Source organism: Acidovorax sp. SUPP2825 (assembly GCF_030158995.1).
Taxonomy (GTDB): Bacteria; Pseudomonadota; Gammaproteobacteria; order Burkholderiales; family Burkholderiaceae_C; genus Paracidovorax.
Genome location: NZ_BQXK01000011.1, coordinates 112,642 through 169,512 on the forward strand (window position 1 = coordinate 112,642; position 56,871 = coordinate 169,512).

Genomic DNA, 56,871 nt, shown 5'->3' on the forward strand with positions numbered 1-56,871 from the left:
GCGCAGTGCAGGATTCTGGAGCGGACGGCACCATGATCTGCTGTCCTTCAGCCTGCTGGCCACGGAGTTCGCGCCCGCCTATGCCCTGCAGGCGCAAGGACAAGCCGCCACCCTTAGCGCAACGGCTGCACGGGCCGAAGAATTGGCCGAGGCCTGACACCGCCGGGTCGTCAGCCGCTTATTCGCGGTGGTAGGGGTGCCCCGCGTTCACCGACCACGCCCGGTAAAGCTGCTCGATCAGCAGCACCCGCACCATGGCGTGCGGCAAGGTCAGGTCGGACAGGCGTATGCGCTCGTGCGCAGCCTGCCGAAAGGCGGGGTCCAGGCCATCGGGTCCGCCGATGACCAGGGCCACGTCGTCGCCTCCCAATTGCCAGCCTTTGAGGCGCTCTGCGAGGGCTTTGGTGGTGAGGGACGTGCCCCGCTCGTCCAGCGCCACCACGCGGGTGCCGCGGGGTATGGCCGTCTCGATGCGCTCACGCTCGGCGGCGTAGAGCGTCTCCAGCGTCTTGGAGCCGCGCGGCTCGGTCTTCACCGCCTTGAGCTCGACCTTCAGTTCCGGAGGAAACCGCTTGGCGTAGTCGTCGTAGGCCGTCTGCGCCCAGTCGGGCACCCGCTGGCCCACGGCCACGATCAGCAACTTCATCGATCGCTCAGGCGCTGGTTCAGCCCCTGCGGGTCGGCGACTTCTTGGCGGCGGGGCGCTTGGCCGCCGTCTTCACGGTGCCAGCACGGGGCGCCGCCTTGGGGGCCGCAGCGGCGGTGGAGCGGCACGGAGCCTTTTTGGCGGCGGGCTTGCCCGCCGTCTTCTTGGCGATGGGCTTGACCACCAGGGTCTTGATGGGCGCCTTGGCCGCCGTCTTCGCGGTCGTCTTTGCAGGCGCGGCCTGCTTCACGGCGCCACGGCCGGCCGGCTTTCCGGTCGTCTTGGCTGCAGTCTTGGCCGGGGCTTTCGCAGCGGGGGCCTTGGCGGCGACCTTGCTCACGCCGGGCTTGCGGGCGGGTTGTTCGGGAGCGGCGGCGGCCTTCTTGGCGGCGGGCTTTTTCTTCGCAGTGCCTGCCGCGCCTTCCACGGCCTTGGGTTTGGCAGCGCCGAGCTTCAGGCGCACGGGGGTATCGCCCCAGATCTCTTCCAGGCGGTAGTACTGGCGGATGGCCGGCTGCATGATGTGCGCCACGGCGGCGCCGCAGTCCACGATGATCCACTCGCCGTTGTCCTCACCCTCGATGCGGGGCTTGCCGAAGCCCGCTTCACGCACCGCATCGCGCACGCTGGCCGCCAGCGCCTTGGTCTGGCGGTTGGAGGTGCCCGAAGCCACGATCACGCGCTCGAACAGCGGCGAGAGGTGCTCGGTGTTGAACACCTGGATGTCTTGCGCTTTGACGTCTTCCAGGCCATCGACGATGGCGCGCTGGAGCTTGGTGACGTCTTTTTTGGCAGCGGATTCCGATTTGGAGGAGGTGGTCATCAGGCGTTTGTCTAAAAAGGATGGGGCCAATACTAGCGTGCAACCCGGGCATCGGCCAATGCGGCGGGCCCGGGTGGCGATTCGGCCATCCCGCGCACATCAAGGGTGTTTTTGGCCTTCGGCGCTCATGGCATGAGCGCGAGCAGCTATTGAAATTATAGCTTTCGGCCTTTTTGCGAACGCACGGGCTGGGTTCAGAGCCAGTCCCGCCGCACCAGAAAGCGCCGTGTGAGCTCAGCCTCGGGCGAGCCCGGAGCCTCCTGGCGCTGGTACGACCAGCCCGCCATGGGCGGCATCGACAGCAAGATCGATTCGGTGCGCCCGCCCGACTGCAGGCCGAAGTGCGTGCCCCGGTCCCACACCAGGTTGAACTCCACATAGCGACCGCGCCGGTAGCACTGGAACTCGCGTTGCCGATCACCGAACGGGATCGCCTGGCGCCGATGCACGATGGGCAGGTAGGCGCCCAGGAACGCGTCCCCCACGGACTGCACCATGCCCAGGCTGCGCTCGAAGCCCAGCTCGGAAAAGTCGTCGAAGAAGATGCCGCCCACGCCACGCTGCTCGTTGCGGTGCTTGAGATAGAAGTACTCGTCGCACCAGCGCTTGAAACGCAGGTACAGGCCCTCGCCGAAGGGGTTGAGCGCATCGCGGCAGGCGCGGTGAAAGTGCACCGCGTCTTCCTCGAAACCGTAGTAGGGCGTGAGGTCCATGCCACCGCCGAACCAGCACACCGGAGCGCCTTCGGCCGGAGCCGCCACGATCATGCGCACGTTCATGTGCACCGTGGGCACATAGGGGTTGACCGGGTGGAACACCAGCGATACCCCCATGGCCTCGAACGGCGCGCCAGCCAGCTCGGGCCGGTGCTGCGTGGCCGATGGCGGCAGCGTGGCGCCCCGCACGTGCGAGAAGCCGCAGCCCGCGCGCTCGAACACGCGGCCGCCCTCCAGGATGCGGGTGATGCCGTCGCCCTGCAGCGGTTCGCCCGGCGCCTTGCGCCACGCATCGTTCAGGAACCGGCCACCGCCACGCGCCGCGGGCCCTTCGATCTCTTCCAGGGCCGAGGTGATGCGTGCCTGCAGCCCTTCCAGGTAGGCCCGCACGCGGCTGGCCGTGTCGGCCGCGTTCAGGGCAAGCGCCGGTGCGGGTGCCGCCATCAGCTCTTCACCGCGCGATGGCCGATGTCGCGGCGGTACTGCGCGCCATCGAAATGGATGCCACGGGCCACGTCGTACACGCGCTGCTGCGCCTGCTTCACGCTGTCGGCCAGCACGGTCACGCACAGCACGCGTCCGCCCGTGGTGTGCGGCACGCCGTCCTTCAGCGCCGTGCCGGCATGGAACACCATGGCTTCGTCGGCGTCCGCAGGCAGGCCCGTGATCGCATCGCCCTTGCGCGGATCTTCCGGGTAGCCGTGCGCGGCCATCACCACGCCCAGCGCGGTGCGGCGGTCCCATTGCAATTCGACCTGGTCGAGCTTGCCGTCCACCGCGGCGCCCAGCACATCGACGAAATCGCTCTTGAGGCGCATGAGGATCGGCTGCGTCTCGGGGTCACCCATGCGGCAGTTGAACTCCAGCGTCTTGGGGTGGCCGGTCGAATCGATCATCAGGCCGGCGTACAGGAAGCCCGTGTATGGAATGCCATCCTTTTCCATGCCACGGATGGTGGGCAGGATGATCTCGCGCATGGCGCGGGCGTGCACGTCAGCGGTGACCACGGGCGCGGGCGAATACGCGCCCATGCCACCGGTGTTGGGGCCCTGGTCGCCGTCCTTCAGGCGCTTGTGGTCCTGGCTGGTCGCCAGGGCGGTGACGTTCTTGCCGTCGCACAGCACGATGAAGCTGGCTTCCTCGCCTTGCAGGAACGCTTCGATCACGACGCGTGCGCCGCCTTCGTTGTGCGTCACGCCGTACTTGTTGTCCACCAGCATGAAGTCCACCGCGTCGTGGGCCTCCTGCAGCGACATGGCCACCACCACGCCCTTGCCGGCCGCCAGGCCGTCGGCCTTGATGACGATCGGGGCGCCCAGCCGCTCCACGAAGGCATGGGCCGCCGCCGGGTCGGTGAACGTGTCGTAGTCCGCCGTGGGAATGCCATGGCGGCGCATGAAGGCCTTGGAGAACGCCTTGGAGCTTTCGAGCTGCGCGGCAGCCTTCGTGGGCCCGAAGATGCGCAGCCCATGCGCGCGGAATTCGTCCACCACGCCGGCGGCCAGAGGCGCCTCGGGGCCGACCACGGTCAACGCGATCTTCTGGTCGTGCGCCCAGGCGCGCAGTTCGCGCACATCGGTGATGGCCACGTTCTCGAGCTTGGGGTTCAGGGCCGTGCCGCCGTTGCCCGGCGCCACATAGACCTTCGTGACCTTGGGAGACTGCGAAAGCTTCCAGGCCATGGCGTGTTCACGGCCGCCGCCGCCAATCACAAGGACTTTCATACCGGACTCCGATGGGCCGCTGGCGGCAGGCAGGTGGGCCCTTCGGCGGGCAGGGATCGATTGCAGAGGTTCAGGCTCATGTTCATAAGGCAGCGTTGTGATAGACCTCTTGCACGTCGTCCAGGTCTTCCAGCACGTCGAGGAGTTTTTGCATGCGCGCGGCGTCGTCGCCTTCGAGCTCGATGGTGTTTTCGGCGCGCATGGTGACCTCGGCCACCTCGGGCACCAGGCCGGCGGCCTCCAGCGCGTTCTTCACCGCTTCGAAATCGGCGTAGGCGGTGAGCACTTCGATGGCGCCGTCCTCGCCCGTGACCACATCCTCCGCGCCGGCCTCCAGGGCGACTTCCATCACCTGGTCCTCGCTGGTGCCGGGTGCGAAGATCAGTTGGCCGCAGTGCTTGAACTGAAAGGCCACGGAGCCTTCGGTGCCCATGTTGCCGCCATGCTTGCTGAAGGCGTGGCGCACTTCGGCCACGGTGCGCACGCGGTTGTCGGTCATGGTGTCCACGATGATGGCCGCACCGCCGATGCCGTAGCCTTCGTAGCGGATTTCCTCGTAGCTCACGCCCTCGGCATTGCCGGTGGCCTTGTCGATGTTGTACTTGATGCGGTCGGCCGGCATGTTCGCGGCCTTGGCCTTCTCGATGGCCAGACGCAACCGGGGGTTGGCAGAGACATCGCCCCCGCCCGCCCGTGCCGCCACCGTGATCTCTCGAATGATCCGGGTCCAGATCTTGCCGCGCTTTTCATCCTGCCGACCTTTGCGGTGCTGGATGTTTGCCCATTTGCTGTGTCCTGCCACAGGAGTCCTTCTGGTATTGATTTAATCTACTGCCCGCGATTTTACTTTTGACGCATCCACCCCACTCCGCACCCTGACGCCATGGCCGAACCTCTTCTCATTGCCAAGCACGGCACCACCGAATGCCACCTGCTGCCCGGCCTGGCCAACCGCCACGGCCTCATCACCGGTGCCACCGGCACGGGCAAGACGGTCACCCTGCAGACGCTGGCCGAAGGCTTCTCGCGCATCGGGGTGCCGGTGTTCATGGCCGACATCAAGGGCGACCTCACCGGCATCAGCCAACCGGGCAGTATCGGCGACAAGCTGGCGGCCACGCTCAAGGAGCGTGACCTTCCGCTGCCGGAGCCCCTGGCCTGCCCCACCACCTTGTGGGACGTGTTCGGCCAGCAAGGCCACCCGGTGCGCGCCACGGTGTCCGACATCGGCCCGCTGCTGCTGGGCCGCATGCTCAACCTGAACGAAACCCAGCTGGGCGTGCTCAACCTGGTTTTCAAGATCGCCGACGACAACGGACTGCTGCTGCTCGACCTCAAAGACCTGCGGGCCATGCTCCAGTACGTCGGCGACAACGCCAAGGAATTCACGACAGGGTACGGCAATATCAGCGCCGCCAGCGTAGGCGCGATCCAACGGGGCCTGTTGCAGATCGAGCAACAAGGCGGCACCCAGTTCTTCGGCGAGCCCATGCTCGACATCAACGACCTCATGCAGACGGTGGACGGGCGAGGCATCGTGAACATCCTGGCCGCCGACAAGCTCATGAATTCGCCGCGCCTGTATGCCACCTTCTTGCTGTGGATGCTGTCGGAACTGTTCGAGCAGTTGCCCGAGATCGGCGACCCGGAAGTCCCCAAGCTCGTCTTCTTCTTCGACGAGGCCCACCTGTTGTTCAACGAAGCGCCCAAGGTGCTCGTCGAGCGCATCGAACTGGTGGTGCGGCTGGTGCGGTCCAAGGGCGTGGGCGTGTATTTCGTCACCCAGAACCCGCTCGACATTCCCGACAGCGTCCTGGCCCAGCTGGGCAACCGCGTGCAGCACGCGCTGCGCGCCTTCACACCGCGCGATCAGAAAGCGGTGAAGGCCACGGCCACCACCATGCGCCAGAAACCGGGCCTGGACATCGAAACCGCCATCACCGAACTGGCGGTGGGCGAGGCGCTGGTGAGCTTCCTGGACGCCAAGGGCCGGCCCAGCGTGACCGAGCGCGTGTTCGTGCTGCCCCCTGCCAGCCAGTTGGGGCCCATCACGCCCGCCCAGCGCCAGGCGTTGCTGGCCGGTTCGCTCGTCGCCGGCGTGTACGAGAAAGCCGTGGACCGTGAATCCGCCTACGAAAAGCTCCAGGGCCGCACCGAAGCCGCCGCCACGGCGCCCGCCAGCACGAAGGGCGCCACCACCGATGGCGCGGGCGGCGGTGTCATGGGCGGGCTGAACGACGTGCTGTTCGGCTCGACCGGCCCGCGCGGCGGCAAGCACGACGGGCTGGTGCAGACCATGGCCAAATCCGCCGTGCGCACCATGGGCACCTCGCTGGGCAAGGAAATCCTGCGCGGCGTGCTGGGCAGCCTGTTCGGCGGCCGCAAGCGTTGAGGGATCCGCTCTCGCCAGAAAACCCAAGGAACCCTGCCATGATCGACCTGCACTACTGGACCACGCCCAACGGCCACAAGATCACCATGTTCCTCGAAGAGGCCGCATTGCCTTACCGCGTGCTGCCCGTGAACATCGGCCGGGGCGAGCAGTTCCAGCCCGACTTCCTGCGCATCGCGCCCAACAACCGCATTCCCGCCATCGTGGACCATGCGCCCACGGGGGGCGGCGAGCCCATATCAGTGTTTGAGTCCGGCGCCATCCTGCTGTACCTGGCCGACAAGACGGGAAAGTTCGTTCCCCAGGACCTGCGCGGCCGCACCGAAGCCCTGCAGTGGCTGTTCTGGCAGATGGGCGGCCTGGGGCCCATGGCGGGGCAGAACCACCACTTCACGCAATATGCGCCGGAGCCCATCGCCTACGCGATCGACCGCTACGTGAAGGAAACCGGGCGCCTGTATGGCGTGCTGGACAAGCACCTGTCCGATGGGCGCGAGTACATCGCCGGCACGTATTCCATCGCCGACATGGCCTGCTACCCCTGGATCGTTCCGCACGAGCGTCAGCGGCAGAACCTCAAGGACTTCCCGCACCTGGCGCAGTGGTTCGAACGCATCCGCGAGCGCCCCGCCACCGTCAGGGCGTACGACCTGGTCCAGCGCATCAACACCGCCCCCACCGTGGACGAAGATGCGAAGAAGGTGCTGTTCGGGCAGGACGCCAGCACCGTGCGGCGCTGAAACCGCCAGCGCCTTCCAGCAGCGGCCTCAGACCCGGTCGCTGCGCGCCAGGTGGCTTTCCAGCCTGCGCAGGGCGCCGGTCAGCGCAAGCGTCATGATCCAGTAGGCCAGGGCAATCGCCAGATACGGCTCCCAGTAGCGCGAATAGGCCCCGGCCACGGTGCGCGCGGCATAGGCCATCTCGGCCAGGCCGATGGCGGAGATCAGGGAAGTGTCTTTCAGCAGCGCGATCGCGTTGTTGCCCAGCGGCGGCAGCATGCGGCGAAAGGCCTGCGGCAGCACCACGTAGCGCATCACCTGCCCGGGCGTGAAACCCAGCGAGCGCCCCGCATCGGACTGCCCGCGCGCGATCGACTGGATGCCCGCGCGGAACACCTCCGAGATGTACGCGGCGGAATTGAGCGTGAGCGCCACGATCCCCGAGATCAGCGCGCCATGCTCCTGCTTGAGCGTGCGCGCGAAGTCGCCCGTCACCAGCAGGCCCGACGTCGGATGGATGAACAGCGGCAGCACCGCGAAGTGCATCAGCAGGATCTGCACGAACAACGGCGTGCCGCGAAAGAAGCTCACATACACGGTGGATGGCCACCGCAGCAGATAACGGCACACCCAGCTCAGCGGCGCATGGCGTGCCTGCGCCAGGCGGGCCAGCGCGAGCAGCAAGCCCCACGTGCCGCCCAGCAGCACGCACACCACCGTCACGCCGATCGTCATCCACGCGCCCTGGATGAACAGGTCCTTGTATTCCACCAGGATGTCCGGCCGGAACCAGCCAAACCACTCAACAGGCTCCATGGCCTCTTCCTCTCATTGGTCGCGTCGGGCGCATAGGCGCCCGCAAAAACGGCCGCAGCGCGGCCGTGGTGTCATGCCGAAAAGCGGCGTGCCGATCAGCGATCAGCGTGGCTTGTATTCCTTGCCGAACCACTTCTTGTAGATCTCGTTGTAGCTGCCATCGGCCCGCACGGCGGCCAGGCCGGCGTTGAGCTTGTCCTGCAGCGCCTTGTCGCCCTTCTTGACGACGATGCCGAAGCCCTCGACAGGGAACGCGGGGTCTTCCACCGTCTTCAGCGCAGCGTTCTGCGCCACGCGGTAGGCGATCACGCCGTTGTCGCCGATGGCCGCATCCACGCCGCCGCCCGCCAGTTCGGAAATGATGAGCGGCGTGCTCTCGAAGCGCCGGATGTTCGGGCTGGTCTTGCCGAACTCGCGCGAGGCCACGTCGTCCGCCGTGGAGGCATTCACCACGGCGATCTTCTTGCCAGCCAGGTCCTTCAGCGAGGCCACGCTGCTCGCCTTGGGCACGGCGATCAACTGCTGGGCGGCAAAGTACGGCTCGGTGAAGTCGTAGCTCTGGCGGCGCTTGTCGTTGATGGTCACGCCGGAGATCACCAGGTCCACATCGCCGTTGTTCAGCGCCGCGAAAATGCCGCTCCAGGGGGTGTTCACCACCTTGATCTTGAGCGACTGCTTCTTCGCGATGGCGTTGATGATGTCGATGTCGAAACCGACGATCTGCTTGTCCTTGTTCTCGAAGGCGAACGGCGCGTAGGTGGCGCTGGAGGCCACGGTCAGCTCGCGGTCCTGCGCGTGGGCAGCCAGCGGAGCGGTCATTGCGGCAGCCAGGCCAAGGCCCAGGGCGAAAAGGCGGCGGGAGATTTGCATGGGGAGATGGGGCGGGAAAGCCCGGAAACAGGACCGGGAAGTATATCGGCCGGCCCCCCGTGCCTTCCTTGCGGCGCCGCCCAACGCCGCCGTCGCACAGGTGACGGCGGCTTTGGCGCCATCCCGCCTAGAGTGCCCCGCATGACCGATACCACCGACCTCCCCGCCCTCACCTGCTTTTCGCTCGCCATCACCGATCAGGTGGCGCATCTGGTGCTGAACCGGCCGGAGGCCCTGAACACCATGCACCCGGCGTTCTGGCGCGAGCTGGACACCGTGCTGGCGCGGCTGCACCGGTCGGGCGAGGCGCGCGCGCTGGTCATCAGCAGCACGGGCAAGCACTTTTCGGCCGGCATGGCGCTGGACACGTTCGGTGGCGCTATCGCCATGGACGACCAGAGCCCCGAAGGCCGCGCCGCCCTTTTCGACCTGCTGACCGACATGCAGGCCACATTCACGCGCATCGAATCGCTGCGCATTCCCGTGATCGCCGCCATCCACGGCGGCTGCATCGGCGGCGCGGTGGACATGGTGACGACCGCCTGCATCCGCTACGCCACGCAGGACGCGTTCTTCTGCATCCAGGAGATCAACATCGGCATGGTGGCCGACGTGGGCACGCTGCAGCGCCTGCCCAAGCTGATTCCGCTGGGCATCGTCAAGGAGCTGGCCTACACCGGCCGGCGCCTGCCCGCACCGCGCGCCCTGGCCTGCGGACTGGTCAACGAATTGTTCGACACGCAGGCGGCGATGCTGGACGCAGCCCTGGCCTGCGCCCGCGAGATCGCCGCCAAGCCGCCGGTCGCCATCTGGGGCACCAAGCAGGCCGTGCACTATGCGCGCGACCACTCGGTGGACGACAGCCTGCGCCAGATGGGCTGGCTGCAGGGCGCGATCTGGAGCAACCGGCATGTGGGCGAGGCCGTGGATGCGATGCGTGGCAGGCGCGAGGGCGCCTTTCCTCCGCTCGCGCCGCTGCAGCGCTTCAGCGATGGAGGGTGAGCGATCGGTCCGCCCGGCCTGCGGGCTGCGACAGGCGGGCCTTTGCTATCAAATTCGATAGCTGCCTGCGCTTGCTGGGCTTGCGCTGCAGCCCATTTCGGCGCTCCGCCGCTCGCTGGCGGGCTATGATGCGTGCTCTTTCCGATCCCGTCTACGCGAGGACGCAGCCATGCCTACGCACATCCCGGCCCTGCCCACCTACACCGACGTCGCCGACGCGGCCCATCGGCTCCAGGGCGTCGCGCACCGCACGCCCGTGGCGCGCTCCAGCACGGCGGACCAGCAGTGCGGCGCCCAGCTCTTTTTCAAGTGCGAGAACCTGCAGCGCATGGGCGCCTTCAAGTTCCGCGGCGCCTACAACACCCTGGCGCAGTTCGACGCCACCCAGCGCGAAGGCGGCGTGCTGGCTTTTTCTTCCGGCAACCACGCGCAGGCCATCGCCCTCTCGGCTCGCCTGCTGGACATGCCCGCCCTGATCGTCATGCCCGAGGATGCGCCCACTGCCAAGATGGCCGCCACGCGCGAGTACGGTGCCCAGGTCGTTACTTACAACCGGTTCACCGAAGACCGCGAAGCCATCAGCCACCGGCTCGCGCAGGAGCGCGGCATGACCCTGGTGCCGCCGTTCGACCATCCGCACGTCATCGCCGGCCAGGGTACCGCCGCCAAGGAGCTGCTCGAAGAAGTGCCCGACCTCGACTACCTGTTCGTGTGCCTGGGCGGCGGCGGATTGCTGTCCGGCAGCCTTCTGGCCGCGAAGGCGCTGGCCCCCGACTGCCAGGTGATCGGCGTGGAGCCGGCCGCCGGCAACGACGCCCAGCAATCGCTGCGCGCCGGCCGCATCGTGCGCATCGACACGCCCCACACCATCGCCGACGGCGCGCAGACCCAGGCGCTGGGCAGCATCACCTTTCCCATCATCCAGCGCGACGTGGCCGACATCGTCACCGCCACCGACGAGCAGCTGGTCCAGGCCCTGCGCTTCTTCGCCGAACGCATGAAAATCGTCGTGGAGCCCACCGGCGCCCTCGCCTTCGCGGGCGCACTGCACGGCGGCGTGGACCTGCACGGCAAGCGCGTAGGCATCATCGTAAGCGGCGGCAACGTCGACCTGGCGCGGTACGCACGCTTTCTGGCAGACTGATCCGCGCCCCGCGCCGCCCCTGCGCGGCGACGCACGCACCTTTTCTTTCCCCTGCCCCTGCAGACCGGTTTTCCAGCTTTTCACTTTCCCAACAAGAGGCCCCAGCCCATGAGCAATGTCCACGTCATCACCCATCCCCTGGTCCAGCACAAGCTGACCCTGATGCGCAAGAAGGACGCCAGCACCAACAGCTTTCGCCGCCTGCTCGGCGAACTCAGCACCCTGATGGCCTACGAGGTCACGCGCGACATGCCGCTGCAGGACGTGCAGATCGAAACCCCGCTGGAAACCATGACGGGCCAGGTGATCGACGGCAAGAAGCAGGTGCTCGTGTCCATCCTGCGCGCCGGCAACGGATTTCTGGACGGCATGCTCAACGTGATCCCGGGCGCCCGCGTGGGCCACATCGGCCTGTACCGCGACCCGCAGACCCTGCAGCCGGTCGAGTACTACTTCAAGATGCCTTCCGAGATGGAAGAGCGCGACATCATCGTCGTGGACCCCATGCTCGCCACCGGCAACTCCGCCGCGGCCGCAGTGGACCGCCTGAAGAAACTCAACCCCCGCTCGATCAAGTTCGTCTGCCTGCTGGCCGCACCGGAAGGCGTGGCCACCTTGCAAAAGGCCCACCCCGACGTGCCGATCTACACCGCCGCGATCGACCGCGAACTGAACGACCACGGCTACATCCTGCCCGGGCTGGGCGATGCCGGGGACCGGATCTTCGGGACGAAATGATGCCGGGGTAAATGACTGGCGCGCATTTTGCATGCGCCGCTGGCTTCCTGCATCGACCTCTTTTCCCCTGCAAAAGGACGCTCCATGACCTCTCGCCGCCTCTTCACCGGCCGCCTGTTCTGCACCTCCCTGGCCATCTCCGCCACCCTGGGCCTGGCGCCCACGCTGGCTTTCGCGCAGGCCAAGCTGAAGGTGGCGGCGATCTACACGGTGCCCTATGAACAGCAGTGGGTGAGCCGCATCCACAAGGCGCTCAAGGCGGCGGAAACGCGTGGCGAGATCGAATACAAGAGCAGCGAGAACGTGGCCAATGCCGATTACGAGCGCGTGATGCGCGAGTACGCCACCGGGGGCAACCAGCTGATCTTCGGCGAGGTGTTCGGCGTGGAGGCGGCCGCGCGCAAGGTGGCCAAGGACTTTCCCAAGACGGCCTTCGTGATGGGCTCCTCGGGCAAGCCGCAGGCGCCCAATTTCAGCGTGTTCGACAACTACATCCAGGAGCCCGCCTACCTGTCCGGCATGGTGGCGGGCGGCATGACCCGCACGAACAAGATCGGCATGGTGGGCGGCTTTCCGATTCCGGAGGTCAACCGCCTGATGCACGCCTTCATGGCCGGTGCGAAGGAGGTGAACCCGAAGGCCGAGTTCACCATCACCTTCATCAACAGCTGGTTCGACCCGCCGAAGGCCAAGGAGGCGACCTTCGCCATGATCGACAAGGGCGCCGACGTGCTGTATGCCGAGCGTTTCGGCGTGTCCGACGCCGCCAAGGAAAAGGGCAAGCTGGCGATCGGCAACGTGATCAACACGCAGGCCCAGTACCCAGACACGGTGGTGGCCTCGGCGCTGTGGCACATGGAGCCCAGCGTGGACCGCGCGATCGCGCTGGTCAAGGAAGGCAAGTTCGCCGCCGAGGACTACGGCCCCTATTCGATGATGAAGCACAAGGGCTCCGAACTCGCGCCGCTGGGCACGTTCGAGAAGAAGGTGCCGGCCGAGGTCGTGGCCAAGGTGAAGGCCAGGGAGGCCGACATCCTGGCGGGCAAGTTCACCGTGAAGGTGGACGACAGCCAGCCCAAATCCACGGCCAAGTGATGCGTGCGCGCTGCGCCGGGCGGAGCACGCTGCGTGGGTGAGCCCGCCGCCTGTCCGCCGTCCGCCGAGGCCGGGCCGCCCGTGCTGCGCCTTCGCGGCATCACCAAGCGGTTCGGCCCGCTGGTCGCCAACGATGGCATCGACCTGACCCTCGCCCGGGGCGAGGTGCTGGCGCTGCTGGGCGAGAACGGCGCGGGCAAGTCCACGCTGATGTCGATCCTCTTCGGGCACTACCGGGCCGACGCCGGGCACATCGAGGTCTTCGGCCAGCCGCTGCCACCGGGCCAGCCCCGGGCGTCGCTGGCGGCCGGCATCGGCATGGTGCACCAGCACTTCACGCTGGCCGACAACCTGAGCGTGCTCGATAACGTGATGCTGGGCAGCGAGCCGCTGTGGCAGCCGTTCTCGCGCCGGGCCGCGGCCCGCGCGCGGCTGCTGGACGTCTCGGCCCGCTTCGGCCTGCCGGTGGCGCCCGATGCCCGCGTGGGCAGCCTTTCGGTGGGCGAGCGGCAGCGCGTGGAAATCCTGAAAGCGCTGTACCGCGGCGCCCGCATCCTGATCCTGGACGAGCCCACCGCGGTGCTCACGCCGCAGGAGAGCGAGGCGCTGTTCCACACCCTGGCCCAGATGGTGGCGCAGGGCCTGTCGATCGTGTTCATCAGCCACAAGCTGGGCGAGGTGCTGCGCGTGTCGCACCGCATCGCCGTGCTGCGGCAGGGCCGGCTCGTGGCCGAGGCACCCGCGCGGGGCACCACGCAGGGCCAGCTCGCGCAATGGATGGTGGGCCACGCGGTGGAGGTGGCGGCGCGCAGCCCGGCCCGCGCGGTGGGTGCGCCGGTGTGCACCCTGGACGACGTGCGGACGCAGGCGTTGGCGCGGTCGGCGCACGACGCGCTGCAGGGCGTGAGCCTCACGCTGCATGCGGGCGAGATCGTGGCCATCGCAGGCGTATCGGGCAATGGCCAGGTGGCGCTGGCCGATGTGCTGTGCGGCGTGCGCGCCCCCACGGGCGGCACCGCCACGCTGCTGGGCGCCCCGCTGGCCGCCCGGCCCACCCGGCTGGTGGCACAGGGCGTGGCCCGCATTCCCGAAGACCGCCATGCCGTGGGCGTGGTGGGCGATCTGCCGGTCTGGGAGAACGCGGTGTCCGAGCGCCTGTCCAGCCGCTGGTTCTCGCGCGGCGCGTTCGCCGGCTTCTGGATACGGCGCGGCGTGGCGCGCCAGCATGCCCGGCGCGTGGCCGAGACGTTCGACGTGCGCGGCGGCGGGCTGGACGCGCCGGCGCGGTCGCTGTCAGGCGGCAACATGCAAAAACTCATCCTGGGCCGGGCCCTGCTGCCACCGGGCGACGGAACGCAGCCGGCCCCCCGCCTGATCGTGGCGCACCAGCCCACCTGGGGCCTGGACATCGGCGCGGTCACGTTCGTGCAGCGGCAACTGGTGGCGGCGCGCGATGCCGGCGCGGCCGTGCTGCTGATCTCCGACGACCTGGACGAGGTGCTGGCGCTGGGCGACCGCGTGGCAGTGATGCACGCCGGGCACCTGAGCGAAGCCCGCCCCGCCGAGGGCTGGACGCGCGAGGCCATCGGCCTGGCCATGGCCGGGGCAGACCCCGGCGGGGCCCGCGGCAGCGCCGACGCCGCACCGGCCACCGTGGCGCCCGCCCCTGAAAGCGACACCCCATGAGACTGGAAAAACGCGAGCGCACTTCGGCGCTGGCCTATGTGACGGCCCCGGTCGGCGCGGTGGCCTTCACCCTGCTGGTGAGCGCCCTGCTGGTGCTGTGGGCCGGCGCGCCCGTGGGGCGCACCTACGCGCTGCTGGCGCAGGGCGCGTTCGGCTCGGTGTTCGCGCTGACCGAGACCTTGACGCGCGCCACGCCGCTCATCCTGACGGGGCTGTCCGCGGCCGTGGCGTTCCGCGCGCGGCTCTTCAACATCGGCGCGGAGGGCCAGCTGTATGCCGGCGCGATCGCGGCGGTGGCGGTGGGCGGCATGCATGGCGGCACCGGCCTGCAATGGCCCGTGCCGGTGCTGTTCCCGCTCATGATGCTGGCCGCCGCGCTGGCCGGGGCCGCCCTGCTGCTGGGGCCGGCGCTGATGAAGGCGCGGCTCGGCGTCGACGAGGTGGTGACCACGCTGCTGCTGAACTTCGTGATGCTGCTGCTGGTGTCCGCCCTGCTCGACGGTCCCATGAAAGACCCCCTCGCCCTCGGCTGGCCGCAAAGCGTGGCGCTGCAAGGCGAGCTGGAACTGTCGCGCCTGGTGCCGCAGACGCGGCTGCACACCGGCCTGCTGTGGGCCGTGGGGCTGGCCGTGCTGCTGTGGGCGCTGCTCACGCGCACGGTGCCGGGTTTCGAGATCCGCGCGGCGGGGGCCAATGCCCGCGCGGCGGCGTTCGCCGGCGTGCCCATCACGCGCACGGTGGTGCTGGTGGCCCTGCTCTCGGGCGGCCTGGCAGGGCTGGCAGGCGCCATCGAGGTGGCGGGCCGCACCAGCTACGTGACGCTGGACATGTCGCCAGGCTATGGCTACAGCGGCATCGTGATCGCCATGCTGGCGGGCCTGCACCCGCTGGGCGTGGTGGCCGCAGGCGTCTTCGTGGCGGGGGTGCTGGTGGGGGCGGACAGCATGAGCCGCGCGGTGGGCGTTCCCACCTACATCGCCGACGTGATCGTGGCGGCCTCACTGATCGCGGTGCTGGTGGCGGGGCTGCTCGCGCAATACCGGGTGCGCTGGAAGTGATGCGGGAGCATGCCATGACCGGTTTCAAGCCGAATCGCCCCCATGCCCTAGTCATGATTGCCCTTGATGCTACCAAATCAATAGCAAATGCATGGAAGGGCTGGGCCGTATGACCGAGCTGATGGACATCCTGGCCAACCCGGCGTTCTGGATCGCCACGCTGCGGGTGGCCACGCCGCTCGTCCTGGGCACGCTGGGCGTGCTGCTGTGCGAGCGCGCAGGCGTTTTGAACCTGGGCATCGAGGGGATCATGGTCGCGGGCGCCTTCACAGGCTGGCTCACGGTGTATGCCGGCCATGGCCTTTGGACCGGCGTGCTGGTGGCCGCGCTGACCGGGGCCGCCTTCGGGCTGCTGCACGCGTGGCTGACCGTGGGGCTCGCGCTGTCGCAGCACGTGTCGGGGCTGGGCATCACGCTGCTGGCCACCTCGCTCAGCTACTACGGCTACCGCGTGGGCTTTCCGAAGGTGACCACGCCCCCCACGGTCGAGCCGTTCGCGCCCATGGCCTGGCTGGGCATTCCCATCCTGTCGGCCCAGACGCCGCTCACGCTGCTGGCCCTGCTGCTGGTGCCGCTGCTGGCCTGGGTGCTGCTGCGCACCCCGCTCGGGCTGGCGGTGCGCATGGTGGGCGAGAACCCCCAGGCGGCCGAGGGCCAGGGCATTCCGGTGGCAGCCACGCGCACCGCTTCGGTGGTGACGGGCTCGGCCCTGATGGGCGTGGCGGGGGCGTTTCTCACGTTGTCGGCGTTCAATGCGTTCTTCTTCAACATGGTGAACGGGCGCGGCTGGATCTGCGTGGCGCTGGTGGTGTTCGCCTCGTGGCGGCCCGGCAAGGCGCTGCTGGGCGCGCTGCTGTTCGCCTTTTTCGATGCGCTGCAGTTGCGGCTGCAGCAGGCGGGCGATGCGTGGCTACCGTATCAGGTGTACCTGATGCTGCCCTACCTGCTGTCGATCCTGGCGCTGGTGCTCGTGGCCCGCAAGGCGGCGTATCCGCAGGCGCTGATGAAGCCCTACCGCAAGGGCGAGCGCTAGCGAACGTTGGGCGGCCGGGCCTCTGCCCCCTCTTGTCTCCCATAACATCGGCGCATGCCGACACCCCTGCCCCCGGACACCTTCGTCACCATCGCCCCGGAGTTCCTGGCCACGCCGCGGCTGCGCCTTCGGCCATGGACCGCCGCCGACCGCGCGCCCTTCGCCGCGATGAATGCCGACCCGGCGGTGATGGCGCACTTTTCCGCGCCGCTGGCCCGCGACGCCAGCGATGCCATGGCCGACCGGATCGAGGCGCTGATCGCGCAGCGCGGCTGGGGTTTCTGGGCCGCGGATTGCCTGCAGGGCGACAGCGGCCCGCGCTTCATGGGCTTTGTGGGCCTGCACACGCCCTCGGCCGAACTGCCGATCGGCTGGCGGCTCGCCCGGCCCTTCTGGGGCCAGGGCCTGGCCAGCGAGGCGGCGCGCCTGGCGCTGCGTGCAGGCTTCGAAGACTTGGGCCTGGCGGAGATCGTGTCGTTCACCACCCTGGGCAACCAGCGCTCGCGCGCGGTGATGCAGCGCCTGGGCATGCGCGAAAGCCCCGCCGAAGCGTTCGACCACCCGGCCGTGCCGGTGGGCCACCCGGTGCGGCCGCATTGCCTGTACCGGCTCGCCCGCACCGACTGGCACGCCGGCACGCATGGCGGCTGAAGGGCCCCGGCCTCCCATGGACCGCCCCCTGCTGCCCGCCTGCCTCACCGCGGTGTGGCTGCCGCCCACGGTGCTGGAACGCTGGCAGCACCAGGGCACCGAAGCCGGCGTGACCTGCGTGCTGCCCGACGGGTGCCGCGACCTCATCGTGCAGATCGACGCCCACGGTGCCGTGCACTGGATGGTGTCGCATTTGCCGCAGCAGGCCTACGGTGTGCCCGCCCGCGCCGGCGAGGATTGGCTGGGCTTTCGGCTGCATCCCGGCGTGGGGGTGGATGCCGACGCGCTGCTGCAGTGGGTGCAGGCCATCGACCTGGCCCGCGATCCGGCCGAGACCGCCGCCCGCGTGCACGCGGCGCTGGCCGACTTCACGCGGTGCGACGCGCGCGTGCAGGAGGCACTGGACGCCCTGGCGCAGGCCCCGACCGTGGGGGCCGCCGCGCGGGCGCTGGGCGTGTCGGAACGCACGCTGGAGCGGCTGATCCGCACCGCGACCGGCGAGCCCCCACGCTACTGGCGCGCCCTCGCGCGGGTGCGCCGAGCGGCCCAGGCCCTGGCGGGCGATGAATCCCCGCCGCTTGCGGCCATCGCGGCGGACCATGGCTACGCCGACCAGGCGCACTTCGGCCGCGAATGCCGGCACTGGCTGGGACAGACGCCCTCCCGGCTGCGGGCATCGAAGGACCTGCTGGCCTCCGTGCAGTCCAGCGGCTACGGCTGAACGCTGCCTTGCCATCGGCCACATCGAACCAGCCGCGTTGCACGGCGCAGCGCCGCCCAAGCGCCGCCCCCCCGTCAGTTGCCCGCGCCCATCGGCGTGCACAGTTCCACCAAAAAACCGTTGCAGTCGTGCACATAGGCCACCGTCTGGCCCCAGGGCATGGACTCTGGGGCCTGCACCAGGGTGGCGCCGGCCTGGATCGCGCGGTCCACGGCCGCGGCGACATCGGCCGTGGTGAAGGCGATCTCACACTGGGGCGCCCCCGACACCGCACGCTGCGGGTTCTTGCCCAGCTGGGCCATCAGCTGGAGCGAAGAGAACGCCAGCGCAGTGGCGCCGGTCTCCATCTCGCCGAAATCCCCCGCCTCGTGCACGAAGCGGCGCGAAAGACCGAACGCGGCCTCGTAGAAAGCGACGGTGCCGGGCACGTCCTCGACGTAAAGAATGGTGTAGCCGAACTGCATGGGGTCTCCTTCAGCAAAAGACAGGGTGGATCGAACGTGCCCTCAGCATAGGCGGCCTTTTCCGCGCGGTCTGGAAGAAATCCGATATGGGCCGTCGTCCCGGCCGGCGCACCCGGCCCGGCCATCAGGCTGCGCAACGGCATCTCCCGCGGCCTACACTGGCAGGCCCGGTGGCGCCGCAGGCAAGCCTTTTGCATGCCGGCCTGCACCGCTTCCGCCAGCCCCCTCTCACCCTTGCCCGGCCCCACACACCATGCTCGACCTGCTCATCCACAACGCCACCCTGCCCGATGGCCGCACGAACGTTTCCGTGGCCGTGCAGGACGGGCGCATTGCCGAAGTGACCGAGGGCCTGCAGGCCCCCGCGCACGACACCGTCGATGCGGGCGGCCTGCTGCTGAGCCCGCCGTTCGTTGATGCGCACTTCCACATGGACTCGACGCTGAGCTACGGCCAGCCCCGCGTGAACGAGAGCGGCACGCTGCTGGAGGGCATCGCGCTGTGGGGCGAACTGAAGCCTCAGCTGACGCACGAGGCCATCGTGGAGCGGGCGATGCACTACTGCGACTGGGCGGTGGCGCGCGGCCTGCTGGCCATCCGCTCGCACGTGGACACCAGCGACCCGCGGTTGCTGCCCGTGCACGCGCTGCTGGACGTGAAGCGCCGCGTGGCGCCCTACCTCGACCTGCAGCTCGTCGCCTTCCCGCAGGACGGCGTGCTGCGCGCCGCGGGCGGCCTGGACAACCTCCAGCGCGCGCTGGACCTGGGCGTGGACGTCGTGGGCGGCATTCCCCATTTCGAACGCACCATGGCGCAAGGAGCGGAGAGCGTGCGCATCCTGTGCGAGCTGGCCGCCGATCGGGGCAAGCGGGTGGACATGCACTGCGACGAGACCGACGACCCGCTCTCGCGCCACGTCGAAACGCTGGCCTTCGAAACCCAGCGCCTGGGCCTGCACGGCCGGGTGACGGGCTCGCACCTCACCTCCATGCACAGCATGGACAACTACTACGTGAGCAAGCTCATCCCCCTGATGGCCGAGGCGCAACTGGGCGTGGTGGCCAACCCGCTCATCAACATCACCCTGCAGGGCCGCCACGACACCTACCCCAAGCGCCGCGGCATGACCCGCGTGCCCGAGCTGATGGCCGCGGGCCTGACGGTGGCCTTCGGCCACGATTGCGTGATGGACCCGTGGTACGGCGGCGGCAGCGGCGACATGCTGGAGGCCGCCCACATGGGCCTGCACGTGGGGCAGATGACCGGCCAGCACGCGATGCGCCAGTGTTTCGAGGCGGTGACCACGAACCCGGCCCAACTGCTGGGCCTGGAGGGCTACGGCCTGCAGGCCGGCTGCCACGCCGACTTCGTGCTGCTGCATGCGCGCGACCCGGCCGAGGCGATCCGGCTGCGCGCCACGCGCCTGGGGGTGTGGCGGCGCGGCCGGCGGGTGGCGGGCAGCCCGGCGCCCGTGGCGGCGCTGCATCTGCCCGGCCGACCCGGTCACGCGGACTTCCTGCTCGGCTGAAGGGCGCGCGGGCTGCGCCGCCGCAGCCCGGTTTCACGCTGGCCCTGTTGCCTTATTCAGCGGCGGGGGGCGCCGCAGGCGGTGCGCACGGGGCTTCGGCCGAGACCGGATAGCCCACGATGTCCGTCAGCGCCGGATAGCCGCTGATGGCGTACGACGCCAGCCGACCGCCCATGGTCGCGCCCTCGGCGCTGCCCACGTTCAGCCCGGTGTAGATCCAGTCGCCCGCCAGCACGAGGTTGCTGAAGCCGGACTCCCAGGCCTTGAGCCGCGCGGCGGTGCTGCCCGGCGGGCTGATCACATAGCGCTCGGACGGGTCGATGTTGGCGCGCCAGAACTGCTGGTCGAAGCGCTGCACGCCCAGCCCGGCATTGGCCGGGTCGTGGTCCTGCAGCAGGCTGAAATCCATGCCCGTCGGGTCGCCCGGGGGCGAGACCACGTTGGTCGTGGATTTCGGCAGCAGCGGTCCCATGCACACCTGCAGGTACTGGATGCACTGGGCCTTCACCCGGGCGTGGGCGCGCGCGGGATAGCCGGTGTCGGTCAGGGGCGGCGGCGGCTCGTAGTCGGCCATGGCGCCCGAGAAGTACCACAGCGATTTGGGCATCTGGCTGGCCGGCCACGACTCCCACTGCAGCAGGTGGGTGAAGTCCACCTGCCCATCCAGCGGGTTCATGTAGGTGGCGCCGATCACCGTGTCGGTGGGGTTCTTCAGGGGAATGTCCCAGCCCAGGTCGGTGGTGCTGCGGTTCAGCCAGACCTGCATGGTCTGCGTCTGCACGGTGGGCACCTTCTCGACCATCGCGCGCCATTCGGGACGCGCGGCCAGCAGCTCCTTGCACAGGTAGGGCACGGCGCCCACCGCGATGGCCAGCATCACCTGGTCGAAATCTTCGCCGGCCTTCAGGGTCTTCTGGCCCACGTTCTTCCAGGGCGTCCAGTAAGACTCCAGGTCGATGTCCTGCTCGCGCAGCGCGTCACCCTCCACCAGCTGGTCGTAGCAGGGGCCGGACGGCCAGGATGGCAAGCCCTCGACCGGCACGAGCGGCTCGTAGGGCGCATCCGGCTTCACCAGGGTGGCCTGCACGCCCATCTCCACGGCAGCCACCGATTGGCCGTCCGCCGACAGCGCGAGGTTCTCGACCTTGTGGAAGAACTCGAACTGCACACCGCGCTGGCGCAGCACCAGGTACAGCGGCGCGATCACCGTCTCGCCCGTGCCCGCCGCGAACAGCCAAGCGAACGCGCCCATGTAGGCATAGCTGCGCAGCGACCAGTGCAGGTAGGCACCTGCCGCCATGCTGGCGGTGCGGGCCGTGTCGCCCTGCGGGTACTGGTAGGACAGGTTGACCGTGTTGAGCGCGAGCGGGGACGACACGGTCATCACCGAAGCGCCGTGGCGCGCCAGCCAGTCGCTGAAATTCTCGTTGTCCACCGCGTCGAAGCCGCGCTCGATGATGCGGTCGGCCAGCACGCCGCGCACGATGGCCATCAGGTATTCGAGCAGGATGTACAGGCGCCGCAGGTCGTCGTTCTCGTCGATCAGGCTTTTGAGCCGCGCGTGCAGCCAGTCCCACACCTCATCGAGCGCGGGGTGGCTGGTGCCCAGCTCGGCGTTCTCGTCGAGGATCGCGGTCTGCAGACGCTCCAGGATGTCCTGGCCGGCGCGCAGCTCCAGCTTGTGGATCTCGCTCAGGCCGGGCGTGGCCTCGGGGTCGATCAGGCCCTGCGTGGTCTCGATCAGCCCACCGATCCACTGGCGGATGGTCTGCAGCGACGAGGCATCGTCCGGGGTCAGCGAATTGGTCGGCACGGTCATGGGCCAGCGCTTGAAGCCGCCGTTCTCGAACTCCCACATCAGCACGAAGCTCTCGGGAATGAAGGCCTGCTCGAACGTGGCCAGCTTGGCGTCCGCCGGGCGGCCCAGGGCCTTGTAGCAGTCGGCCATGATCGGCAGCGCGTTGTAGTAGCTGCCCAGGAACCCGTGGATGCCGTGCTCCTCGATGCGGTTGTTGGGCCCCCGCTTGGTGGCGCACTTGCCGCCGAGCCGCCAGCCCATCTGGTACACCGTGATGGCGTATTTCTCCTGCCAGCCGGGTTGGCTGGTCAGCTCGTAGGCCGCCGTCAGGGCGGCCAGGCCGCCCCCCAGGATGGCGATTTTCTGGGGTGCATTCGCTTCAGACATACCGTTTCCCTCTCTCTTTTGGATTGCCGATGGTTGGGTTTCTCGTGGACGACCGGATGGGTGCGCGCCTCACTCGCTCCAGCCCGCCTGGCGCAGGCAGTCGGTGTAATGGTTGAGATGCTCGTCATGCACGAAGGGGTGGCCGGCCTTCAACGCCTGCAGGGAGTACGGGCCGAACTTCTGGGCCTGCCGCAGGGTTTGCTGCCCGTCCTCCGGGCGGCCGGACGCGACCTGGCACGCAGCCAGCAGATAGTGGTTGAAGAACCAGTCCGGGCGCTTGGACAGCGCCTGCAGGGCAAAGCCCAGCGCGGCCTGGTAATCGCGCTCGATGAAGCTCGCCAGCGCCCGCGTTCGAATCCACAGGCTCAGGTGGGGATCGAGCGGGCTGGCCTCGCAGGCCTGCAATGCGTAGCTCGCGGCCTCCTGCGTGCGCCCGCAAAACGCCAGCAAACGCCCCAATTCGCCCGCCGCCGCGGCGAACTGCGGATAGATCGACAGGGCGTGCTCCTGCTCGGAAATCGCCTGCGGAAAATTGCGCGAGAACGAAAGCACCGTGCCCAGCGTGAAATGGGCGAAGGCATCGGTGTCGTCGTGGCTCACCGCCTGCAGGGCATGGCGGTTGGCCTCGGCGATGTCCATGCGGGCGGATTCGGACCAGCCGGCCCACACCCGCGACATCAGGATGAATGCCAGCAGGGCCAGGGTCGGGGGATCGTCGGGCTTGGTGTCCAGCGCCTTTTGCGCGAAGTACTCCGCCTTCTCCATGTGGTCGCGCGTGGAGCGCCAGAAATGCCAGCGCGCGCGCATCAGCAGTTCCCAATGCTCGCGGTCGCGGGGCGTGGTCTGGCTGCTGACCCATTCCTCGCGCCGCAGGTACACCGGCTCGATGGCGCTCACGATGGCGGCCGATATCTCGTCCTGCACCTGAAAGAGGTCGTCCACCGGCCGGTCGAAGCTCTGCGCCCAGATGGTTTCGTTGCGCGGCCCGTCGATCAGCTCCGCGGTCACGCGCAACCGGTTGCCGTTGAACCGGATCAGGCCTGACACGAGGTAGCGCACGCCCAGTTCCTGGCTGATGGTGCCATTGGGCGGCAGCGGATGCCGGTAGCTCACCGAGGAGCTGCGGGCGATCACGTACAGCCAGCGCGAGCGGGACAGGCGGTTGATGATGTCCTCGGCCATGCCGTCGGCCAGGTAGCCGTCTTCGGCCAGACCGCCCGCCACGCCGAACGGCAGCACCGCCACCGAGCGGGAGGCGCTGGACACCAAGGCGGCCGGCAGCGGCTCGGGCACTTGGGCGCCACTGGCCACCGGCGCGACGCGCGCGACGAACCGGTAGCCCTGCCCCGGGATGGTCATGATCAAGTCGGAGCCCAGCAGCTTGCGCAGCGAGGACACATGCACCTGCAGGTTGTTTTCCTCCACCACCATGCCCGGCCAGACGAGGTTGAACAGCTCCGATTTGGTCACCAGCGCGCCGGCTTTGTGGACCAGGGCGCACAGCACGTCGAAAGCGCGGGCTCCCAGCAGGACAGGCTTACCGTAGGCCAGCAACTGGCGCTCGTGGACCCTCAGCGTGAAGTGGGAAAACGTGAATTCAGTGGTCATGGCCCGCAAGTTCTTGTCGCCTCTAACAACCCAGCCTCCCCGGCGGGTCTCTCACTCTACACCAAGATTGTTTCAGAACGCTTCAGGTTTTCCAAGGCCGCTTTAAGGGCAATAAAAGGGGGCGAAGAACAAAATCCGCCCACTCATGAATCGCAACCGAGGGGGATTTTTAAGCGGCGTTAAAAACGCCATTAAAAAAATAATCGAGGGGCGTCATGAGAAAGCAACCGGCCACGCAATCTTGCTGAAGCCGGTATTTTGTTCAGAGAAAACAAACCCTCTAGGAAACATAATGTCCGACTGTAATTGCAACCAAAACGGCGCCCAAGACGACTCGACCCATGTGCCGAACTTCACGGCCGTGGGTTTCGCCGAGGGCAGCAGCCACGCACCTGCACTGCTCAGCAACGCTGCCGCCGGTCCCAACCTGGAAGGCGTGGAAGCCCTGAAGCTGTCCGTCTGCGTGGGCGCCAGCTACAACCCGGCCACCAACCAGATCTGCTTCTCGGTGCCGATCTACGGCAACCTGTGCATTACCTCTCCGATCCGCATTCCCGTCGGTGGCCAACTGAAGGCGTGCGCCCAGACTTGCGGTTCCTTCATTCCCACGGGCTTGAAGGTCACCATTTACCTCAACGGCAATCCTATTTACAGCGGCACGGTGGTGGGCCGCTGCTGATTTGCCACCAAGGGAGGGGCCGAATCAAAAATAAAATCAATTCGGCCATTTTTCATTACGCAGGAGAAAAACCATGGCTTCATGCAGCCCTTTCAATGTGAGCTTCACGGGCAGTGCCCAGGACCTGTTCGTCAAGATCGCCGCCCTCATTCACCAGAATGGCGGCGTCATCTCGGGCGGTCCCGCGGGTGGCAGCTTTTCGGTGGGCACGCCACTGGGTACGGTGGCTGGCACGTTTTCTGTGAACGGCCAGACCTGCACCGTGACGATCACCCAGCGGCCGTTCTTCCTGCCCTGCAGCACCATCCAGTCGTTCGTGCAATCGCACATTCCGACCGTGGTGCAGTCCAACATCCTGGACTTCTGAAGCCTCTCCTGGCGCATTGAAAAAGCCGCCCCGGCCTCACGGCCGGGGCGGCTTTCTTTTTGGAAGGCAGGCGTGCCGGAGGCGCTCAGCCCGCCAGCGCCACGAACACGTTCTGCACGTCGTCGTTGCCGTCGATGGCGGCCAGGAACGATTCGACCTCTTCCAGTTGCTCCGCGCTGAGATTGGCCGGGTTCACCGGGTTCTTGGGCCGGTAGCCCAGCTTGGCCGACAGCACCGTGAACCCCTGCGCCGGCAGCGCGCGGCACACCAGGTCCAGGTCGGTGGGATCGGTCCAGAACGTGGTGTTGCCCTCTTCCTCGCCGGGCTCGAAATCCTGGGCGCCCGCCTCGATGGCGGCCATTTCGGGATCCGCATCGGCAGACGCCGGCTCGGCCTCGATGATGCCCACATGGTGGAAGTCCCAGGCCACGGAGCCGGACGTGCCCAGTTGGCCCTTGCGAAAGAGCACCCGCATTTCCGGCGCCGTGCGGTTCACGTTGTCGGTAAGGCACTCCACCATCACCGCCACCTGGTGCGGGGCGAAGCCTTCATAGATCACGCGCTCGTAATTGACCGCATCGCCGGACAGGCCCGCGCCCTTCTTGATGGCGCGCTCCAGGGTGTCCTTAGGCATGGACACCTTGCGGGCCTGCTCCACCACTAGGCGCAGCCGCGCATTGCCCGCGGGATCGGCGCCGCCGCGCGCCGCGACCATGATTTCCTTGACCAGTTTGCCGAACAGCTTGCCCTTGGCATCCGCGACCTGTGCCTTGCCCTTTGCTTTCCACTGCGCGCCCATCGTGACGATTCCTTGGTTTGCGGCGCTCCAAGCGTCCCGCGTCGTTGATTGATCGATTGGTTGGATGGGCCGGGCGACGGCATGGGAGGAATGCCCCCCGCGCCCGCAGGCGCTGCACGGGCGCCCGACCCGGAGGGCATCGGTTATACACCCGCGACCCCGCGCCGCCGCGGTTGCCGCCACCCTTGAGGCGAAAAAGAGCCCACGCCGGGGTTTTGATTGCCCTGATAGCTATCAAATCAATAGCACCGAACGGCGCGGTGGCTCACCGCCCCTTTTTGTCCACCGAACCACCCGGCCTGCGGCTTGCCGCCGGCCCCGGCCTGGAAGCCGACCGCAGGGCGGCCTCCCACGCCCGGCCGGCCCACTCCACCGCTTCGGCCGGGCCTTCGTACATTTCCGCCGGGGCCTGCCGGTACGACAGCGCCACCGGGCGGCCATGGCGCTCGTAGACGAAAGGCTGCAGTCCAAGGGCGTCGAACACCGGCGCGGTGAGCGCGTCGGCTTTGAGGTACAGCGCATCGTTCACCACCAGCGCCAGCATGCGTCCTTCGTGAAAAACGCCCCAGCCACCGAACATGCGCCGCAACCGGACAGAACCCCAGGGCGCGAAGACCCCGGGGAGTTCCTGGGCGAAGGCACTCACGGGAGCGGAAGGCGGCTTTTTCATCGGAGAGGCGTGCAGCGGTTCAGGGACGGGAAAAAACTCCCATTTTGCAGGGCTCGGCGGTGTTCCACATCGACCCGCGAACTGTTCCGCAACGGAACACCCGTTGCGTTACGGCGCGCAACCGCGTTCCATACGGCTTTGAACGAATCGAAGAGAAATAGGCCACTACCGCTTCCCCGCTTGGCTTTCTTGCTATCCATTTTGACGGCTTGCCTGCCCTGACCCGGCTGGCACGTGCATTGCGCCAACACAGAGGCCCGCGCCACCCTGGTGGCGTGGAACACCCCAACCGACCACAGGAGACATGCACCATGAACATGGCAGAAATCGCCAGCCTCGGCATCGCCAACCCTTACAAGAAGCAGTACGGCAACTACATCGGCGGGCAGTGGGTGCCGCCCATCGACGGCCAGTATTTCGAGAACGCCTCGCCGATCAACGGCCAGGTGTTCACCTCCATCCCCCGCTCCAACGACAAGGACATCAACGCCGCACTGGATGCCGCCCACAAGGCCAAGGTCGCCTGGGGCAAGACCTCCACCACCGACCGGGCGAACGCCCTGCTGAAGATCGCCGACCGCATGGAAGCCAACCTGCTCACCATCGCGGTGGCCGAGACGCTGGACAACGGCAAGCCGCTGCGCGAGACCATGGCCGCCGACATTCCCCTGGCCATCGACCACTTCCGCTACTTCGCGGGCTGCATCCGCGCGCAGGAAGGCGGCATCAGCGAGATCGACCATGAAACCATGGCCTACCACTTCCACGAGCCGCTGGGCGTGGTGGGGCAGATCATTCCGTGGAACTTCCCGATCCTCATGGCGGTATGGAAGCTCGCACCGGCCCTGGCCGCCGGCAACTGCGTGGTGCTCAAGCCCGCCGAGCAGACGCCCGCCTCCATCCTCGTGCTGCTGGAACTGGTGGGCGACCTGCTTCCGCCCGGCGTGGTCAACGTGGTGAACGGATTTGGCCTGGAAGCCGGCAAGCCGCTGGCCAGCAGCCCGCGCATCGCAAAAATAGCCTTCACGGGCGAGACCACCACGGGCCGGCTCATCATGCAGTACGCCAGCCAGAACATCATCCCCGTGACGCTGGAGCTGGGTGGCAAGAGCCCCAACGTGTTCTTCGAAGACGTGATGGCGGCCGACGATGGCTTCTTCGACAAGGCGCTGGAAGGCTTTGCGATGTTCGCGCTCAACCAGGGCGAGGTCTGCACCTGCCCCAGCCGCGCGCTGGTGCAGGAATCGATCTACGACCAGTTCATGGAACGCGCCCTGAAGCGCGTGGCGGCCATCAAGCAGGGCCACCCGCTGGACAAGGCCACCATGATCGGCGCGCAGGCCTCGCAGGAGCAGCTCGAAAAGATCCTTTCTTACTTGGACCTGGGCAAGCAGGAGGGTGCGCAGTGCCTGATCGGCGGCGAGCGCAACCACCTGGACGGCGACCTGGCCGGCGGCTACTACGTGAAGCCCACGGTGTTCAAGGGCCACAACAAGATGCGCATCTTCCAGGAGGAGATCTTCGGTCCCGTGCTGTCGGTGACCACCTTCAAGACCGAGGAAGAGGCGCTGGAGATCGCCAACGACACGCTCTACGGCCTGGGCGCCGGCGTGTGGAGCCGCGACGGCGCGCGCGCCTTCCGCATGGGCAAGGGCATCCAGGCCGGGCGCGTGTGGACCAACTGCTACCACCAGTACCCCGCGCACGCGGCCTTCGGCGGCTACAAGCAGTCGGGTATCGGCCGCGAGAACCACAAGATGATGCTGGACCACTACCAGCAGACCAAGAACCTGCTGGTGAGCTACTCGCAGGCGCCGCTGGGCTTCTTCTGATCGCTTGATCTGCATCAGCCCAGCCATCGGGTGTCGGGCCTACCGTGAAGGCCCGACACCCCGTTGAACCCGCTGCACATCCGCTGCAGACGAAAGGATTCCCCCACCCATGACCGCCAAGACCATGAAGGCCGCTGTCGTTCGCACATTCGGCCAGCCGCTCACCATCGAGGAAGTGCCCGTGCCCACGCCTTCGGACGACCAGATCCTCGTGAAGATCGAGGCGTCCGGCGTGTGCCACACCGACCTGCACGCCGCCGAAGGCGACTGGCCCGTCAAGCCGAACCCGCCGTTCATCCCGGGCCATGAAGGCGTGGGCTTCGTGGCCGGCGTCGGCAAGAACGTCAAGCACGTGAAGGAAGGCGACCGCGTGGGCGTGCCCTGGCTGCACTCGGCGTGCGGCTACTGCACGCATTGCATGGGCGGCTGGGAGACGCTGTGCGAATCGCAGAGCAACACCGGCTATTCGGTCAACGGCGGCTTTGCCGACTACGCCCTGGCCGACCCGAACTTCGTGGGCCACCTGCCCAAGGACATCGGCTTCGTGGACATCGCGCCGGTGCTGTGCGCGGGTGTGACGGTGTACAAGGGCCTCAAGGTGACCGACACCAAGCCCGGCGACTGGGTCGTCATCTCGGGCATCGGCGGCCTGGGCCACATGGCCGTGCAGTACGCCAAAGCCATGGGCCTGAACGTGGCGGCCGTGGACGTGGAGGACGACAAGCTCGACCTCGCCAGGCAGTTGGGTGCAAGCGTGACGGTGAACGCCAAGACCACCGACCCCGCTGCCTACCTGCAAAAGGAGATCGGCGGCGCCCACGGCGCGCTGGTGACCGCCGTGTCGCCCAAGGCCTTCGAGCAGGCCCTGGGCATGGTGCGGCGCGGCGGCACGGTGGCGCTCAACGGCCTGCCGCCCGGCAACTTTCCCCTGCCGATCTTCGACATGGTGCTGCGCGGCGTGACGGTGCGCGGCTCCATCGTGGGCACGCGGCTCGACCTGCAGGAGTCGCTCGACTTCGCCGCCCGCGGCCAGGTGAAGGCCACCGTGGCCACGGAGAAGCTCGAGAACATCAACGACGTGTTCGACCGCATGCGCCAGGGGCAGATCCAGGGGCGCATCGTGCTGGACATGGCAGCAACGGCCTGATCCCCATGAACACGCCGGCCGCCCCCTCCACCCCGGTCCCTGCCCCGCAGCCCGGGCCCATGGGCCGCGTCTCGGCCACGCCAGCGGCGGTGGCGCTCATCGAGCGCCTGGTCGCCCAGCACGGCCCGCTCATGTTCCACCAGTCGGGAGGGTGCTGCGACGGCAGCGCGCCGATGTGCTTCGCGCTGGGGGAGTTTCTGCTGGGCGATTCGGACGTGCTGCTGGGCGAGATCGCGGGGACGCCCTTCTACATGAGCCGCTCGCAGTTCGCCTACTGGGAGCACACGCACCTCATCATCGATGCGGTGCCCGGCAACGGCGGTATGTTCTCGCTGGAACGGCCCACGGGCCTGCGCTTTCTCACACGGTCGCGGCTATACAGCGACGCGGAATGGGAGGCTGTCAGCGCGCTCGGGCCTCCGGCGCAGGGGCCTCGGGCCTGACCGCGGCCTGCGCCGCCTTGAGGTGCCGGTACACGGTATTGCGCGACACGCCCAACGCACGCGCCGCGGCCGATACGTTGCCGCCATGGGCCGCGAGTGCCTGCTCCAGGGCCGCGGCGGTGGTATCGCCCAGGCGCGGCACGGCGACGGGGCTGCGCGCCACCGGGGGACTGCCCGGCATTGCTGTAGCCGCCGGGACGGCAGCTCCCTTGGCCGCGTTGCCAGTGCCGTTGGCATGCGCCAGCAGCAGATCGCAGTCCTCCAGGAAATCCTCGGGTAAATGCGCCCGCTGGATCACCCCGGCCTCGCCCCGCGCCATCAGCGCCGCGGTGCGCAGCACGCTGCTCAACTGGCGCAGGTTGCCCGGCCAGGCATGCGCGGCGAACAGCGCCATGGCCTCGGGCGCGACGCGCGGCACCGCGCTGGCGGGGGCGTCGGCCTGCGCACGCAGGATGCGCTCGACGATCACGGCCAGGTCGGTGCGCTCGCGCAGCGCAGGCAGCCGCACCACGAGCCCGTTCAGCCGGTAATTCAGGTCATCGCGGAAAGTGCCCTGCGCCATCATCTCGCGCAGGTTTCGGTGCGTGGCGCAGACCACGGCCACATCCACCGGCACCTGCCGCGCGGCGCCCAGCGGCGAAACGCTGCGCTCCTGCAGCACGCGCAGCAGGCGCGCCTGCATCGACAGCGGCATGTCGCCGATCTCGTCGAGGAACAGCGTGCCGCCATGGGCCTGCACGATCTTGCCGGGATGGCCCTTGCGCCGTGCACCGGTGAAGGCACCCTCGTCGTAGCCGAACAGCTCGGACTCGATCAGCGTCTCGGGAATCGACGCGCAATTGACCGCCACGAAAGGGCCGCCCTGCCGTGGCCCGTCCTGGTGGATGGCGCGGGCCAGCAGCTCTTTGCCCGTGCCGGTCTCGCCCAGGATCAGCGTGGACACGTCGCTGCCCAGCAGCCGCGTGACCCGGTCGATCACCTGGGCGAGCTGGGCATCGCCCGTGTCCAGGTAGCGCAGGCTGGACAGCCGGGCCAGCTTGGCCGGGCGCGGACGGGCGGGCGGCGCGCCCGGTGCATCGCCCTCCCCTGGCCAAGTCGCCGGTGGCGCCCCTGCCCCATCGGGCCGATGTGGCCCGTGACCCGGATCGACCCAGGGCAGCAGCGTGCCGGCACGCGGCCGACACTCCACCAGTGCCTGCACCGCCACGCCGCCCGGTAGCTGCAGGCGCAGCGGCTCCGGAACGGCCTGGCGGGCATGCGCCAGCAGCGCCGCCATGGGCATGCCGAACAGCGAAGAGAACGTGTGCGCCTGCAACGCGTTGGCCGACATGCCCAGCTGGAACTGCCCGCTGCGATTGGCAGCGAGGAAGCGCCCGTCCGGCGTGAACGCGGCCAGCCCCTCCACCAGCGTGCCGAGGAATTCCGGCCGCGCATGGAAGCGCAGCCGCACGGCGTCTTCGAACACCTTGCCGAACAGGTGGTTCTCCACCATCTTGGCCGACATGCGCACCAGCGCCATGGTGTGCGCGCTCTGGCTGCGGTGGTCGCCGCTCACGTCGAGCGCGCCGATCACATGCCCGTGCGGGTCGAGGATGGGCGCGCAGGAACAGGTCAGGAAATGGTTGGCCTGCAGAAAGTGCTCATTGCCGTTCACCTGCAGCGCCTCGCCCAGCGCCAGGGCCGTGCCGATGGCATTGGTGCCCTTGCTGCGCTCAGACCACGCCGCACCGGGGCGCAGGGCGACCCGGCTCGCCCGGTCCAGGAACTCGTCGTCGCCCAGGGCGTGCAGCACCACGCCCTGGGCATCGGTCAGCAGCACCATGCTCTGGGTGCCGGCGATCTGGGCCGACAGCGTTTCCATCACGGGGCGGGCGTGGGCGAATAGCGCTTCGTTGCGGGCCACCATCCAGGCCAGGGCTTCGGCATCCAGGGGCCGCAGGTCCGCCGATTCGTGCCGCCGCAGGCCGAAGGCGGTGGAGCGCTCGTGCGCCTGCGTGATCCGCTGCGCCGCCGAAGCGGCCACCTCGCCCGGCGTCGGGCCGGGCGCACCGAGGAATGCGTTCGTCTGCATGCTGTCTCCTTGGGGCTCTGTCATCGCCCGGCGCTGCGTGGCGCCAGGGTGTTGCTTGGACGACTGGCACCTTACACCAATGGCAGGGCCAGGATGTTTCCAAAGCCCTGGCGGCGCCCTCGGATCATCCTGACGCCCCAACCCGCGCGCCCCCATGCCGCGCGCAGCCCTTGTTTAAAGCAGACCGGCAGCCCCTCCAGCCAGCGCACGGGCCACCGCGCCCAGCGCCGTTCCGACGTCCTGCTCGACCTTGAGCGACAGCAGCGGATCGGCCCGCGTGCGGCCCCAGTTGACGGCCGCCACGGGCTTGCCCGCGTCCACCGCCATCTGCACGAAGCGAAAGCCCGAATACACCATGAGCGACGAGCCGGCCACCAGCATGGCGTCGGCGCGCAGCAGCGCATCGCGGGCGGCCTGCACGCGATCGCGCGGCACGCTTTCGCCGAAGAACACCACATCGGGCTTGAGCGGGCCGGCTCCGCAGCGCGGGCACGGCGGCACATCGAACGCGCTGAAATCCTGGCCTTCCAGGTCCGCATCGCCATCGGGCGCCGCATGCGCATGCAGCGCGGCCCAATCGGGATTGCGGCGCAGCAACTCGTCCTGCAGCTCGGCCCGTGGCAAACGGGCTTCGCAGGCCATGCAGCGCACGGTGTCGATGCGCCCGTGCAGATCGATGGTGCGAAGGCTCCCCGCAGCCGTGTGCAGGCCGTCCACGTTCTGCGTGAGCAGCAGTTCCACCCGGCCGGCCGCTTCCAGCGCGGCGAGCGCATGGTGCGCCGGTGCAGGGCGCGCCCGCCCCATCACACGCCAGCCGATGAAGCTGCGCGCCCAGTAGCGCCGGCGCGTGGCCTCGTCGCCCATGAAGGCCTGGAACGTGAGGGGTGGCGGCCGCTTCCAGTCGCCATTGCCATCGCGGTAATCGGGAATGCCCGCCGCCGTGCTGCAGCCCGCCCCGGTGAGCACGAACACCCGAGGGTGCGCCGCCATGAACTCCGCCAGCGCCTGCACGCCGGCCTCGGTGGTGGCGGCCATGGCCATGGCCTCGGCCGGGGTTGGCGTGGTGGTGCTATTCAAAGGGGACGGAGTCGTGGACATCGAAGCCTCCCGCTACATCGCGGGCGCAATGCTTTCCGCGTAGTCGTACAACGCGCCCAGGATTTCCTCTCCCCGCTCGTCCGCCTCGGCCCCCAGTTCGTCCAGCTTGGCGAACAGTTCGTCGAAGGTGAGCGCACCGCCTGCCCCTTCCATCAGGCAGGCCACGCGGTGGCCCTCCCAGCGCTCCTGGTCGGCCCCATCCAGCGTGTGCGGGAAATTGCGCGCACGGTAGCGCCACACCAGCTCTTCGAGCCGCTCGTCGTCGAAGCCCGTCTTGGCCAAGGCAAGTTCCTGGGGCGGCAGGGCACGCAGGCGGTTCAGGCGGCGACGGTCCTCGTTGCCGACGAAGCCGCCGTACAGGTCCTGGTCCACGTCCGGTGCGGCTTCCTGCGGCCGCGCGAACACGCTGGCCCAGATGGCGCTCATGTCGGGCAAGGCGCGCGCCACCTCGGCATGGCCGGCGGCCCGCTCCAGATCGACGGCCCAGCGCTGGGCCATCTGCGGCGTCAGCGTGTTGACGTTGCCCACCACCATCGGCGACTTGTTCAGGTGCACGGTCTTGATGGGCAGGCGCGTCACGCCTTCGGGCAACGCATCCGCCCGGCTGAACAGCCGCTCGCGGATCGCATCGGCGCCCAGCAGGGCCAGTTCGGACGGATCGTGGGCCAGGTCCCAGGCGATCAGTTCGTTCTTGTTGGTGGGGTGGCTGGCGAGCGGCCACATCACCGCGACGCAGCCGCGCTCGGCAGGAAACATGCCCGAGATGTGCAAAAAGGGCCGTGCGGTGTCGGCCGTGGCGGGCAGGCGCAATTCGGCGGCCACGCGGTCTTTTTTATGCAGCCCCAGGGCGAACTCGAACAGCTTGGGCTGCCGGTCGCGGATCAGCCGGGCCAGGGCGATGGTGGCGCGCACGTCGGAGAGCGCATCGTGCGCGGCCTCGTGCGCGAGGCCATTGGCTTTGGACAGGTGCTCCAGCTTGAAGCTGGGCGAGCCGTCTTCCTTCTTCGGCCAGACGATGCCATCCGGGCGCAGCGCGTAGGCCATGCGCACCACGTCGAGCAGATCCCACCGGCCGCACTGGTTCTGCCATTCCCGGGCATAGGGGTCCATCAGGTTGCGCCAGAACATGAAGCGCGTGATCTCGTCGTCGAACCGGATGGTGTTGTAGCCGACGCCGATGGTGCCGGGCAGCGCCAGCTCGGCCTCGATGCGCGCCGCGAACGCATGCTCCGGCAGGCCACGCTCCAATGCGACCTGCGGCGTGATGCCGGTGATGAGGCACGACACCGGGTCGGGCAGGTAATCGGGCGCGGGCTGGCAATAGACCATCAGCGGTTCGCCGATTTCGTTCAGGTCCGCATCGGTGCGGATGCCCGCGAACTGCGCGGGGCGGTCACGGCGCGTGTTGGCGCCAAAGGTTTCGTAGTCGTGCCAGAAAAAGGTATGCATGAAATCGTGCAGCCGGTAACACCGAAGCCCGCAAGTATGCCGGGGCGCGGGACAATAAGGCATGCAACGACGCCTTGCCCCCCCATCGCCCCTCCGCCCCTCCACCAGAACCCGCGCGGCCCACTGGCTGGTTCCGCTGGCCGCTGCGGCGGCCCTCGCAGGCTGTGCATCGGCGCCGCGCGCCCAGCCTCCGGAAGCGGCCCTGGCCCACGCCGCTCCCGCCGTGCCGCCTCCGCAGCCCGCAGTGTCCCCACCGGCTGCGATGCCTTCTGCCCCGCCCCCTCCCCTGGTCCAGGACACCGCGGCGCCGGCGGTCAGCCCCGAAGAAGCCGCTGCGGCCGAACAGGCCGGTTTCACGGCCTGGATCGCGGCCTTCACCCAGGACGCACTGGCGGCCGGGATCCAGCCCGACACCGTGCAGACGGCCTTGGCCAGCGCGCAGTTGCAACAGCGGGTGATCGAGCTGGACCGCGCGCAGCCCGAGTTCACGCGCACTCCGTGGGCCTACCTGGACAGTGCTGTTTCTGCCCAGCGCATCGCCCAGGGCCAGGCCAAGCGGGCCGAATACGCGGTGCCCCTGGAAGCCGCCGCTGCGCGGTACGGCGTGCCGGCCTCGATCGTCACCGCCATCTGGGGCATGGAGAGCAACTACGGCGGCAATTTCGGCACCTTCCGTGCCGTCGATGCGCTGGCCACGCTGGGGTTCGAGGGCCGCCGCGCCCAATGGGCCCGCAACGAACTGCTGGCGGCACTGCGCATCCTGGACCAGGGTGACATCGCGGCCGACCGCATGATCGGATCGTGGGCCGGGGCCATGGGCCACACGCAGTTCCTGCCGTCCGTGTTCCTCGCCTACGCGGTCGACGCCGACGGAGACGGCCGCCGCGACATCTGGGGCAGCATCCCCGATGTGGCGTCGTCCACCGCCAACTACCTGGCCAGCTCCGGCTGGCGCAGCGGGCAGCCCTGGGGCGTCGAGGTGCAGCTGCCACCGGGCTTCGATCACGCCCGCGCCGAGAACACCGTGCGCCAGTCGTCCGCCCAGTGGGCCGCGGAAGGGGTGGTGGCCATCGACCGGCAACCCCTGCCCGACCTGGGTGCGGCGTATGTCATCGCCCCCGCGGGTGCGCGCGGACCAGCCTTCCTGGTGGGCGACAACTTCCGCAGCATCCTGCGCTACAACAACTCGGTGAACTACGCCCTGGCGGTGGGCCTGCTAGCGCGGCAGATCGAGGGCGGCACGGGCGTGGTGGCCCCCTGGCCGCGGGACCTGCAGCCCCTGTCGCGCAGCCAAGTGAAAGACCTGCAGACGGCATTGAACCAGCGGGGGTTTTCCGCCGGCACGGCGGACGGCGTGATGGGCCCCGCCACGCGCGCCGGCCTGCGCCAGTTCCAGCAGAGCATCGGCGTGGTGGCCGACGGCTATCCCACCTTGGAGTTGCTGCAGCGGCTGATGGCGCCGTGATGCGGGCCGGCGCCGCCTGACCACGCCCTGAGCGGCCTGCAAGCCAGGGCAATGGTTGAAAAGAAAAAGCCCGCGGCGAACGCGGGCTTTTTTCACATCAGGCGGCCACCATGGGCGGCCGGGCGATCCATCCGCCGATCAGTCTGCCGTGGCCTCTTCCGGCTCGGCGGGCTCGGATTTCGCCGAGCGCTCCCGCTTGGGCAGCGGCTGGATGTCCAGCAGCACCTCGGGCGTCTCGACGCCTTTTTCGTCCGTCTTCACCTCGATGTCCACCGTCAGGCGTCCACCTTCGGTCAGGCGGCCGAAGAGCAGTTCGTCGGCCAGGGCACGGCGAATGGTGTCCTGGATCAAGCGCTGCATCGGGCGGGCACCCATCAGCGGATCGAAGCCCTTCTTGGCCAGGTGCTTGCGCAGCGTGTCGGTGAAGGTCACCTCCACCTTCTTCTCGCTCAGCTGGGTTTCGAGTTGCAGCAGGAACTTGTCCACCACGCGCAGGATGATCTGCTCGTCCAGCGCCTTGAAGTTCACGATGGCATCCAGCCGGTTGCGGAACTCGGGGGTGAACAGGCGCTTGATGTCGCCCATTTCGTCGCCCGCCTGCCGCGGGTTCGTGAACCCGATGGTGGCCTTGTTCATGGTCTCGGCACCCGCGTTCGTCGTCATGATGATGATGACGTTGCGGAAGTCGGCCTTGCGCCCGTTGTTGTCGGTCAACGTGCCGTGGTCCATCACCTGCAGCAGCACGTTGAAGATGTCCGGATGCGCCTTTTCGATCTCGTCGAGCAGCAGCACGGAGTGCGGCTTCTTCGTGACCGCCTCGGTCAGCAACCCGCCCTGGTCGAACCCGACATAGCCCGGAGGCGCACCGATCAGGCGGCTCACCGCATGGCGCTCCATGTACTCCGACATGTCGAAGCGGATCAACTCGATGCCCATGATGTAGGCGAGCTGCTTGGCCGCTTCGGTCTTGCCGACGCCGGTGGGACCGCTGAACAGGAACGAACCGATGGGCTTGTCACCCTTGCCCAGGCCCGAACGCGCCATCTTCACGGCGGAAGCGAGCACCTCCAGCGCCTTGTCCTGGCCGAACACCACGCTCTTGAGGTCGCGCTCGATGGTCTGCAGCTTGCTGCGGTCGTCGTTGGACACGTTCGCGGGCGGAATGCGCGCGATCTTCGCCACGATTTCCTCGATCTCGGCCTTGCCGATGGTCTTCTTGCGCTTGCTGGCGACCTGGATGCGCTGCGCCGCGCCGGCTTCGTCGATCACGTCGATCGCCTTGTCGGGCAGGTGACGGTCGTTGATGTACTTGGCCGACAGCTCGGCCGCCGCTTGCAGTGCCGCCGCAGCGTACTTCACGCTGTGGTGCTCTTCGAAACGCGACTTGAGGCCCTTGAGGATGTCCACCGTCTCCTGCACGGTCGGCTCCACCACGTCGACCTTCTGGAAACGGCGCGACAGGGCCGCGTCTTTTTCGAAGATGCCGCGGTATTCGGTGAACGTGGTCGCGCCGATGCATTTGAGCTGGCCGCTGGAGAGCGCCGGCTTGAGCAGGTTGGAAGCGTCCAGCGTGCCGCCCGAGGCCGCACCGGCGCCGATCAGCGTGTGGATTTCGTCGATGAACAGCACCGCGTTGGGCTTGTCCTTGAGCGACTTGAGCACACCCTTCAGGCGCTGCTCGAAATCACCACGGTACTTGGTGCCCGCCAGCAAGGCGCCCATGTCGAGCGAATAAACGACCGCCTCGGCCAGGATCTCCGGCACGTCGTTCTGCGTGATGCGCCAGGCCAGGCCCTCGGCGATGGCCGTCTTGCCCACGCCGGCTTCGCCCACCAGCAGCGGGTTGTTCTTGCGGCGCCGGCACAGGATCTGGATCGTGCGCTCGACCTCGTAGTGGCGGCCGATCAGCGGGTCGATCTTGCCGTCCTTGGACGCCTGGTTGAGGTTCTGGGTGTACTGCTCGAGCGGCGAGGTTTTCTCGTTGCGCTCGCCACCGCCACCGCCCTCTTCGCCTTCGGCCTGGTTCTCAGGTTTGGCGGGTTCCGGCGGCTCGCCCTTCTTGATGCCGTGGGCAATGAAATTGACCACGTCCAGGCGCGTGACGCCCTGCTGGTGCAGGTAGTACACGGCGTGCGAATCCTTCTCGCCGAAGATCGCCACGAGCACGTTGGCGCCCGTGACTTCCTTCTTGCCGTTGCCCGTGGACTGCACGTGCATGATGGCGCGCTGTATCACGCGCTGGAAACCCAGCGTGGGCTGCGTGTCCACCTCGTCGGTGCCGGCGACCTGGGGGGTGTTGTCTTTGATGAAATTGGCCAGCGATGAACGCAGATCATCGATGTTGGCCGAACATGCGCGCAGCACTTCGGCTGCGCTGGGGTTATCTAGCAGTGCAAGCAGCAGATGCTCCACGGTAATGAACTCGTGGCGCTGCTGGCGGGCCTCGACAAAGGCCATGTGCAAGCTGACTTCCAGTTCCTGGGCAATCATGTGAACTCCTTTGTGCTTGCGTGGAAGGGATTACTGTAGATCGGGACCAAAGGCCGTTTATTCAACAGGCTCGCTGAGGCATTGCAGCGGATGCCCCGCCTTGTGGGCCGCCTCGCGGACCTGCTCCACTTTGGTGGCGGCGACATCGCGGGAATACACCCCACATACGCCTTTGCCGTCCAAATGGATTTTCAGCATGATCTGCGTGGCGGCTTCCCGGTCTTTGCTGAAGAATTCCTGCAGCACGACGATGACGAATTCCATCGGCGTGAAGTCATCATTGAGCATGACCACCTGAAACATTTGCGGCGGCTGGGTCTTCTGCGTGCGACGTTCGAGCACGACCGAACCGCCATCGTCCCGCGCTGGCGTCCTGGTGGGCGGAGCGGGGGTGGGGGAAGGTGGTTTAGTTGCCATGGATTTCATTCTAGCGAGCCACGGCGGTCGACGCAGCCTCTCCCATGTAGTGATCACCCAACGGTGTTTCAAGCCTCACTCCGCGCTCCGTCTAGCCCGCGTCGTACACCACATTGACCGAACCGGTGCCGGCCTGGGCGCTCCACGCCGCCAAAGCGGCATCGGAGGGGAAGAAACGGCTGCCCTCGCCCAGTTGCAACTCCGCCACGGCCTGGCCCTGGCCGGCCTTGCAGCGGATGCCCATGCGCACCCGAAGGCCGTGCACCAGCACCTCGCCCTGCTCGGTTTCCTGCCGGCGGGGTGGGAATTCACGCACCAGGCGCTGCACATCCGGCGCGGTATCGCCGATGGCGACCTGAAGGTAGCGCCCGAACTTGGCCCGCGCCGCCGCCAGGTCCCACACCTGCTGCACCTTCACCCGCAGCCCGCCGCTGAAATGGTCGAGTTGCAGGCGTCCGCTCATGACCACGAATTCGTCGTCCTTCAGCATGTCCCGGTGGGTATTGACCACGTTCTCGTCGGCCGAGGCTTCGATGGTGGCGGACTTGTCGTCCAGCTTGAACAAGGCCAGCCGGCCCCGCTGCCCGTTGATGACCCGGAAATCGCTGATGATGCCGGCCAGGATCTGGGGTTCTCGGCTGTCGAGCAGTTCCTCGATCTGCGTGCGCACGAAACGGCGCACCTCGCTGGCCACCTCGTCGAACAGGTGGCCCGACAGGTAGAAGCCCACGGCCGTCTTTTCCTGGGTGAGGCGTTCCTTCACGCCCCAGGGCACCATCTCGACGAGTTCGGGCTCCTGCGTGCTGGAGCCGTGGGCGTCCTCGCCCATCATGTCGAACAGGCCGCCCTGGTTGGCGTTGGCCAGCGTCGCATTCGCGAAGTCGAACGCCCGGTCGATCGAGGCAACGAGCGAGGCCCGGTTCATGTTCATGGCATCGAAGGCGCCCGCCTTGATGAGCGCCTCCAGCGTGCGTTTGTTCAGGCGCGTGCGGTCCACGCGCACGCAGAAGTCGAACAGGCTGGTGAAAGGGCCCTTGGTATCGCCGCGCGGTCCCGCCCCGCGCCCGTCCCGGGCCGCGATGATGGCCTCGATCGCCTGCTGGCCGGTGCCCTTGATGGCGCCCAGTCCGTAGCGGATGACCTTGTCCGTGACCGGCTCGAACCGGTACATGCCCCGGTTCACGTCCGGCGGCTCAAACGTCAGCCCGAACTTCTTCATGGCGTCTTCGAACAGCACCTTGAGCTTGTCGGTGTCGTCCATTTCCACCGTCATGTTGGCGCAGAAGAATTCGGCCGTGTAGTGCACCTTGAGCCAGCCGGTCTGGTAGGCCAGCAGCGAGTAAGCGGCCGCGTGCGACTTGTTGAAGCCGTACCCCGCGAACTTCTCCATCAGGTCGAACACCTCGTCGGCCTTTTCCTGGCTGATGTTCTGCTTGGCCGCACCCGCGCGGAAGATCTCGCGGTGCTCGGCCATCTCCTCGGCCTTCTTCTTGCCCATCGCCCGGCGCAGCATGTCGGCGCCGCCGAGCGAGTAGCCGCCCAGCACCTGGGCGGTCTGCATCACCTGCTCCTGGTACACCATGATCCCGTAGGTTTCCGACAGCACCTTCTCGACCAGCGGATGGGGGTACTCCACCACCTCCTTGCCGTGCTTGCGGTTCACGAAACTGGGGATCAGGTCCATCGGACCCGGCCGGTACAGCGCGTTCAGGGCGATCAGGTCTTCCAGCCGGCTGGGGCGCGCCTCCTTGAGCATGCCCTGCATGCCGCGGCTTTCAAACTGGAACACGGCTTCGGTCTTGCCATCGGAGAACAGCTGGTAGGTGCGCGCATCGTCCAGCGGAATGTTCTCGAACGTGAAGTTCTCCTGGCCCTTGTGGCGCTTGACGATGAACTCCTTGGCGATCTCCAGGATGGTCAGCGTGGCCAGGCCCAAGAAGTCGAACTTCACCAGGCCGATGGCTTCCACGTCGTCCTTGTCGTACTGGCTCACGGCGGAATCGCTGCCCGGCTGCTGGTAGAGCGGGCAAAAATCGGTGAGCTTGCCCGGGGCGATGAGCACGCCCCCGGCGTGCATGCCGATGTTGCGGGTCATGCCCTCGAGCTTTTGCGCCATCTCGATGATGGTCTTGACGTCTTCTTCCTTCTGCACGCGCTCGGCCAGCAGCGGCTCCAGTTCCAGCGCGTAGTTGTTCTTGTCGCCTTCCTTCTTGGGGTTGGGCGGGTACTGCAGCGTATACGACATGCCGGGCTTGCCCGGCACGAGCTTGGAAATGCCGTCGCAGAAGGTGTAGCTCATGTCCATGACCCGACCCACGTCGCGGATGGCGGCCTTGGCGGCCATGGTGCCGAACGTGGCGATCTGGCTCACGGCATCCTTGCCGTACTTGTCCTTCACGTAGTCGATCACGCGGTCGCGGTTGGACTGGCAGAAATCGATGTCAAAGTCGGGCATCGACACCCGCTCGGGGTTCAGGAACCGCTCGAACAGCAGGTTGTATTGCAACGGGTCCAGGTCGGTGATCTTGAGCGCATACGCCACCAGCGAGCCCGCTCCGGAGCCACGGCCCGGCCCCACCGGACAGCCGTTGTTCTTGGCCCACTGGATGAAGTCCCCCACGATCAGGAAGTAGCCCGGAAAACCCATCTTCAGGATGGTGTTGATCTCGAACTCCAGCCGCTCCAGGTAGCGCGGGCGCTCCTTGTCGCGCTCGGCCTCCTTCGGGTACAGGTGCGCCAGGCGCTCTTCCAGCCCAGCCAGCGAAGCCACCCGGAAGTACTCGTCGATGGGCATGCCGCCCGGGGTGGGAAAGTCCGGCAGCTGCGGCTTGCCCAGCACCAGCGTCAGGTTGCAGCGCTTGGCGATCTCCAGCGTGTTGGCGATCGCGGACGGCACGTCGGCGAACAGCGCCTGCATCTGCGCGCTCGATTTAAAGTATTGCTCGCGCGTGAACTTGCGCACGCGCCGCTGGTTGCCCAGGATTTCGCCTTCGGAGATGCACACACGCGCTTCATGGGCCTCGTAATCGTCGGCCGTGGCGAACTGCACGGGGTGGGTCGCGACGACGGGCAGGTTCAGCCGGGCGGCCAATTGCACGGCCGACACCACGTGGGCCTCGTCGTCGGGCCGGCCGGCGCGCTGGATCTCCAGGTAGAAGCGATGCGGGAACAGCCCGGCCAGCCGCAGTGCCAGGCGCGCGCCCCCCGCGTCGTCGCCCTTCACGATCGCCTGTCCCACGGGACCGGCCTGGGCACCCGCCAGCGCGATGAGGCCTTCGCCCAGTTCCTCCAGCCAGGCCCAGGTGCACAGGGGCTGGTTCTTCACCACGTTGCGCGTCCAGGCACGCGCGAGCAGTTCCGACAGGTTCAGGTACCCCTGCTTGCCCTGTACCAGCAGGATCATGCGGGAAGGTGGATTGCCCGGCTCCTCGGGCTCGACGAACACTTCGGCGCCCAGCACGGGCTTGACGCCCTTGCCCCGCGCTTCCTTGTAGAACTTGATGGCGCCGAAAAGATTGCCGAGGTCGGTGATCGCCAGAGCGGGCTGGCCGTCCTTGGCGGCCGCCTTGGCCACTTCATCGATGCGGTTGGTGCCGTCGACGACGGAAAATTCGGTGTGCAGGCGCAAATGGACAAACATGGCGGGTATTGTAGGAACGCCCGCTTCCCTGCCCCGCACCAGAGCCCCAGCGTTTCGTTCAGGCCGCCGGCTGGCACGCCGGTACAATCCGGCTCCTGCCCGATCGCCGCGGCCAGCCCCCTGTGGCCGTCCCGGCCCCTGATCGGAAGCGGGAACCGATGCCCTTCTTTTGCCTGAAAGCTGCCTCCATGCCGCGTTTTCCCCTGCCCCTGTTGTCCGCCCTGCTGGCCGCCGGCCTGATGGCGGGCTGCTCCAGCACCCCCGAAGACAAGACCGCCGGCTGGAGCCCCAATCGCATCTACTCCGAAGCCCGCGATGAACTCAACAGCGGTGGCTACGACAAGGCCGTGCCCCTGCTGGAGAAGCTCGAAGGCCGCGCGGCCGGCACGCCGCTGGCACAGCAGGCCCAACTGGAAAAGGCCTACGCCCAGTACAAGGCCGGCGAAAAAGCCCAGGCCATCGCCACGCTGGACCGCTTCATGAAGCTGCACCCCGCCAGCCCCGCCTACGACTACGCGCTGTACCTGAAGGGCCTCGTCAACTTCAACGACAACCTGGGGCTGTTCTCCTGGCTGTCGCGGCAGGACCTGTCCGAGCGCGACCAGAAGGCGGCCAAGGATTCGTTCGAGTCCTTCCGCGAGCTGACCACGCGGTTCCCGGAATCGCGCTATGCCCAGGACTCGCGCCAGCGCATGACCTACATCGTCAATTCCCTGGCGCAGTACGAAGTGCACGTGGCCCGCTACTACTACGAGCGCGGCGCCTATGTGGCGGCCATCAGCCGGGCCCAGATCGCCCTGGCCGACTACAAGGAAGTGCCTGCGCTGGAAGAGGCCCTGTACATCCTGGTGAAATCCTACGACGCGCTGGGCATGACCCAGTTGCGCGACGATGCGCAGCGCGTCATGGCGAGTTCCTATCCGCAGAGCGAATTGAACCGCGATGGCCTCAAGGCCAAGTCGGAGCCGTGGTGGAAGGTGTGGTGAGCGCGCGCAGCGCCGCATCGAATTCCTGCGCCGTGTGAAGGCGCCGCATGGGTGGCAAGGCTGACAGCAGGCGCTTGCCGTAGCCCATCTCGACCAGGCGGGTGTCGGCCACCACCAGCACGCCCCGGTCGCTCTCACTGCGAATCAACCGCCCCGCACCCTGCTTGAGGGCGATCGCGGCCTCCGGCAGCGAAAAGTACCGGAAGGCACTGCGTTTGGCCTGTTCCAGCCGCTGGGAGCGCGCCTCTACCAACGGATCGCCCGGTGGTGGAAACGGCAGCTTGTCGATCACCACCAGTTGCAGGGCCTCGCCCGGCACGTCGAACCCTTCCCAGAACGTGGCGGACGCGACCAGCACGCACCCTGCCCGCCCCTCGGACGCGCCTTCGCGGAACCGCTCCATCAAACGCCGCTTGGGCCACTGGCCCTGCACCAGCACCTCGATGCCGGAATCCGCGGCGAACCGGGCCTGCAGCGCATCGCCGATGGTCCGCAGGGCCTTGAGCGTGGTGGTGAGCACCAGGGTGCGCCCGCCGAGCACTACCACCGCGCCGCCCACCCAGGATGCCAATGCCGCGCTGTGGGCGGGGTCGGATGGCTTGGGCAGTTCCAGGGGCACATGGAAGGCCGCCTGCGATGCATAGTCGAACGGGCTCTCCACCCGCAGGATGCGCGCGTCCTGTAAACCGCAAGGCTCGGTGAACCAGCGCAGGCTCGCATCGTCCCCCAGGGTCGCCGAGGTGAAGATCCATGCACGGGGCTTGCCCTGCGACAGCACCGCAGCCGCTTCCGGCTCGTCCCAGGCCGATGCCTCGGCCTCGGGCTCGCCAGCAGGCAGCTGCCACAGGGACCGCATCGGGCCCGCGATGTCGAGCGGCGCTTCCACGAGCCGCAATGCGCCCGCCACATCCACCCATCGGACCGCATCCGCGCCGCAAGGCTGGGAAAAGCCGTCCATGCGCTCCATGAGCTGCACCGCGCGGCCATGCAGGCGCACGAAGTCCGGGGCGATCTCGCTCACGGTGTCCAGGGCCGCCAGGGCGGTGCGGCAGGCGCCGACCACCTGCTGCATGGCCGCATGCCATGCGCCGGGATCCACCCCGTCGGGCACCTCGCCGGTCCAGCGCAACCGCGAACCCGCCGGGGCACGGCCTGCGGCCAGGCGCAGGTCGCGGCCGGCGCGGTCCAGCGCGGCGGCCACCCCCAGCCAATCGGCCAGCCCGCGGGCGAATTGCAAGCCCGCTGCCATCACGTCGCGCGAAAAGTCCAGCAACTGCGCGGTGGAGGCTTGCCGGCCCATGAATTGCACGCCGGTTTCGTTCAGTTGGTGCGCTTCGTCGAAGACGACGACGCGCACGGAAGGCAGCAGTTCGGCCATGCCGGAATCGCGAACGGCCTGGTCGGCAAAAAAGAGGTGGTGGTTGATCACCACCACATCGGCAGCCAGCGCCTCGCGCCGGGCGCGGTGGACATGGCACGCACGAAAGCGCGGGCACGGCGAACCCAGGCAGTTCTCGCGGGTGGAGGTGACCAGCGGAATCACCGGGGACCGCTCATCCAGCCCCAGCAGCTCGGCCAGGTCGCCGCTCACCGTGCCCTGCGACCAGGTCTCCACGCGGGCCAGCACCCGCGCCACGGCCGCATCGTGCGCAGCGTCGTCCTGGCGCGCCAACTCCATGCGGTGCAGGCAAAGGTAGCTGGCCCGCCCCTTGAGCAGCGCGGTGCGCACCGGCAACGCCAGCGCCTGAACGAGGCGGGGCAGGTCGCGTGCGAACAGCTGGTCCTGCAGCGCCTTGGTGGCGGTGGACACCAGCACCCGCTCGCCGCTGAGCAGCGCCGGCACCAGATAGGAAAACGTCTTTCCGACGCCCGTTCCCGCCTCCACCACCAGAGCGCCTCCCTGCTCGATGGTTTCGGCCACCGCCAGCGCCATCTCGGTCTGGCCGGCGCGGGGAGAGAAATGCGCCTGGGCCAGCGACAGCACGCCGCCCTCTTCGAACGCGGCCTGCACGCCATGGACGAGCGATTCGATGCGAGGCAGTTCCATGCCGTTCATCCCCGCCTGCGTTCGCGGGCGCCCGCACCGGACCGCATGGTGGGACCGGGAGCAGACGGACAGGAAAAAAGGCGGTGCAAGGAAAGAAGGAAGGAGAGGCGTCGCATGGCAAAACCGCCAAAGGGCGCCCGATAATACGTGCTTCGCCCGGCCCTTCGGCCGGCCCGCGCCTTCCACCATTTCTGCCATGACCAAACCGTTTCGCCTCACTGCGTCAACCGGCATCCACAAAGGCGATCGTGAATACCAGCAGGACCAGGTCGCGTTGATCGCCCACCCCCGCTACAACGGCTGCGTGCTCGGGGTCGTGGCAGACGGCATGGGGGGGCGCAGCGGGGGGCGCAAGGCGTCCGACCAGGTGATGCTCACGGCCCGGCAATGGTTCGAGCGGTACTCGCCGGACACCGACGACACCGCGACGATGCTCAAGCACATGGTGGAAGAAGCGCACATCGTGATCCGCCTCACCGCCATCTCGGCCGAGCAGGAGCCCCACAGCACGGTGGCGGCCTTCATCATCAATCCCCGGGGCGACTGCCACTGGGCGCATGCCGGCGATTCGCGCATCTACCACTTCCAGGGCGCGCGGCTGGCCCATCGCACCAGCGACCACTCGTATGTGCAGGCCCTGGTCGACCGCGGCGAAATCACCGAGGCCGAGGCCAACACCCATCCGCACTCCAACATCCTGGTGGGCTGCCTGGGCACCGAGAGCGATCCGCCGGTGGCCCAGCACATGATTCCGCAACTGCTGCCGGGCGACGTGCTCCTGGCGTGCAGCGACGGTGTCTGGCACTATTTTTCGCCCACGGAACTGGCCTCGGTGGTGGACTCGCTGTCTCCGCGCGAAGCCACGGAATTCCTCATTGAGAAAGCGCGGTCACGGGCCCGTGGCGGTGGAGACAACCTCTCGCTCGCCATCGTGAAGATCGAGGCGCTGGCCGAAGAGAAGAAGCCGGCCCGGCTCGTCCGCTGAGCCGAGCGCCCGGCGCCCCCCCCCCGCTCCAAGGGCCCGGCCCACCATGGCGGGGCAACGTGCCTGGTGCGAGACGCGGTTCGCCACCGCCCTCAGGGGGCAGCGCTGGCCGATGGAACCGGCGGGGGCGGTGGCAGCGCCGCTGCCGGCTTGCGGCCCTGGGCTTCGGCATCGGCCCGCGCCTTCTCGTGCTTTTCGCGCCGCTCCTGGGCGGCCTTTTGCTTGGCCTCGTAGCGGGCGCGCGCCTCGGAAATCTGGCCGGGTTGCGCCGCCGCGCGCTCGGCCTTGGCGGCGTCGTGCGACTGCTCCCGCGAATGCTGCTGTGCGGCGCGCTGCTGCGCGTCGTGCTCGCGCTCCGCACGGCCCTGCGCTTGCGCCTGGGCGCGGGATGCGGCCTGCATGGGCGCCGGGCGTTCGCCGGCTTCGAGCTTCTCGCGCTGCTCCTGCTGCTTTTGCTCGATCGACTGCACGCGCAAGGCCGCCTTTTCGCGGCGATCGGCGTCGTTCAAGGCCACTTCGCGCTGCCGCAGGGCGCTTTCCTGGTCCCGCACCTGCGCCCGCACGCCGATCAGGCAGTCTTCGACGGAAAAGCGCTGATAGCAGACGGCCTCTTCCTTGATGCGCCGCGCCTCCAGTGCGCGGCGGTCGCGCTGGATCTGGTCGCGCTCGGCGCGGCGCTCGGCCTGCGCGGCATCGGCAGCGGCGCGCGATGCAGCCAGCGGGGACTGGGCCACCGCCAGCGTCGAGGCGAGCGCCAGTGCGGTGGCAAGGGAAAGGCGTTGGAAGGATGGCATGGTGAGAAAAGAGGTTACGTCAGTCCGGTGTCCACCACGCGCCGCTCCAGGTCCAGGAACTCCTTGGACTGCATTTCATTGAGCCGGGAGACGGTGCGCGGAAATTCATGGGCCAGAGGGCCCTCGGTGTACAGCGCTTCGGGCGGCACGGCGGCGGACAGGATGAGCTTGACGCGCCGGTCGTACAGCACGTCCACCAGCCACGTGAAGCGCCGGGCCGGCGACGCCATCGACACGGGCATGTGGGGCACATCCGACAGCAGCACGGTGTGGAACTGCGTGGCGATTTCCAGGTAGTCGTTCTGCGAGCGGGGCCCGCCGCACAGCACGCTGAAATCGAACCAGACGACGCCGCCGGCCTTGCGGCGCGCACGGATCTCGCGTGCCTCGATGTGCAGCACCGGGTCTTCGTCGCGCACTTCGGCCAGCTGGTCGAACGCCTCGGACATCTCCGCATCGGCCTGGGGCCCGAGCGGCGTGTGGTACAGCCGCACCATCTCCAGCGTGCGGCGGCGGTAGTCGGTGCCGTTGTCCACGTTGACCACTTCCATCCGCTGGTTCAGCAGCTCGATGGCCGGCAGGATGCGGTCGCGGTGCAGCCCGCCGGGGTACAGCCCGTCGGGTTCGAAATTGGAGGTGGTGACGAAACCCACGCCGTTGTCGAAAAGCGCCGCCAGCAGGCGGTGCAGGATCATCGCGTCGGTGATATCCGCCACATGGAACTCGTCGAAGCAGATGAGCTTGTAGCGCTTGGAGATGCGCTCGCCCAGCACGTCCAGCGGATTGACGGTGCCCTGCAGGCCCGCTAGTTCGCGGTGCACTTCGCGCATGAACTCGTGGAAATGCAGACGCACCTTGCGGCGGATGGGCACGGCGTTGAAAAAGCAGTCCATGAGAAAGCTCTTGCCCCGCCCCACGCCGCCGTACATGTACACGCCGCGCGGCACCTCGGGCCGGTTGATGAGCTTCTTCAAGGCGTTGGAGCGGCGCTCCTTGTACAGCGCCCAATCGTCGGCACACCGCTGCAACGCCTCGACGGCGCGCAGCTGGGCCGGATCGCTTTGATAGCCCTTGCTGGCCAGCTCCGCCTCATACGCCTGCTTCACATTCACACGCACACTCCAAACGCTATAAAAAAGATAGCTGCCTGCGCTAGTGTTTCAAGCGCAGGCAGCCATTTTTACCCAAAGTCCCGGGATCAGAAGTTCAGCGTGCGCTTGTCCACGGCCAGGGCCGCTTCCTTGGTGGCTTCGCTCAAGCTCGGATGGGCGTGGCAAATGCGCGCGATGTCTTCGGCGCTGGCCTTGAACTCCATGGCGACCACGGCTTCGGCGATCAGTTCGCTGGCCATGGGGCCGACGATGTGCACGCCCAGGATCTCATCCGTGGCCGCATCGGCCAGGAATTTGACCATGCCGGTCGTGTCGCCCAGCGCGCGGGCGCGGCCGTTGGCCAGGAACGGGAACGTGCCGGCCTTGTACTTCACGCCGTCCGCCTTGAGCTGCTGCTCGGTACGGCCCACCCATGCGATCTCGGGATTGGTGTAGATCACCCAGGGGATGGTGTTGAAGTTCACATGGCCATGCTGGCCCGCGATGCGCTCGGCGACGGCCACGCCCTCTTCCTCGGCCTTGTGCGCCAGCATCGGGCCACGCACTACGTCGCCCACTGCCCAAACGCCCGGCAGGTTGGTCTTGCAATCGGCATCGACCACGATCGCGCCGCGCTCGTCCAGCTGCAGGCCCACGGCTTCGCCGTTGAGACCGATGGTGTTGGGCACGCGGCCGATGGACACGATGAGCTTGTCCACTTCCAGCGTCTGGGCTTCGCCCTTGGCGTTGGTGTAGGCCACGCTCACGCTCTTCTTGCCGGTCTTGATTTCGCCGATCTTCACGCCCAGCTCGATCTTGAGGTTCTGCTTGTCGAACGCCTTCTTGGCTTCCTTGGCGATCTGCTCGTCCACCGCGCCCAGGAACGTGGGCAGGCCTTCCAGCACCGTCACCTCGGCGCCCAGGCGGCGCCAGACCGAACCCATTTCCAGGCCGATCACGCCGGCGCCGATCAGGCCCAGCTTCTCGGGCGTCTCGCCGATGCGCAGGGCACCGTCATTGGAGAGGATGTGCTCTTCGTCGAACGGCACGCCGGGCAGCGCGCGGGCGTTGGAGCCCGTGGCCAGGATGATCTGCTTGCCCGTGATGGACTCTTCGGCAGCGCCGGCCACGCGGATTTCATAGCCACCGTCGGCGGCCTTCACGAACGAGCCACGGCCGTGGAAGAACGTGATCTTGTTCTTCTTGAACAGGTACAGGATGCCGTCGTTGTTCTGCTTCACCACGCTGTCCTTGCGGGCGATCATCTTGGCCACGTCCATGCGCACGTCCTTGACCTCGATGCCATGGTCGGCGAAGTGGTGGTTGGCCTGGTCGAAATGCTCGGACGACTGCAGCAGCGCCTTGGAGGGGATGCAGCCCACGTTGGTGCAGGTGCCGCCCGGTGCAGGGCCGCCCTTGCCGTTCTTCCACTCGTCGATGCAGGCCACGTTGAAGCCCAGTTGCGCGGCACGGATGGCAGCGATATAGCCGCCGGGGCCGCCGCCGATCACGATCACGTCGAATTGTTTGCTCATGTCAATCTCACTCAATCAGTTGAAGAAAGACCCACCGGCGGGCGCGGCCAACGGCCGGGCCACGCGGGCGGGTCCATCCAGGGGGATCAGATGTCGAACAGCAGGCGGGAAGGATCTTCCAGCGCTTCCTTCATGGCCACCAGGCCCAGCACGGCTTCACGGCCGTCGATGATGCGGTGGTCGTACGACATGGCCAGGTAGTTCATCGGGCGGATGACGATCTGGCCGTTTTCCACCACGGCACGGTCCTTGGTGGCGTGCACGCCCAGGATGGCCGACTGCGGCGGGTTGATGATGGGGGTGGACAGCATGGAGCCGAACGTGCCGCCATTGGAGATCGAGAACGTGCCGCCGGTCATCTCTTCGATGCCCAGCTTGCCGTCCTTGGCCTTCTGGCCGAACTCGGCGATCTTCTTTTCGATGTCGGCGAACGTCATCTGGTCGGCATTGCGCAGGATGGGCACCACCAGGCCGCGGGGCGAGCCCACGGCGATGCCGATGTCGAAGTAGCCGTGGTAGACGATGTCGTTGCCGTCGACCGAGGCGTTCAGCACCGGGTACTTCTTCAGGGCATGCACGGCCGCCTTCACGAAGAAGCTCATGAAGCCGATCTTCACGCCGTGTTCCTTGGTGAAGGCGTCCTGGAACTTCTTGCGCATGTCCATCACCGGGGCCATGTTCACTTCGTTGAACGTGGTCAGGATGGCGTTGGTCGATTGCGACTGCAGCAGGCGCTCGGCCACGCGGGCGCGCAGGCGGCTCATGGGCACGCGCTGCTCGGGGCGGCCGCTCAGGTCTTCCTTGGCGGTGGGCGCAGCCACCTGCGGCAGCGCCTTGGTAGGCACGCCCGTGGGGATCGCGCTCGGTGCGGCCGCAGCGGCCTTGCCCGTGCCCGATGCCACGGCACCCAGCACGTCGCCCTTGGTCACGCGGCCATCCTTGCCCGTGCCGGCCACGGCCGAAACGGACAGGTTGTTGTCGGCCAGCAGCTTGGCGGCGGCGGGCATGGCCACGTCGCCCTTGGAGCCGCCCGCGGCAGCGGGGGCTGCAGCGGCTGGTGCGGGCGCCGCAGCTGCGGGCGCGGCGGCGGCAGGGGCTGCCGCGGCAGGAGCGGCGGCTGCGCCGGCCTTGCCTTCGGTGTCGATCTTGGCGATGAGCTGGTCGGCCACCACGGTGGCGCCGTCGCCTTGCACGATTTCCGCCAGCACGCCGGCCGAGGGAGCGGGCACTTCGAGCACGACCTTGTCGGTCTCGATTTCGATCAGGATTTCATCGACGGCGACAACCTCGCCGGCCTTCTTCTTCCACGTGAGCATCGTGGCTTCCGCCACGGATTCGGACAGTTGGGGGACTTTGACTTCAACGATAGCCATGGGAATTCTTTCGGGGTTTGTTTCTGCTTTTTGTGTGTTCGGGTTTCCGGCCTTACTTGGTCAGGACAAACCCCTTGAGCTTGGCGAACGCGCCGTCCACCAGGGCCTTTTGCTGCTCCTGGTGCAGGTGCGAATAGCCCACCGCGGGCGATGCCGAGGCGGCACGGCCGGAGTAACCCAGCTTCTGGCCTTCGAGCATGTTCTCGTGGATGTAGTGCTGCACGAAGAACCAGGCGCCCTGGTTCTGCGGCTCGTCCTGGCACCACACGATGTCGGTGGCGTTCGGGTATTTCTTCAGCTCAGCGGCGAAGGCCTTGTGCGGGAAAGGATAGAGCTGTTCCACGCGCAGGATGACGACGTCGTCGGCTTCCTTTTCTTCGCGCTTCTTGACCAGGTCGTAGTACACCTTGCCCGAGCAGGCGATCACGCGCTTGACCTTTTCGGCCTTCTTCTCGATGGCTTCGTTCTGCTCCGGGATCACCGTCTGGAAGCTGCCCTTGGTGAACTCGGACAGCGGCGAGGTCGCATCCTTGTTACGCAGCAGCGACTTCGGCGTCATGATGATCAGCGGCTTGCGCAGGTGGCGGACCATCTGGCGGCGCAGCACGTGGAAGATCTGGCTGGCGGTGGTGGGCTGAACCACCTGCATGTTGGCGTCGGCCGACAGCTGCATGAAGCGCTCCAGGCGGGCCGAACTGTGCTCGGGGCCCTGGCCTTCGTAGCCGTGCGGCAGCATCAGCGTGATGCCGTTCACGCGGCCCCACTTCACTTCGCCGGAGGCGATGAACTGGTCGATCACGACCTGCGCACCGTTGGCGAAGTCGCCGAATTGCGCCTCCCAGATCACGAGCGTGTTGGGGTCGTTGGAGGCATAGCCGTATTCGAAGCCCAGCACCGCCTCTTCGGACAGGATGGAGTCGATCACGACGAACGGTGCCTGGTTCTCGCTCACGTTCTGCAGCGGCACATAGGTGCCCGTGTCCCACTTCTCGCGCTTTTGGTCATGGATGACCGAGTGGCGGTGCGTGAACGTGCCGCGGCCGCAGTCCTCGCCGGACAGGCGCACGGGGAAGCCGCTGGCCACCAGCGAGGCGAAGGCCATGTGCTCGCCCATGCCCCAGTCCACCGGAATGTCGCCACGGCCCATGGCGGCGCGGTCGTCGTACACCTTCTTGACCAGTTGGTGCGGCGTCACGCCTTCAGGAATGGTGGTGATCTTTTCGGACAGGCGCTTCCACTCGGCCAGCGGGATGGCGGTGTCGCCGGCATCGGTCCACTTCTTGCCCAGGAAGGGGCTCCAGTCCACCGCGTACTTGCTCTTGAAGTTGGTCAGCACCGGATCGACCGTGTGCTTGCCCGCATCCATGGCGGCGCGATAGGCCTTGGACATGTCGTCGCCCAGGGTCTCGCCCAGGCCCTGCGTGGCCAGCTTGTCGGCGTACAGCTTGCGGGTGCCGGGGTGCGCGCCGATCTTCTTGTACATCAGCGGCTGGGTGAGCGCGGGCGTGTCCTGCTCGTTGTGGCCCAGCTTTCGGAAACAGATGATGTCCACCACCACGTCCTTCTGGAACTCCATGCGGAATTCGAGGGCGAGCTGCGTGGCGAACACGACCGCTTCGGGATCGTCGCCGTTCACGTGCAGCACGGGCGACTCGATCATCTTGACCACGTCCGTGCAATACAGCGTGGAGCGGCTGTCGCGCGGATCGGAGGTGGTGAAGCCGATCTGGTTGTTGATGACGATGTGCACCGTGCCGCCCGTGGAATAGCCACGGGTCTGGGCCAGCGCCAGCGTTTCCTGGATGACGCCCTGGCCGGCGAAGGCCGCGTCGCCGTGCACCAGCACGGGCAGCACCTGCTTGCCATGCGGGTCGGCGCGGCGGTCCATGCGGGCGCGCACCGAACCTTCCACGACGGGGTTCACGATTTCCAGGTGCGACGGGTTGAAGGCCAGCGACAGGTGCACCGGGCCGCCAGGGGTGCTGACGTCGGAGCTGAAGCCCTGGTGGTACTTCACGTCGCCTGCCGGCAGGTCTTCCGGAGCGGTGTGGTCGAACTCGGCGAACAGGTCCTTGGGCATCTTGCCCAGCGTGTTCACCAGCACGTTCAGGCGGCCGCGGTGGGCCATGCCGATCACGATTTCCTGAACGCCCTTGGTGCCGGCGGCCTGGATGAGTTCATCCATGGCGGCGATGAAGCTTTCGCCGCCTTCGAGCGAGAAGCGCTTTTGGCCGACGTACTTCGTGTGCAGGAAACGCTCCAGGCCTTCGGCGGCCGTGAGGCGGTCCAGGATGTGCTTTTTCTTGTCGGGACCGAAGCTGGGCTTGCTGCGGATGGTCTCGAGCTTTTCCTGCCACCAGCGCTTCTGGTTCTGGTCGGTGGCATACATGTACTCGACCCCGATCGAGCCGCAGTACGTTTCGCGCAGCGCGTTGGTCAGCTCGCGCAGCGGCATGGCTTCCTTGCCGAAGAAGGTGTTGCTCGTGTTGAACACCGTTTCCTGGTCGGCGTCGCTGAAGCCGTAGAAGGAGGCTTCGAGTTCAGGAATTTCAGGGCGCTCGGTGCGCTTCAGGGGGTCCAGATCGGCCCAGCGCTGGCCGACATTGCGGTAGGCCGAGATCAGTTGCTGAACAGCGGTGCGCTTGCGGCCCATTTCGGAGTCGGCGCCGGTGGCACCGACGACCTTCGTGCCGCCTTGCTTGGCGCGCTCGGCGAAGGCATTGACCACGGGCAGGTGGGGCACGTCCTTGGCGTTCGATCCGTCAACGGCAGGCACGTGCTGCAGGGCATCGAAGTATTCGCGCCACGTGTCAGGCACGCTGCCGGGGTTGACGAGATAGTTCTCGTACATCTCTTCGACATAGGGCGCATTGCCGCCGAAAAGATAGGTGTTGCCTTGGTAGGCTTGGTATACGGATGTCGTATCGCTCATATTCCGCTGACCTCCGCTTCCCTGAGGGAAGCATTAGCTGGTGGGTAAAACCTTCCGCGACACGGCTGAACCGATTGGCGGATGCGACTGTGGCTGGGGAAGGGCCGGGGGTGCGGGCGCCATTGTGCCACCGAACGCCCAGGAGCGAGCCCTACACGGCGTAAGCGCGTGTTCCTTCGCCGCCGTGTCACTGCGGTCGCTTACATTTCGTCATTATCCGTACCCCGCCTCTATGAACTCACCCACCCTTCAGAGCCGCACGCTGTTGCTTCTGCTCATCGCGGTCACTGTCGCGTTCTTCGCCATCCTGTGGCCGTTCCACGGAGCGGTTTTCTGGGGCGTCATCCTGGCAATCCTGTTCACGCCGCTGCACCGGCGCCTGCTGCGGCGCATGCGCGGGCGGCGCAACCTGGCGGCCCTGTGCACCCTGGGACTGTGCCTGGTGATCGTGATCCTGCCCATGACCTTCATCAGCATTTCGCTGGTCCAGGAGGCCGGGCTCATCTACGAACGCATGAAATCGGGGCAGCTCAACTTCGGCGCCTACGTGCAGCAGGTGCTGAGTGCCCTGCCCTCCTGGCTGCTGGGCTTGCTGGACCGCTTCAACCTGACGTCGGCTGCCGAGGTGGAGGCCAAGCTCTCGTCCGTGTCCGTGCAGGCCGGCCAGTTCCTGGCCACCAAGGCGCTGGACGTGGGCCAGAACACGCTGCAGTTCATCGTGAGCTTCGGCATCATGCTGTACCTGCTGTTCTTCCTGGTGCGTGACGGCAGTTCGCTGGTCAACCGCATCCGCCAGGCGGTGCCCCTCGACGAAGAGCACAAGCGCCAGCTGGCCAGCAAGTTCACCACGGTGATCCGCGCCACCGTCAAGGGCAACATCGTGGTGGCCGCCGTGCAGGGTGCGCTGGGCGGGGGGATCTTCTGGATCCTGGGCATCCAGGGCCCCATCCTCTGGGGCGTGCTGATGGCCTTCCTGTCGCTGCTGCCGGCCATCGGTGCCGGCCTGATCTGGGGCCCGGTGGCCATCTACTTCTTCGCGACCGGCGCCATCTGGCAAGGCTCGGTGCTGGTGGCTTTTTGCGTCTGCGTGATCGGACTGGTGGACAACGCCCTGCGCCCGGTGCTGGTGGGCAAGGACACGAAGATGCCGGACTACATCGTCCTCATCTCCACCCTGGGTGGCATGGCGCTGTTCGGGCTGACCGGTTTCGTGATCGGCCCGGTGATCGCAGCGCTCTTCATCGCCACCTGGGACTTGTTCTCGCAACCCGCCGATTCCCCGATAAAGTAACAGCGCAGCACCCGCCGGCCTCCGTGCCGGCCGCCATGCGCCATGCCCCAGATTTCGCCCCGTCGCCTCGTCCTGCTGGCCCTCGTGCTGTCGGCAGGCATCGGTGCGCTCTTCGTGCGGGCGATCCTCACGATCCGCGATGACGCCTGGTCGTACGCGCTGCACACCAACAGCAGCCTGGCACGCACCATCGAGCAGAACATCCAGCGCACCCTGAACGGCTTCGACTACTCGCTGGTCGGGGTGGCCAAGAGCCTGTCGGACCCCGGCCTGCCGAGCCTGAGCCCGCAGATGCGCAACACGTTCCTGTTCGACCATTCCCTGCACACGCCCGGCCTGGGTGCGGTCGCGGTGTTGGACGACAAGGGCAACGTAGTGATGCGATCCACCAGCCTGGAGCGCCTGAACCTCAACCTGGCCGACCGGGATTATTTCCAGGTGCACCAGACCAGCCAGCGCGAGGGGCTGTACATCGGCAACCCCATCCGGGGCCGGGTGTCGGGCTCGTACAGCCTGCCCATCAGCCGCGCGTATTTCCGCGACGACGGCAGCTTCGGTGGCGTCGTGGTGGGCACCGTGCGAATCGATTATTTCAAGGAGCTGTTCGCCTCCATCGATGTCGGGCCGATGAGCCGGGTCGAGCTGTGGAGCACCCGCGACGGCACCACCGTCGCGCGCTTTCCCTATGCCGAAAAGGATGTCGGGCAGCCCATGGACGACGCCGGCCTGCTCACGCGGCTGCAGACGGTCGACAGCGGCAGCTACACGGCGCAGGACCCGCAGGACCGCACCGAGCGGCTGCACACCTTCCGCCGCATCGGCAACTACCCGCTGGCGGTGAGCGTCGGGCAGTCGGCGGACACCATCCTGGCCAAGTGGCGCGCCAGCGCCAAGGTGCTGGGCGCTTTCGCGGTGCTGCTGATGGCCGCCTGCCTGGGCCTGTCCGCCCTGTTCGCGCGGGAGTTGCAGCGCCGCCAGGCCATCGCGGCGCAGCTGAAGCAAGCCGAGCACGACACGCGCACCATCCTGGACAACCTGCCTTCGATGGTGAGCTATTGGGACAAGGACCAGCACAACCGCTTCGCCAACCAGGCGTACATGGACTGGCTGGGCGTCTCGCGCGACCGCATGCCCAACGTGAAGCTGCTGGACGTGCTCGACCGGGGAACCTACGAACACGCGTTGACGCACATCCGGCAGGCGCTCAAGGGCCACAAGCAGGTCTTCGAGCGGACGATGCCGCTGCCCTCCGGCGAGGTGCGCCACACGCTGGTGTCGTACATCCCGGACAAGGAAGGCGACGAGGTGCAGGGCATCTTCGTGCAGATCGACGACCTGACCGACCGCAAGCGCATGGAAGACCTGCTGTTCGAGGAAAAGGAGCTGATCCGACTGACGCTGCAGTCCATCGGCGATGCGGTCATCTGCACCGATGCCGAGGGCTGCGTCACCTACATCAACCCGGTGGCCGAAAAGATGACCGGCTGGCAGGCTTTTCATGCCGCCGGATCGGACATCGACGACGTCGTGCCGCTGCAGGAGGCCGGCAGCGACAGCGGCTTGAGCCCCACCCGCAAGGCGCTGGCCGAAGGCCGGGCCCAGCCCTCGAAACGCGGCGTGGTGCTCCAGTGCCGCGACGGACGGCGCATCG

At 67.5% G+C, this 56,871-nt stretch carries 47 protein-coding genes (2 of these 47 cut by a window edge); 23 read left to right on the top strand and 24 right to left on the bottom strand.

Features of this window, described 5'->3' with window-relative positions:
• Window positions 1-157, top strand: the final stretch of a protein-coding gene (locus AVAK2825_RS15285) for a GNAT family N-acetyltransferase (protein WP_284400349.1). It extends 476 nt beyond the left edge of the window; only the last 157 of its 633 coding nucleotides appear in the window; its start codon lies beyond the left edge, outside the window; it ends in the stop codon at window positions 155-157.
• 21 nt (window positions 158-178) lie between these two features.
• Here the strand turns inward: AVAK2825_RS15285 and rlmH are convergent, their stop codons facing one another.
• The 5 genes from rlmH to AVAK2825_RS15310 form a co-directional block, all read right to left on the bottom strand.
• Window positions 179-646, bottom strand: a complete 468-nt coding sequence (gene rlmH / locus AVAK2825_RS15290) for a 23S rRNA (pseudouridine(1915)-N(3))-methyltransferase RlmH (protein WP_284400351.1) — start codon at window positions 644-646, stop codon at window positions 179-181.
• Window positions 647-665: 19 nt separating this feature from the next.
• The gene (gene rsfS / locus AVAK2825_RS15295; protein WP_284400354.1) at window positions 666-1,469 is read right to left on the bottom strand and encodes a ribosome silencing factor; all 804 of its coding nucleotides are present in this window, start codon (window positions 1,467-1,469) and stop codon (window positions 666-668) included.
• Between the two features lie 194 nt (window positions 1,470-1,663).
• On the bottom strand, window positions 1,664-2,629 hold the full coding sequence (hemF, locus tag AVAK2825_RS15300; protein ID WP_284400356.1) for an oxygen-dependent coproporphyrinogen oxidase: 966 nt from the start codon (window positions 2,627-2,629) through the stop codon (window positions 1,664-1,666).
• Window positions 2,629-3,909, bottom strand: a complete 1,281-nt coding sequence (purD, locus tag AVAK2825_RS15305) for a phosphoribosylamine--glycine ligase (RefSeq protein WP_284400358.1) — start codon at window positions 3,907-3,909, stop codon at window positions 2,629-2,631. The genes hemF and purD overlap by 1 nt, the downstream gene beginning before the upstream one ends.
• 82 nt (window positions 3,910-3,991) lie before the next feature.
• Window positions 3,992-4,711, bottom strand: coding sequence for a YebC/PmpR family DNA-binding transcriptional regulator (locus AVAK2825_RS15310; protein ID WP_284400361.1), 720 nt, complete (start codon window positions 4,709-4,711; stop codon window positions 3,992-3,994).
• Window positions 4,712-4,792: 81 nt separating this feature from the next.
• Here AVAK2825_RS15310 and AVAK2825_RS15315 point away from each other — a divergent pair, with 81 nt between their 5' ends.
• Together AVAK2825_RS15315 and AVAK2825_RS15320 are read left to right on the top strand one after the other, a co-directional pair.
• Window positions 4,793-6,301: a helicase HerA-like domain-containing protein gene (locus AVAK2825_RS15315; RefSeq protein ID WP_284400364.1), complete on the top strand. Its 1,509-nt coding sequence runs from the start codon at window positions 4,793-4,795 to the stop codon at window positions 6,299-6,301.
• A 38-nt stretch (window positions 6,302-6,339) separates the two neighbouring features.
• Window positions 6,340-7,041, top strand: coding sequence for a glutathione binding-like protein (locus AVAK2825_RS15320; protein WP_284400366.1), 702 nt, complete (start codon window positions 6,340-6,342; stop codon window positions 7,039-7,041).
• Between the two features lie 27 nt (window positions 7,042-7,068).
• Here the strand turns inward: AVAK2825_RS15320 and AVAK2825_RS15325 are convergent, their stop codons facing one another.
• Together AVAK2825_RS15325 and AVAK2825_RS15330 are read right to left on the bottom strand one after the other, a co-directional pair.
• Window positions 7,069-7,836: an amino acid ABC transporter permease gene (locus tag AVAK2825_RS15325; RefSeq protein WP_272563769.1), complete on the bottom strand. Its 768-nt coding sequence runs from the start codon at window positions 7,834-7,836 to the stop codon at window positions 7,069-7,071.
• A 102-nt stretch (window positions 7,837-7,938) separates the two neighbouring features.
• Entirely contained in the window at window positions 7,939-8,706 is a 768-nt protein-coding gene (locus AVAK2825_RS15330) for a basic amino acid ABC transporter substrate-binding protein (RefSeq protein ID WP_272563770.1), read from the bottom strand.
• 141 nt (window positions 8,707-8,847) lie between these two features.
• On the opposite strand from AVAK2825_RS15330, the gene AVAK2825_RS15335 reads away from it, so the two are divergent.
• The 9 genes from AVAK2825_RS15335 (at window position 8,848) to AVAK2825_RS15375 (ending at window position 17,834) form a co-directional block, all read left to right on the top strand.
• Window positions 8,848-9,708, top strand: a complete 861-nt coding sequence (locus AVAK2825_RS15335) for an enoyl-CoA hydratase-related protein (RefSeq protein WP_284400373.1) — start codon at window positions 8,848-8,850, stop codon at window positions 9,706-9,708.
• Window positions 9,709-9,877: 169 nt separating this feature from the next.
• The gene (locus tag AVAK2825_RS15340) at window positions 9,878-10,852 is read left to right on the top strand and encodes a threo-3-hydroxy-L-aspartate ammonia-lyase (RefSeq protein WP_284400376.1); all 975 of its coding nucleotides are present in this window, start codon (window positions 9,878-9,880) and stop codon (window positions 10,850-10,852) included.
• A 108-nt stretch (window positions 10,853-10,960) separates the two neighbouring features.
• Window positions 10,961-11,590 carry a uracil phosphoribosyltransferase gene (gene upp / locus AVAK2825_RS15345; RefSeq protein ID WP_272552393.1) on the top strand — a complete coding sequence of 210 codons (630 nt, stop codon included), beginning with the start codon at window positions 10,961-10,963 and terminating at the stop codon, window positions 11,588-11,590.
• A gap of 84 nt (window positions 11,591-11,674) precedes the next feature.
• Complete coding sequence (locus AVAK2825_RS15350) at window positions 11,675-12,685, top strand: BMP family protein (RefSeq protein WP_284400379.1); 1,011 nt, start codon at window positions 11,675-11,677, stop codon at window positions 12,683-12,685.
• Window positions 12,686-12,718: 33 nt separating this feature from the next.
• Window positions 12,719-14,371, top strand: coding sequence for an ABC transporter ATP-binding protein (locus AVAK2825_RS15355; RefSeq protein WP_284400380.1), 1,653 nt, complete (start codon window positions 12,719-12,721; stop codon window positions 14,369-14,371).
• Window positions 14,368-15,429, top strand: coding sequence for an ABC transporter permease (locus AVAK2825_RS15360; protein ID WP_284400383.1), 1,062 nt, complete (start codon window positions 14,368-14,370; stop codon window positions 15,427-15,429). The genes AVAK2825_RS15355 and AVAK2825_RS15360 overlap by 4 nt, the downstream gene beginning before the upstream one ends.
• Window positions 15,430-15,538: 109 nt before the next feature.
• Complete coding sequence (locus AVAK2825_RS15365) at window positions 15,539-16,462, top strand: ABC transporter permease (RefSeq protein ID WP_284400385.1); 924 nt, start codon at window positions 15,539-15,541, stop codon at window positions 16,460-16,462.
• A gap of 54 nt (window positions 16,463-16,516) precedes the next feature.
• A complete protein-coding gene (locus AVAK2825_RS15370; RefSeq protein WP_284400386.1) occupies window positions 16,517-17,113 on the top strand; it encodes a GNAT family N-acetyltransferase in 597 nt (198 codons plus the stop codon).
• Window positions 17,114-17,129: 16 nt separating this feature from the next.
• A complete protein-coding gene (locus AVAK2825_RS15375) occupies window positions 17,130-17,834 on the top strand; it encodes an AraC family transcriptional regulator (RefSeq protein ID WP_284400388.1) in 705 nt (234 codons plus the stop codon).
• Window positions 17,835-17,908: 74 nt separating this feature from the next.
• Here AVAK2825_RS15375 and AVAK2825_RS15380 read toward each other — a convergent pair whose 3' ends face one another.
• Window positions 17,909-18,298: a VOC family protein gene (locus AVAK2825_RS15380; RefSeq protein ID WP_284400390.1), complete on the bottom strand. Its 390-nt coding sequence runs from the start codon at window positions 18,296-18,298 to the stop codon at window positions 17,909-17,911.
• A 253-nt stretch (window positions 18,299-18,551) separates the two neighbouring features.
• Between AVAK2825_RS15380 and AVAK2825_RS15385 the strand changes: the two genes are divergently transcribed.
• Window positions 18,552-19,826, top strand: a complete 1,275-nt coding sequence (locus AVAK2825_RS15385; protein WP_284400392.1) for an amidohydrolase family protein — start codon at window positions 18,552-18,554, stop codon at window positions 19,824-19,826.
• 52 nt (window positions 19,827-19,878) lie between these two features.
• Here AVAK2825_RS15385 and AVAK2825_RS15390 read toward each other — a convergent pair whose 3' ends face one another.
• Both AVAK2825_RS15390 and AVAK2825_RS15395 read right to left on the bottom strand, forming a co-directional pair.
• Window positions 19,879-22,011 carry an NAD(P)/FAD-dependent oxidoreductase gene (locus AVAK2825_RS15390; protein WP_284400396.1) on the bottom strand — a complete coding sequence of 711 codons (2,133 nt, stop codon included), beginning with the start codon at window positions 22,009-22,011 and terminating at the stop codon, window positions 19,879-19,881.
• Window positions 22,012-22,080: 69 nt separating this feature from the next.
• The gene (locus AVAK2825_RS15395; protein WP_284400397.1) at window positions 22,081-23,619 is read right to left on the bottom strand and encodes a winged helix-turn-helix domain-containing protein; all 1,539 of its coding nucleotides are present in this window, start codon (window positions 23,617-23,619) and stop codon (window positions 22,081-22,083) included.
• A gap of 292 nt (window positions 23,620-23,911) precedes the next feature.
• Here AVAK2825_RS15395 and AVAK2825_RS15400 point away from each other — a divergent pair, with 292 nt between their 5' ends.
• Window positions 23,912-24,298 (top strand): hypothetical protein, encoded by a 387-nt coding sequence (locus AVAK2825_RS15400; RefSeq protein WP_284400399.1) that lies wholly within the window; start codon window positions 23,912-23,914, stop codon window positions 24,296-24,298.
• A gap of 73 nt (window positions 24,299-24,371) precedes the next feature.
• Entirely contained in the window at window positions 24,372-24,665 is a 294-nt protein-coding gene (locus tag AVAK2825_RS15405; protein WP_272563793.1) for a hypothetical protein, read from the top strand.
• Window positions 24,666-24,750: 85 nt separating this feature from the next.
• On the opposite strand, the gene AVAK2825_RS15410 is transcribed toward AVAK2825_RS15405, so the two are convergent.
• Window positions 24,751-25,464: a YebC/PmpR family DNA-binding transcriptional regulator gene (locus AVAK2825_RS15410; protein ID WP_272563794.1), complete on the bottom strand. Its 714-nt coding sequence runs from the start codon at window positions 25,462-25,464 to the stop codon at window positions 24,751-24,753.
• A gap of 265 nt (window positions 25,465-25,729) precedes the next feature.
• Window positions 25,730-26,134 (bottom strand): TfoX/Sxy family protein, encoded by a 405-nt coding sequence (locus AVAK2825_RS15415; RefSeq protein WP_284400403.1) that lies wholly within the window; start codon window positions 26,132-26,134, stop codon window positions 25,730-25,732.
• 311 nt (window positions 26,135-26,445) lie between these two features.
• On the opposite strand from AVAK2825_RS15415, the gene adh reads away from it, so the two are divergent.
• The 3 genes from adh (at window position 26,446) to AVAK2825_RS15430 (ending at window position 29,556) form a co-directional block, all read left to right on the top strand.
• A complete protein-coding gene (adh, locus tag AVAK2825_RS15420; RefSeq protein ID WP_284400405.1) occupies window positions 26,446-27,966 on the top strand; it encodes an aldehyde dehydrogenase in 1,521 nt (506 codons plus the stop codon).
• A gap of 109 nt (window positions 27,967-28,075) precedes the next feature.
• A complete protein-coding gene (adhP, locus tag AVAK2825_RS15425; RefSeq protein ID WP_284400407.1) occupies window positions 28,076-29,113 on the top strand; it encodes an alcohol dehydrogenase AdhP in 1,038 nt (345 codons plus the stop codon).
• 5 nt (window positions 29,114-29,118) lie between these two features.
• The gene (locus AVAK2825_RS15430; RefSeq protein ID WP_284400409.1) at window positions 29,119-29,556 is read left to right on the top strand and encodes a DUF779 domain-containing protein; all 438 of its coding nucleotides are present in this window, start codon (window positions 29,119-29,121) and stop codon (window positions 29,554-29,556) included.
• Here the strand turns inward: AVAK2825_RS15430 and AVAK2825_RS15435 are convergent.
• The 3 genes from AVAK2825_RS15435 to sbcB all read right to left on the bottom strand — a co-directional run bounded on the left by AVAK2825_RS15435 (window position 29,516) and on the right by sbcB (window position 34,174).
• Complete coding sequence (locus tag AVAK2825_RS15435; protein ID WP_284400411.1) at window positions 29,516-31,627, bottom strand: sigma-54-dependent Fis family transcriptional regulator; 2,112 nt, start codon at window positions 31,625-31,627, stop codon at window positions 29,516-29,518. The two genes, AVAK2825_RS15430 and AVAK2825_RS15435, sit on opposite strands and share 41 nt — an antisense overlap.
• 174 nt (window positions 31,628-31,801) lie before the next feature.
• Window positions 31,802-32,662, bottom strand: coding sequence for an NAD-dependent protein deacetylase (locus AVAK2825_RS15440; RefSeq protein ID WP_502870549.1), 861 nt, complete (start codon window positions 32,660-32,662; stop codon window positions 31,802-31,804).
• A gap of 75 nt (window positions 32,663-32,737) precedes the next feature.
• Window positions 32,738-34,174, bottom strand: a complete 1,437-nt coding sequence (gene sbcB, locus AVAK2825_RS15445; RefSeq protein WP_284400413.1) for an exodeoxyribonuclease I — start codon at window positions 34,172-34,174, stop codon at window positions 32,738-32,740.
• A gap of 61 nt (window positions 34,175-34,235) precedes the next feature.
• On the opposite strand from sbcB, the gene AVAK2825_RS15450 reads away from it, so the two are divergent.
• Window positions 34,236-35,639 carry a lytic murein transglycosylase gene (locus tag AVAK2825_RS15450; protein ID WP_502869088.1) on the top strand — a complete coding sequence of 468 codons (1,404 nt, stop codon included), beginning with the start codon at window positions 34,236-34,238 and terminating at the stop codon, window positions 35,637-35,639.
• A 138-nt stretch (window positions 35,640-35,777) separates the two neighbouring features.
• Here AVAK2825_RS15450 and clpA read toward each other — a convergent pair whose 3' ends face one another.
• The 3 genes from clpA to dnaE form a co-directional block, all read right to left on the bottom strand.
• Entirely contained in the window at window positions 35,778-38,129 is a 2,352-nt protein-coding gene (clpA, locus tag AVAK2825_RS15455) for an ATP-dependent Clp protease ATP-binding subunit ClpA (protein ID WP_284400416.1), read from the bottom strand.
• Between the two features lie 57 nt (window positions 38,130-38,186).
• A complete protein-coding gene (clpS, locus tag AVAK2825_RS15460; protein WP_272563803.1) occupies window positions 38,187-38,555 on the bottom strand; it encodes an ATP-dependent Clp protease adapter ClpS in 369 nt (122 codons plus the stop codon).
• An 82-nt stretch (window positions 38,556-38,637) separates the two neighbouring features.
• Window positions 38,638-42,186 carry a DNA polymerase III subunit alpha gene (gene dnaE / locus AVAK2825_RS15465; protein WP_284400417.1) on the bottom strand — a complete coding sequence of 1,183 codons (3,549 nt, stop codon included), beginning with the start codon at window positions 42,184-42,186 and terminating at the stop codon, window positions 38,638-38,640.
• A 188-nt stretch (window positions 42,187-42,374) separates the two neighbouring features.
• Between dnaE and AVAK2825_RS15470 the strand changes: the two genes are divergently transcribed.
• On the top strand, window positions 42,375-43,172 hold the full coding sequence (locus AVAK2825_RS15470; RefSeq protein WP_272563805.1) for an outer membrane protein assembly factor BamD: 798 nt from the start codon (window positions 42,375-42,377) through the stop codon (window positions 43,170-43,172).
• On the opposite strand, the gene yoaA is transcribed toward AVAK2825_RS15470, so the two are convergent.
• Entirely contained in the window at window positions 43,135-45,219 is a 2,085-nt protein-coding gene (yoaA, locus tag AVAK2825_RS15475) for a DNA repair helicase YoaA (RefSeq protein WP_284400418.1), read from the bottom strand. The two genes, AVAK2825_RS15470 and yoaA, sit on opposite strands and share 38 nt — an antisense overlap.
• A 196-nt stretch (window positions 45,220-45,415) precedes the next feature.
• On the opposite strand from yoaA, the gene AVAK2825_RS15480 reads away from it, so the two are divergent.
• A complete protein-coding gene (locus AVAK2825_RS15480; protein ID WP_272563807.1) occupies window positions 45,416-46,204 on the top strand; it encodes a PP2C family protein-serine/threonine phosphatase in 789 nt (262 codons plus the stop codon).
• A gap of 92 nt (window positions 46,205-46,296) precedes the next feature.
• Here AVAK2825_RS15480 and AVAK2825_RS15485 read toward each other — a convergent pair whose 3' ends face one another.
• The 5 genes from AVAK2825_RS15485 to AVAK2825_RS15505 form a co-directional block, all read right to left on the bottom strand.
• Window positions 46,297-46,998 carry a hypothetical protein gene (locus AVAK2825_RS15485; protein ID WP_284400420.1) on the bottom strand — a complete coding sequence of 234 codons (702 nt, stop codon included), beginning with the start codon at window positions 46,996-46,998 and terminating at the stop codon, window positions 46,297-46,299.
• Window positions 46,999-47,012: 14 nt separating this feature from the next.
• Window positions 47,013-48,110, bottom strand: coding sequence for a cell division protein ZapE (gene zapE, locus AVAK2825_RS15490; protein WP_272563809.1), 1,098 nt, complete (start codon window positions 48,108-48,110; stop codon window positions 47,013-47,015).
• Between the two features lie 86 nt (window positions 48,111-48,196).
• Complete coding sequence (gene lpdA, locus AVAK2825_RS15495) at window positions 48,197-49,624, bottom strand: dihydrolipoyl dehydrogenase (protein ID WP_284400423.1); 1,428 nt, start codon at window positions 49,622-49,624, stop codon at window positions 48,197-48,199.
• An 86-nt stretch (window positions 49,625-49,710) separates the two neighbouring features.
• Window positions 49,711-50,997, bottom strand: coding sequence for a 2-oxoglutarate dehydrogenase complex dihydrolipoyllysine-residue succinyltransferase (odhB, locus tag AVAK2825_RS15500; protein ID WP_284400424.1), 1,287 nt, complete (start codon window positions 50,995-50,997; stop codon window positions 49,711-49,713).
• A gap of 52 nt (window positions 50,998-51,049) precedes the next feature.
• Entirely contained in the window at window positions 51,050-53,929 is a 2,880-nt protein-coding gene (locus AVAK2825_RS15505) for a 2-oxoglutarate dehydrogenase E1 component (RefSeq protein ID WP_284400425.1), read from the bottom strand.
• Between the two features lie 232 nt (window positions 53,930-54,161).
• Between AVAK2825_RS15505 and AVAK2825_RS15510 the strand changes: the two genes are divergently transcribed.
• Complete coding sequence (locus AVAK2825_RS15510; protein ID WP_284400427.1) at window positions 54,162-55,220, top strand: AI-2E family transporter; 1,059 nt, start codon at window positions 54,162-54,164, stop codon at window positions 55,218-55,220.
• A gap of 42 nt (window positions 55,221-55,262) precedes the next feature.
• A protein-coding gene (locus AVAK2825_RS15515) for a diguanylate cyclase domain-containing protein (RefSeq protein WP_284400429.1) crosses the window boundary here: on the top strand, window positions 55,263-56,871 show its 5' portion. The gene runs 650 nt beyond the window's last position; the window shows 1,609 of its 2,259 coding nt (coding positions 1-1,609); it begins with the start codon at window positions 55,263-55,265; its stop codon lies beyond the right edge, outside the window.

What these genes read in the sequence shown, in the direction of transcription:
- rlmH (WP_284400351.1), bottom strand. Translation starts at nt 646, where the DNA reads ATGAAGTTGCTGATCGTGGCCGTGGGCCAGCGGGTGCCCGACTGGGCG.
- rsfS (WP_284400354.1), bottom strand. Translation starts at nt 1,469, where the DNA reads ATGACCACCTCCTCCAAATCGGAATCCGCTGCCAAAAAAGACGTCACC.
- hemF (WP_284400356.1), bottom strand. Translation starts at nt 2,629, where the DNA reads ATGGCGGCACCCGCACCGGCGCTTGCCCTGAACGCGGCCGACACGGCC.
- purD (WP_284400358.1), bottom strand. Translation starts at nt 3,909, where the DNA reads ATGAAAGTCCTTGTGATTGGCGGCGGCGGCCGTGAACACGCCATGGCC.
- AVAK2825_RS15315 (WP_284400364.1), top strand. Translation starts at nt 4,793, where the DNA reads ATGGCCGAACCTCTTCTCATTGCCAAGCACGGCACCACCGAATGCCAC.
- AVAK2825_RS15320 (WP_284400366.1), top strand. Translation starts at nt 6,340, where the DNA reads ATGATCGACCTGCACTACTGGACCACGCCCAACGGCCACAAGATCACC.
- AVAK2825_RS15325 (WP_272563769.1), bottom strand. Translation starts at nt 7,836, where the DNA reads ATGGAGCCTGTTGAGTGGTTTGGCTGGTTCCGGCCGGACATCCTGGTG.
- AVAK2825_RS15330 (WP_272563770.1), bottom strand. Translation starts at nt 8,706, where the DNA reads ATGCAAATCTCCCGCCGCCTTTTCGCCCTGGGCCTTGGCCTGGCTGCC.
- AVAK2825_RS15335 (WP_284400373.1), top strand. Translation starts at nt 8,848, where the DNA reads ATGACCGATACCACCGACCTCCCCGCCCTCACCTGCTTTTCGCTCGCC.
- AVAK2825_RS15340 (WP_284400376.1), top strand. Translation starts at nt 9,878, where the DNA reads ATGCCTACGCACATCCCGGCCCTGCCCACCTACACCGACGTCGCCGAC.
- upp (WP_272552393.1), top strand. Translation starts at nt 10,961, where the DNA reads ATGAGCAATGTCCACGTCATCACCCATCCCCTGGTCCAGCACAAGCTG.
- AVAK2825_RS15350 (WP_284400379.1), top strand. Translation starts at nt 11,675, where the DNA reads ATGACCTCTCGCCGCCTCTTCACCGGCCGCCTGTTCTGCACCTCCCTG.
- AVAK2825_RS15360 (WP_284400383.1), top strand. Translation starts at nt 14,368, where the DNA reads ATGAGACTGGAAAAACGCGAGCGCACTTCGGCGCTGGCCTATGTGACG.
- AVAK2825_RS15365 (WP_284400385.1), top strand. Translation starts at nt 15,539, where the DNA reads ATGACCGAGCTGATGGACATCCTGGCCAACCCGGCGTTCTGGATCGCC.
- AVAK2825_RS15370 (WP_284400386.1), top strand. Translation starts at nt 16,517, where the DNA reads ATGCCGACACCCCTGCCCCCGGACACCTTCGTCACCATCGCCCCGGAG.
- AVAK2825_RS15375 (WP_284400388.1), top strand. Translation starts at nt 17,130, where the DNA reads ATGGACCGCCCCCTGCTGCCCGCCTGCCTCACCGCGGTGTGGCTGCCG.
- AVAK2825_RS15380 (WP_284400390.1), bottom strand. Translation starts at nt 18,298, where the DNA reads ATGCAGTTCGGCTACACCATTCTTTACGTCGAGGACGTGCCCGGCACC.
- AVAK2825_RS15385 (WP_284400392.1), top strand. Translation starts at nt 18,552, where the DNA reads ATGCTCGACCTGCTCATCCACAACGCCACCCTGCCCGATGGCCGCACG.
- AVAK2825_RS15390 (WP_284400396.1), bottom strand. Translation starts at nt 22,011, where the DNA reads ATGTCTGAAGCGAATGCACCCCAGAAAATCGCCATCCTGGGGGGCGGC.
- AVAK2825_RS15395 (WP_284400397.1), bottom strand. Translation starts at nt 23,619, where the DNA reads ATGACCACTGAATTCACGTTTTCCCACTTCACGCTGAGGGTCCACGAG.
- AVAK2825_RS15400 (WP_284400399.1), top strand. Translation starts at nt 23,912, where the DNA reads ATGTCCGACTGTAATTGCAACCAAAACGGCGCCCAAGACGACTCGACC.
- AVAK2825_RS15405 (WP_272563793.1), top strand. Translation starts at nt 24,372, where the DNA reads ATGGCTTCATGCAGCCCTTTCAATGTGAGCTTCACGGGCAGTGCCCAG.
- AVAK2825_RS15410 (WP_272563794.1), bottom strand. Translation starts at nt 25,464, where the DNA reads ATGGGCGCGCAGTGGAAAGCAAAGGGCAAGGCACAGGTCGCGGATGCC.
- AVAK2825_RS15415 (WP_284400403.1), bottom strand. Translation starts at nt 26,134, where the DNA reads ATGAAAAAGCCGCCTTCCGCTCCCGTGAGTGCCTTCGCCCAGGAACTC.
- adh (WP_284400405.1), top strand. Translation starts at nt 26,446, where the DNA reads ATGAACATGGCAGAAATCGCCAGCCTCGGCATCGCCAACCCTTACAAG.
- adhP (WP_284400407.1), top strand. Translation starts at nt 28,076, where the DNA reads ATGACCGCCAAGACCATGAAGGCCGCTGTCGTTCGCACATTCGGCCAG.
- AVAK2825_RS15430 (WP_284400409.1), top strand. Translation starts at nt 29,119, where the DNA reads ATGAACACGCCGGCCGCCCCCTCCACCCCGGTCCCTGCCCCGCAGCCC.
- AVAK2825_RS15435 (WP_284400411.1), bottom strand. Translation starts at nt 31,627, where the DNA reads ATGCAGACGAACGCATTCCTCGGTGCGCCCGGCCCGACGCCGGGCGAG.
- AVAK2825_RS15440 (WP_502870549.1), bottom strand. Translation starts at nt 32,662, where the DNA reads ATGGCCGCCACCACCGAGGCCGGCGTGCAGGCGCTGGCGGAGTTCATG.
- sbcB (WP_284400413.1), bottom strand. Translation starts at nt 34,174, where the DNA reads ATGCATACCTTTTTCTGGCACGACTACGAAACCTTTGGCGCCAACACG.
- AVAK2825_RS15450 (WP_502869088.1), top strand. Translation starts at nt 34,236, where the DNA reads ATGCAACGACGCCTTGCCCCCCCATCGCCCCTCCGCCCCTCCACCAGA.
- clpA (WP_284400416.1), bottom strand. Translation starts at nt 38,129, where the DNA reads ATGATTGCCCAGGAACTGGAAGTCAGCTTGCACATGGCCTTTGTCGAG.
- clpS (WP_272563803.1), bottom strand. Translation starts at nt 38,555, where the DNA reads ATGAAATCCATGGCAACTAAACCACCTTCCCCCACCCCCGCTCCGCCC.
- dnaE (WP_284400417.1), bottom strand. Translation starts at nt 42,186, where the DNA reads ATGTTTGTCCATTTGCGCCTGCACACCGAATTTTCCGTCGTCGACGGC.
- AVAK2825_RS15470 (WP_272563805.1), top strand. Translation starts at nt 42,375, where the DNA reads ATGCCGCGTTTTCCCCTGCCCCTGTTGTCCGCCCTGCTGGCCGCCGGC.
- yoaA (WP_284400418.1), bottom strand. Translation starts at nt 45,219, where the DNA reads ATGGAACTGCCTCGCATCGAATCGCTCGTCCATGGCGTGCAGGCCGCG.
- AVAK2825_RS15480 (WP_272563807.1), top strand. Translation starts at nt 45,416, where the DNA reads ATGACCAAACCGTTTCGCCTCACTGCGTCAACCGGCATCCACAAAGGC.
- AVAK2825_RS15485 (WP_284400420.1), bottom strand. Translation starts at nt 46,998, where the DNA reads ATGCCATCCTTCCAACGCCTTTCCCTTGCCACCGCACTGGCGCTCGCC.
- lpdA (WP_284400423.1), bottom strand. Translation starts at nt 49,624, where the DNA reads ATGAGCAAACAATTCGACGTGATCGTGATCGGCGGCGGCCCCGGCGGC.
- odhB (WP_284400424.1), bottom strand. Translation starts at nt 50,997, where the DNA reads ATGGCTATCGTTGAAGTCAAAGTCCCCCAACTGTCCGAATCCGTGGCG.
- AVAK2825_RS15505 (WP_284400425.1), bottom strand. Translation starts at nt 53,929, where the DNA reads ATGAGCGATACGACATCCGTATACCAAGCCTACCAAGGCAACACCTAT.
- AVAK2825_RS15510 (WP_284400427.1), top strand. Translation starts at nt 54,162, where the DNA reads ATGAACTCACCCACCCTTCAGAGCCGCACGCTGTTGCTTCTGCTCATC.